Source organism: Microbacterium sp. J1-1 (assembly GCF_024498615.1).
Classification (GTDB): Bacteria; Actinomycetota; Actinomycetes; order Actinomycetales; family Microbacteriaceae; genus Microbacterium; species Microbacterium aurugineum.
Map to the genome: position 1 here is coordinate 1,073,881 of NZ_CP089590.1, position 55,509 is coordinate 1,129,389.

Sequence of the window (55,509 nt, forward strand, 5' to 3'; positions counted from 1 at the left end):
CGACGGACGCCGTCACGTGGTACCTCGCCGGGATGACGGTTCTCGGACTGATCGCCACGCTGCTGCTGCGCGATCGCTCCGGCATTCCGCTCGGGCCGGACCACGAGGCGGAGCAGTCCGTCAGCCCGATCCACGGACTCGCGAAGGCCTGACCCGTTCCGGTCTCGCTCTTTGCCCCGGTCTCGCTCTTCGCTCCGTTGCGGGATCGAAAACGCGCGTCTACTCACCCGTAGGCGCGCGTTTTTGATCTCGCACGCGCTCTTGTGGCCGGGTCAGCCGGCGAGGGAGTCGCGGATGGCCTCGGCCGAACGCTGGAGGCGCGCGGCGATCGCGGCATCATCGAGCGCGGTCGCCACGTGCACGACGGCGATCGCGGCGGGGCGCTGACCCCGGAGCGCGAGCGGTACCGCCACCGACTGCACGGTGGGGATGACCTCGTCGTGGCTGGTCGCGAAGCCGCGGTCCTTCGTCGTCTCGACGTCTGTGGGGAGGGAGGAGGGGGCGCCCGCCGGCCACTCGGCAGCCGGGAGCTGCGCCAGGATGGCCTTGCCGGGTGCGCCGACGGTGACGGGATGCCGGGCGCCGGGGCGCTGCGCGACACTGGCGACCGCATGGCGGGGCTCGACGCTCGCCAGCGTGATGCACTCCCCGCCGTCGAGCACGGCGAGGAAACATGTCATGCCCAGCTCGTTGGCGATCGCGGTGAGCTCGGGGAGCGCTTCGGCCTGGAGGTCATGGGCGACACCGGCCGCGAGCGCCGCCATCCGGGCGCCGAGACCCACGGCCCCCGCGGCATCGCGCGTCACCAGGCGGTGGTCTTCGAGTGTTCGCACCAGGCGGTAGGCGATCGAGCGGTGCACCCCGAGGCGGGCAGAGATCTCGTCGATCGTGAGCGCCCCGCGCGCGTCGGCCAGGACTTCGAGGATGCGGATGCCGCGGCTCAGGGTCTGCGAGGCGGGGGAGGTCTTCGTGTTCTCGGGCATGCGGGTGCTCCCTTGCGATGTGCGGCGCCGCGGACTACGCTGTGTTCAATAGTAGAACAGTATGTTCGAATATAGAACACAGCGTTCGACGAAAGCAAGACCCGCAGGCAAGACCGACGAAGAAGTCCGGAAGGAATCGACGACGATGCAGTTCCACCACCACGGCTATGTCTCCGCTGACCCGCGCGTGCAGGACGCCGCCGGAATCGGTGCAGACCGGCCCGCCGACATCCCGGACGAGATCGACGTGCTCATCGTCGGCTCCGGACCCGCAGGCATGCTGCTCGCCGCTCAGATGTCGCAGTACCCCGGCATCTCCACCCGGATCATCGAGAAGCGCGGCGGACGTCTCCCGCTCGGTCAGGCGGACGGCATCCAGCCACGCAGCGTCGAGACGTTCCAGGCGTTCGGATTCGCCGAGCGGATCATCGCCGAGGCGTACAACATCGGCTGGATGAACTTCTGGGGCCCGAACCCCGACAAGCGCGACGAGATCATCCGTACCTCCCGCACGTCCGACTACGCCTACGACATCTGCGAGTTCCCGCACCTGATCGTCAACCAGGCGCGCGTCCTCGACTACTTCGCAGAGTCCGCTGCGCACGGCCCCGGCAGGATCGTCCCCGACTACGGCGTGGAGTTCACCGGCCTCACCGTCCACGACGACGGCGCGTACCCGGTCGAGGTGGGGATCCGCTACGTCGCGGGGGAGCGCGTCGGCGAGGAGCGGACCATCCGTGCCCGGTTCGTCGTCGGCTGCGACGGCGCGCGCAGCGGTGTGCGACAGGCGATCGGGCGGACGCACGTGGGCGCGTCCTCGGCGCACGCGTGGGGCGTGATGGACGTCCTCGTCAACACCGACTTCCCGGACTGGCGCACCAAGTGCGCGATCAACTCCGAAGCGGGCAACATCCTCCACATCCCGCGTGAGGGCGGGTACCTCTCGCGCATGTACATCGATCTGGGTGAAGTCGCCGACGACGATGACCACCGGGTGCGGCAGACGCCCATCGAGGAGATCATCCGCCGGGCCAACGAGATCCTGCACCCCTACACGCTCGACGTACGCGAGGTCGCCTGGCACAGCGTGTACGAGGTCGGTCACCGGGTCACCGACGGCTTCGACGACGTGATCGACGAATCGGGACGCACCCCGCGGGTGTTCCTGACCGGCGACGCCTGCCACACCCACAGCGCCAAGGCCGGCCAGGGCATGAACGTCTCGATGCAGGACGGCTTCAACCTCGGCTGGAAGCTCGGCTCGGTCCTCACGGGGCGCGCCCCCGAGACGCTGCTGGCGACGTACGGGGCGGAACGGCGACCGGTGGCACAGCAGCTCATCGACTTCGATCGGGAGTGGTCGACGCTGATGGCGCGCAAGCCGGAGGAGATCTCCGACCCCAACGAGCTGGCGACCTACTACCTCGCCACCGCCGAGTTCCCCTCCGGGTTCATGACGCAGTACACCTCGTCCATGATCACCGGAACAGGCGCCCATCAGGCGCTCGCGACCGGCTATCCGCTCGGCAAGCGCTTCAAGTCAGCCGAGGTCGTGCGGGTCGGCGACGGCAACGTCATCCACCTGGGCCATCACGCGAAGGCCGACGGACGCTGGCGTGTCTATGCGTTCGGCGACCGCACCGGTGACGCGCTCGCCGCCTGGGCGGAGAAGGCCGAGCCGCTCTTCGCCCGCTTCACGCCGGCCGATGCCGACGTGGATGCACTCTTCGACGTCAAGGCGGTCTACCAGCAGCCGTTCGAAGAGGTGGAAGTGACTTCGGCTCCCGCGCTGTTCCAGCCGAAGACCGGCCCCCTCGGGCTCACCGACTGGGAGAAGGTCTACGCAGCGGGCCCCAGCAAGTGGTGTGATACCGACATCTTCGCGGCGCGTGAGCTGTCGCGCGACGGAGTGGTGGTCGTCGTACGACCCGACCAGTACGTCGCGGCGATCTTCCCGCTCGATGACACGGCTGCGTTGGCGGGCTTCCTCGACGGGGCCTTCCTTCCCGCGGGGTGAGGCAACGGAGCCTTGCGCTCCGTTTCCCTCTCCGCCTCCCTCTCCGTTTCCCTCTCCGCCTCCAGCGGCAGGCTCCAGCGGCAGGGCGGGCCGCTCCTCCTGAAGGAGAACACACGAATAGAAGGAGCGTTCAGGCCATCTGCTCCTTCATGTCGTGAGTTCTCCTTCATGTCGGGGGACGGGGGCGAGCGGGGGACGGGGTGCGGGGAGCGCGAGCGGGAAGGGGTGCGGGGGCAGGGGCGGGGCGTGGACATGACATGTGTCATGTCGAGGAGATGACACTGCCCTCCGGACTCCGTTGCCGCGACGGGCGAGGCTGGAGGCATGAACAACTCCTCCGTGGGCGAGTCGGCGACGCGGGTCACCGCGCGACCGGCATCCGAGGTCCCGAACGATGATCCCGTGGTGCTCGAACTGCGCGCCGTGAAGCGACACTTCGGCGTGGGCGACCGCCGCGTGCACGCGGTCGACGGCGTGGACCTGTCGATCCGACGCGGTGAGGTGGTCGCGCTGCTCGGCCCCAACGGCGCGGGCAAGACGACCACACTCGACATGCTGCTCGGACTCACCGAACCCAGCAGCGGTACCGTGCGGGTGCTCGGTGTCACGCCCGAACGCGCGACGTCGAGTGGGGCGATCGGGGCCGTGCTGCAGACCGGCGGGCTGCTCGGCGACCTGACCGTGGGCGAGACCGTGCGCCTCATCGCCTCCTTGCACGGATCCGACGCGCTGGGACGGGTTCCCGAGGTGATGGCTCGCGCCGATCTGGATCACCTCTCCCGTCGCCGCGTCGCGAAGTGCTCCGGCGGCGAGCAGCAGCGGGTGAAGTTCGCGCTCGCGATGGTCTCCGACCCCGACATCCTCGTGCTCGACGAGCCCACGGCGGGCATGGACGTCACCGCGCGTCGTCACTTCTGGGACGTTATGCGGGCGGATGCGGATGCCGGTCGCACGATCATCTTCGCCACCCACTACCTCGAAGAGGCAGAGCAGTTCGCACGCCGGACCGTGGTGATGCACCGCGGCACGGTCGTCGCCGACGCTCCCACCGCGCTGCTGCGTGCAAGCCTCGGAGAGCGCACCGTGTCGGCGACCGTCGCCGAGACCTCGACGACCCTCGTCGCCACGTTGGTGGCCACGGAGGGTATCGCGGACGTGCGCCTGGACGGTGACCGGGTGAGCCTGCGGGCCGCGGACTCCGATGCCGTCGCCCGCCTCCTCCTCGACCACGGCGCTCACGATCTCGAGATCGCCGCTCCCACCCTCGAAACCGCCTTCACGGCGCTGACGGAGAACTGACATGCTCGTCTCACCCACCATGCTGCGCATCGAAGGCGTCCGCCAGCTGCGCAATCCCTACACGCTCGCGTTCACTCTGGCCATGCCGGTCGCGATGTACCTGCTGTTCGGTGCCGGGATGGGCTACGGCTCCCTGTCCGCCGGCAACGGCAACGTCTCGTTCTACGTGATGACGTCGATGGCCGCCTACGGCACCGCCGTGGCGATGAGTTCGCTCACCTCCCTCGCCGCGACCGAGGCGAAGCAGGGGTGGGGGCGCCAACTGGCGATGACCCCGCTCACCACCGCCGGCTACGCGGTGACCAAGCTACTCACCGCCGTCTCCTTCGCGGCCCTGGCCCTGCTGGCGGTCTTCACCGCAGGCATGATGACGGGGGCACAGGTCGAGGATGCCTGGCGCTGGGTCGCGACCGCCGGCATCATCCTCGGGATCGGCTTGATCTACGGACTGTTCGGCCTCGGCGTCGGGCTCTTCTTCAGCTCGGACTCCGCGGCGGCGCTCGCCTCCATCTCGATGACGTTCTTCGCGTTCTTCGGCAACGTCTTCATGCCGCTCGACGGCGTGATGCTCGACATCGCTCGGTTCACCCCTCTGTACGGTTTCGTCGCGCTGAGTCGCTGGCCGCTCACGGAAGGCGTGCTCACCACGGGGCAGACCGATGAACTGTGGATGCTGTTCCTCAACGTCGCCGTGTGGCTCGCGCTGTTCGTCCTGCTGGTGACGATGGGAATCAAGCGCTCGCGGGCGCGCCAGTAGCGGCACGCACCGACAGTAGGTTGGACGGATGACGAGACATTCGACACGCGCCGCGGACCGCGCCACCGGGAAGGACCCGTGGGCGCGGTTCGGCTGGCTGATGGCCGTGATCTGGCTCGTGTTCCTCGTGTACCCGGTGATCGCGCTGGTGCACTCCGAGGCGGCACCGGCCTGGGTCGTCGTCGGCTGGATCGCTCTGTTCGTCTTCGTCGTCCTCTACATCACCGGCTTCATCCACGGCATGCGCGGGGGCGGGGGACTGGGGCGCCCACCGTCGAGGCGGCAGTGGGCCACCTTCGCCGCGCTGATCGGTTGCGCGCTGATCTCCGTCCCGGCTGAGGGTGGATCGGCCCTGAGCTTCCTGCCGTTCATCATGTCGTTCGCGTCCTATGGCCTGACCCGTGTCTGGCACTGGATCACGACGATCGGCGCCGTCGTGGTCACCGTGGCCTGCGTCTTCCTCATCCCCGGCGGCTCCACCTACCTCTCCGTGCTCGCCATCGTGGTCCTGCTCGGTGTCGTGAACACCGTGTCGACCTGGCTCATCATCCGTTCCGCGGAGGCGGAGCGACTCGGCCTCGAACTGGCGACCAGCGAAGGACGCGAAGCCGTCGCCCGCGATGTGCACGACCTGATCGGCCATTCGCTGACGGTCGTCGGGCTCAAGGCGCAGCTGGTGCGGCGCCTGATGGACTCCGATCCGGAGCGGGCGAAGGTTGAGCTCGCCGACATCGAGCGACTCACTGCCGAGGCGATCGCGGGTGTGCGCTCGACGGTGGCGGGAGCGCGTGCGACGACGCTCGTGGAGCAGCTCGCGTCGTCGCAGGATTCCTTCCGCGCGGCCGACATCGAGGTGCGGGTCGACGGTGAGCCCGGCGCGCTGTCTCCCGCCCAGGCGCTCACCGCGAGTTGGATCCTGCGCGAGGCGACCACCAACACGCTCCGCCATTCGCGGGCGCGCACGGTGCTCGTACGACTCGCGCCCGGACGCATGATCGTGGAGGACGACGGGGTGGGCATCAGCGGGAGCGAAGGGAACGGCATCCACGGGATGCGCGAGCGCGCGGCGGCGGCGGGCGCAGGATTCGTCATCGGGCCGGCGGGTGCCTCCGGAGGCTCCGGCACACGGGTGGAGGTGACGTGGTGAGCATGTCGCAGGACGGCGGCACGATCCGTCTGCTGATCGCCGACGATCAGGCGCTGGTGCGCGGGGCGCTCGGAGCCCTGCTCGATCTGGAGCCCGACCTCGACGTGATCGGCATGGCCTCCGAGGGAGCAGAGGCGGTGCGGCTCGCGACGGAGCTGCGACCGGATGTGTGCCTGATGGACATCCAGATGCCGGGGATGGACGGTGTGGAGGCGACGCGCCGCATCCGCGAGGCGAGTGCCGGGACGCGGGTGCTCGTCGTCACGACCTTCGCCCGACCGGGCTACCTGCGCTCGGCGTTGGACGCCGGGGCGAGCGGCTTCATCGTGAAGGACACGCCGGCAGAACAGCTCGCGGAGGCCGTGCGTCGGGTGCATGCCGGGCTTCGCGTGCTCGATCCCGTGCTTGCGGCGGACAGCCTGTTCGAGGGAGCCAACCCGCTGAGCGATCGGGAGCAGCAGGTGCTCCGCCTCGCGGCGGACGGACGCTCAGCGGCGGCGATCGCCGCCGAGGTGTTCCTCTCCGCGGGCACCGTGCGCAACCACCTGTCCGCGGCGATCGGGAAGACCGGGGCGGGCAACCGGGCCCAGGCGGTGCGGATCGCACTCGACAAGGGATGGATCTGACGACCCGGACCCCGCTCTGCGGCGATGTCGGTGCCCGCGCGTACCGTGGATGCCGACGGGCGAAGGCGCCCGAGAGGAGGGTGTGATGGACTGGAAGATCGAACTCATCTTCGTGCCGGTGACCGATGTGGACCGGTCGAAGGCCTTCTACGAAAAGGTCGGCTTCCACGCGGACTGGGACCAGACTCCGGTCGAAGGACTCCGCTTCGTGCAGATGACGCCGCCCGGATCGGCGTGCTCGATCGCTTTCGGCACGGGATTGGGCATCGACCTCGAGCCCGGAAAGCAGAACACGATCCAGGTCGTGATCCCGGATGCGGACGAGGCTCTTGCTCACCTCAAGGGGCTCGGCGTCGAGGCGCGAGGGGTCGACGAACTCGCGTGGGGGCGTTTCGTGTCCTTCGACGATCCCGACGGCAACTCCTGGACGCTGCAGGAGCTTCCCGACTACGGCGCCTAGCGTTCCGCGACCACCTCGATCTTGAAGCCTGAAGCGTTCTCGAGCCATCCGGCGTAGTGCTGATCCCCGCCCGCGTGCGGGTAGCGGTCTGCGTAGAGCGGGTGCCAACCCCGGCTGGCTGCCTCAGCCATGATCGCGTCCACATCGCTCCGGTCGCCACCCTGGAGCGCGAGGTGGTTGAGTCCCGCGCGGCGGCGGTCGTGCACCGTATCCGACAGGTTCGGTGAGGTCGTGAGGGTGAGGTAGGCGCCGCCGGCTGCCCAGCTCTCCCCGCCGGACCACTCGCTGTCGAGGGTGAAGCCGAGACGGGTCAGAACCCAGCGCCATTCCGACCGGACGGCGTCGAGGTCGGAGATCCACAGCTCGACATGATGAAATCCCGGCATGGTCCGAGTGTGCCACGGCTCCCGTCAGGAGTTCACGCGGATGATCTCCTGCTGGTACGGGGCGATGACATCCCCGGAGATGCGCAGGTCCAGCAGCAGGAACCGACGCGACGAGGGGTCTTCGGCGGTCCATGCCTCGAGTCGATCGAGGTCGGCGAGGGTGCGCACGACGACACCTTCTGCGCCGACGGCGGCACCGAACGCGGCGAAGTCGACCTCCGGGATGCGCATCGGGGCCTCTGCCAGCCCCTTGAGGCCGTACAGGTTCACTTCGGCACCGTACGCCGCATCGTTCCACACGACGGCCATCCCCCGGCCGCCGGCTGAGCGGACCGCGGATTCCAGGTCGGCGATCGCCATCAGTCCGCCGCCGTCTCCGGAGGTGAGGACGATGGTCGAATCGCGCCGCGCCAGTGCGGCACCGACGACGCTCGGCCAGCCTTGACCGATCGACTGGAATGCGGTGCCGACCATCATCATGCGATCGGGTGCGGCGACCGGCCAGTACATGTTCGCCCATCCGATGAAGTGCCCTCCGTCAGAGACTACGATCCGATCTTCGGGGAGCAGTTCGGCGATGCGCCGCGCCGCGGAGCGCGGGTCGAGGCGGCCGTCGGGAGCGAGGTCGTCCCCGTCGTCGTAGGCGCGGGCAGAGGCGACATCGACGCTCTCCCGCCAAGGGTTGGCGATCGTGGTCGTGCCGATGCGGTCCACGAGTGCTTCGGCAGCGACTCGTGCGTCCGCGCGGACGAAGCCGCCGACGTGTGCGTGCGTCGCCGCGGGCGCGATGTCGATCTGGAACACCGTCGTGCCCGGCGCGAACAGCTCGCCGAATCGCATCGTGAACTGGTTCAGCGACGCGCCGAACACGACGGCGACGTCGGCCGTGTGAATCAGTTCCATCGCGCCGTCCGCACCGAAGCCGCCCGTCACACCCAGGTCGTACTGCGTCTCGGGGAACACTCCACGGCCGAGGGCGGAAGACGCGGTCAGCGCTCCGGTGGCTGCGGCGAGCTCGCCCAGGGCCGTGCTCGCGCCGGAGAGCCAGGCACCGCGGCCGGCGAGCAGGAACGGTCGTTCGGCACCGGCCAGGGCGGCGGCGATCTCGTCGAGCATCCCTTCGGCGAACGCCCCGCGCGGCGCGAGGGGTGCCGGAACGCGCGGCGACGGAGCAGCGGGCACTTCTCCGGCTTCGAGAGAGGCAACGTCATAGGGGATCGCCAGCACGACGGGAACCCGATACGTGAGGGCGTGCTCGATCGCGATGACGGTGGTGGCCGCGGCGTCCGCACGACCGACGGTATACGTGCGCGCACCGACGGCCGATGCGAGCGCGATCTGATCGACGTCCCACGGACGGGGGCCCGAGGTGGGTTCATCGCCGACCACGAGCACGAGCGGCACGTGTGCCTGCACGGACTCGGCGAGGGCGGTGAGCGTGTTGGTGAAGCCGGCGCCATACGTCGAGGTGCCCGCGGCGATCCGCCCGGATGCGCGGAAGTGGGCATCGGCGGCGACCACGGCGCCCTGCTCGTGGCGGACGGCGGTGAACGTGGTCTCCGTCTGCTTCTCGAGCGCATCGAGGAAGTAGGCGTTGCCGTTTCCCATCACCCCGAAGACGGCGTCGATGTGCTGGGCGAGGGTGAGGGCGACGTGCGCGGACACGGTGGGCATGCGAAAGCCTTTCGAGACAGGGACGGAGGAACTGCGGGATCCGTATGTGTCTCGCCTCCGCGTCGTCGTGGAGTGCTTCGTGCCTCTTTTTCAGGCACCGGCGTGGCCGGACCCGCCCATTCTACCGGCGGAGGGGTGCCGGCCGATGCGGGAGAATGCTCAGATGACAGATGCATCGATCGAGCGCGAGACGCTCACCTGGGATGGCTTCGGAGCGGCGACGCGTGATCTGGCACGGGACATCCTCGCCAGCGGCTTCGAGCCGGAGGTGGTCGTGGCCATCGCGCGGGGCGGTCTGCTTCCGGCCGGTGCCATCGCCTACGGTCTCGGTGCGAAGAACTGTGGTGCGATCAACGTCGAGTTCTACACCGGGATCGGCACGGTGCTCGATGCGCCCGAGGTGCTTCCGCCGGAGCTCGACATGGCGTACCTCGACGGACGCCGGGTGCTGCTCGTGGACGACGTCGCCGACTCCGGGCGTACGCTCGCGCTGGCCGTGCAACTGCTGAAGGACAAGGGTGCCGACGTGCGGTCCGTCACGATCTACACCAAGCCGTCGACCATCATCCAGCCCGACTTCGCCTGGAAGGACACCGACCTCTGGATCAACTTCCCGTGGTCTTTCCGCGGCACCGTGCGCGAAGAGGATCTCGGGCTGGCGCCCTCGGCCTGATCGCGCGTCACCCGCGCAGCAGCGCCCGAAGCGCCTGGATCGTGTCGGCCTCACTCGGCGACTTGTCGTCGCGGTACCCCTTGACCCGTGCGAAGCGCAGGGCGAGACCCCCCGGATAGCGCGGGGAGCGCTGCACGCCGTCGATCGCGATCTCCACGACGATCTCCGGGCGCAGGAACACGGTCGACGCCGTGCGGTGCGACTCGTGCTCGGGGAAGTGCTCGGTCTGCCACTTCAGGAGCTCATCGGTGAGGCCCTTGAACGTCTTGCCGACCATGACGAACCCGCCGGGGTCGCCGAACTCGCCTTCCGGGTCGCGGGCGCCCAGGTGCAGGTTCGACAGCCAACCGCGACGACGGCCGGAACCCCACTCCGCGCCGAGGACCACCAGATCGAAGGTCAGCACGGGTTTGACCTTGACCCACGACTTGCCTCGGCGACCGGCCGCGTAGGGGGCGTCGATCGCCTTGACCACGACTCCCTCATGGCCCGCGGCGAGGGCCTCGCGCGAGAGACGCTCGGCGGCCTCCGGATCGGCGGTGACGAGCCCGGGCATCCGCCAGTCGCCGGCCACGCGTTCCAACTCGGCCAGCCGCACGGAGAGCGGCTCGTCGAGCAGGTCGCGCCCATCCACGTGCAGCACGTCGAAGAACCACGGCCGTAGCACGAGGTCTCTCGACACCTCGGCCCCGAACCGCGACATCGTCTCTTGGAACGGGCGCGGCCCTCCGTCTTCATCGAGCGAGAGCGTCTCGCCATCGAGGATGACATCGTTCACCGGAAGCGCACGCACGATCTCGACGAGCTCCGGCACACGGTGCGTGATGTCGGCCAGACTCCGGGTGTAGACGCCGACGTCGTCTCCCTGACGGTGCACTTGGATGCGGGCGCCGTCGAGCTTGTACTCGACCGACGCCTCACCCGTGATCTCGAGCGCCGCAGTCGTCGTCGCCGCCGTCGCCGCGAGCATCGGGAGCACGGGGCGCCCGACCTGCAGTCCGACGGATTCGAGGTCTTCTGCGGTTCCGGTGAGGGCGATGCGGGCGGTCTCGCCGAGGTCGCCCGACAACATCGCCGCGCGGCGCACGACGGCGGCCGGACGGTCGGAGGCCCGCGCGATCGCATCGAGGAGCACTCCCGACAGGGCCCCGGTGCGCAGCTCGCCGAGCATCGCGCGAACCAGGAAGTCCCACTCCGAGGCCGTGGCACGCGCAGCCAGATCGACGAGGATGCCGGTGCGGGCGGCGGCGGAACCGGAACCGGAGGTCGCGGTGAGCACGTCGAGCGCGGCATCGACGTCTCCGACGCTCAGCGAGGGATCGTCGGCATGCGTGATGTCGAGAGCCGTGAGCCTGCGCCACCCGACCCCCAGCCTGCCCTGGCGCGGCGAGGCGAGGAGGAGACCGATCAACGCGGGGAGGTCGGATGGTTCCGCGCGCGCGAGAAGGTCGGCCAGGGCGTCGATCTTGGCGAGCCGGGACGACGTCGCCCCGACGCGGTCGGCCGTGAGGACGAGCTCTGTGAGCATCATCTGGGCATTCTCGCACCGGCGTCCGACATCGGTGCCGGTCGGTCACGACGTTCCGAGTCCGCGCTGACCGGCGCGCTCAGTGCCCGCGGAACTCCGGCTTCCGCTTCTCCTGGAAGGCGGCGAACCCTTCACGGTAGTCGGAGGTGTCGCAGAGGGCGGCCTGCGCGGCGTTCTCGATGCCGACCGCATCCCACAGCGTGAGCCGCTCTTCTCGGATGCGGGCGACCAACTCCTTGCTCGCGAGGAAGGCAGCGGTGGCTCCGCGGGCGGCAGCGGCAGCGGCAGCGGTCGTCGCCTGCACGACCTCGTCGTCGGGGAAGGCGCGCGAGAAGAGGCCGGACGCCACGGCTTCGGCCCCGCTCATCAGGCGCCCCGTGTAGATCAGGTCGAGTGTCTTGTGCGCACCGAGCCGGTCGAGGAAGAGCGCGTGGCCGCCGGAGTCGAGCGTCGCACCGAGCGCCGCGAACGGGGAGCCGACCTTCGCCGACTCGGCCACGTACACGACATCGGTCGCGATCAGGAGACCGAGCCCCACGCCGAGGCAGGCGCCGTGGGCGACCGCGAACGTCGGGGCGGGAAACCGGGACATGCGCTGCAGTAGCGGCGTCACGAGGCCGCCGAGGTAGCCGAGCACATCGTCGCCCCGGGGGTCGACCCCGGAGATGTCACGGCCGGCGCAGAAGGCGCGCCCCTCTCCGCGGAGCACGAGCGCCCGCACCCCCGCGCCTTCCGCCTCGATGTATGCGGATTCCAGTTCGGCGAGGGCCCGCTCGTCGAGCGCATTCAGCTTCGACGGCGCGTTCAGCACGATCGTCGCGACGTCGTCGGCGATGGCGAGGTCGATCATGGGGGCCTCCGGGTCAGACGTCGTAGTCCACGACCACGCGGTCGCTGGTCGGATGGGACTGGCAGGTGAGCACGAATCCGCGCTCGAGTTCGTCGGGCTCCAGGGCGTAGTTCTCGGTCATGGTGACGCTGCCCTCGAGCACCCGGGCGCGGCAGGTCCCGCAGACGCCGCCTGCGCAGGCGAACGGGGCATCGGGGCGCACGCGCAACGCCGCGTTGAGCACCGACTCATGCGCATCCACCGGACTCTCCACCGTCGAGGAGACGCCGTCGAGGGTGACTTCGATGCGTACGGTCTTCTCGCCCGCACGCACCTGCACCGGCCGGGCCGCACGTGCCGGTTGGTCACCGGTCGTGAACAGTTCGAACCGGATGTGGGAGCGATCGACTCCGACGTCGGCGAGCACCTCGCGACAGAGATCGACCAGGGCGAGCGGCCCGCACAGGAACCATTCGTCGACGGTCGACGGCGGGATGAGCGTGCCGAGGATCGTGCGGAGCTTCTCTTCGTCGATCCGGCCGGAGAGCACTGGGGCCGCGCGCTGCTCACGGGACAGCACGTGGTGCAGTACGAGCCGGGTCGGGTAGCGGTCCTTGAGGTCGGCGAGGTCTTCCAGGAACATCACGTCGAGCGTCGCCCGGTTCGTGTACAGCAGGGTGAACCGCGACGAGTCGGACCGGTTCAGCACCGTGTGCGCGAGCGCCATCAGCGGCGTGATGCCGGAACCGGCGGCGATCCCCACCACGTGACGGTCATCGAGGTCGTCGAGCGCCGAGGTGAAGGTGCCCTGGGGGCTCATCACGTCGATCTCGAATCCGGCGTGCAGGCCGGTCTGGGCCCACGTGGAGAAGAGCCCGCCCTCGTCACGCTTCACGGCGACGCTCAGCCGAGTGTCCTGTCCGTCGTCACGGTGCTCCGGGGCGCGGCACAGCGAGTAAGAGCGCCGCACCTCGGTGCCGTCGAGGGTCGTGCGCAGCGCCACGTACTGACCGGGAAGGTGGTCGTACTCGTCGGCGAGGGCCGCCGGCACGGTGAAGGTCACCTCGACCGAGTCGTCGGTGAGCGGACGCACGTCTTCGACGACGAGCGTGTGGAACCGGGCGCGCGTGCGGGGTGCGGCGGCGCGGGGCGCAGCTGCGCGCGGAACGGGCGGCGGAGCGGAGGTGAAGAGCGACATGTCAGTGCACCTTGAAATGGTCGAAGGGCTCGAGGCAGGCACGGCACTCGAACAGCGCCTTGCACGAGGTCGAGCCGAAATGCGAGACCTCACGGGTATCGAGCGAGCCGCACCGAGGGCAGCGCACGCTCAGCGAGACGCGGATGGGACCGGTCGACACGGCGGCGCGGCCGGAGGGCGGCGCGATGCCGTATTCCGCGAGCTTGGTCTTGCCGGCATCCGTCATCCAGTCCGTCGTCCAGGCGGGGGAGAGGACCAGGCGCACCTCGACCTCGTCGAAGCCGGCCGCGGTGAGGGCGAGCACCACGTCGTCGCGGATCGTGTCCATCGCAGGGCACCCGCTGTAGGTCGGGGTGATGTCGACGTGGACCCGCGTGCCGTCGACCTCGACCGCACGGAGCACACCGAGGTCCTCGATCGTGAGGACGGGCACCTCGGGGTCGGGGACGGCGGCGGCGATGCGCCAGGCAGCCTGCGTCGGAGTGAGCGTCACCATGTCGCCCCCGGATGCCGTCGCGCGAGCACCTGCATCTCGGCGAGGATGTGACCGAGAGGGGTGGCATGGGCGCCGTGCCTCCCGCCGGCCGAGGACGGCATGACGGCAGGGACCGACAGCTCCGCCTCGGCGAAGACGGTGTCGACCACGCCGTCGAAACCGGCACGGAGACTCGACGGACGCACGGCCGCAGCGTCGAGCCGGTCGATCAGGTCGTCGTCGCGGAACAGCTCGTCGACATACGGCCAGACATCCCCGAGTGCCCGGATGATCCTGGCGCGCGACTCCTCGGTGCCGCCGGCGAGGCGCAGGACCCACTGGACGGCGTGATCGCGATGGTAGTCGACCTCTTTGAGGGACTTCTCGGCGATCGCCGCGAAGGTCTCGTCGCTGCTGGCGCGCAGTGCGGAGTAGAGCTCGAACATGAACGTGGCGACGACGAACTGCCGGGCGATCGTCTGGGCGAAGTCACCGTTGGGCTGCTGCACGATCCACGCACAGCGGAACTCGGGCTCATCGCGGAAGAAGGCGAGCTCGTCTTCGCTGCGGCCGTCGTACGACCCCGCGTAGTGAAGGAAAGACCGCGCGTGGCCGAGGAGGTCGAGGGCGATGTTGCCCACCGCGACATCCTCCTCCAGCTCCGGCGCCCGGGAGATCCAGGCGCCGAGCTGCTGCGACAGGATGAGCGCGTCGTCGCCGAGGCGGAGCGCGTACTCGGCGATGTCGGCGGAGGCGGCGATCGCGCCGGTGCCCGAGAGCTCCTGCGAGAGGCGGAGCTCGTCGACCGAGACGTCGCCGTGGACGTCGATGTCCTCGTGCGCGGTTTCCGGGTGCGGGGCGCTCACAGGTGCGGCACTCCCTCTGAAGCCGTGTAGTACACGGCGTGCCGGTAGTTCTTGCCGGCCGGGCTCTCGAAGTAGGCGCCCTTGGCGTCGGGGTCGCTCGTGGTGATCGCCTCCGCCGGTGCGACCCAGATCGAGACGCCCTCACCGCGGCGCGTGTACAGGTCACGCGCGTTGCGGATCGCCATCTCGGCATCCGGCGCATGGAGTGAGCCGACGTGCACGTGGCTCAGTCCGCGGTTCGCGCGGACGAACACCTCCCACAGCGGCCACGGCTCCCGCTCGTCCGCTCCCGGCGTCGCCATCATGCCACCGCCTTGGTCTTGAGAGCCTGCTTGCGTGCGTACTCCGCCGCGGCCTCACGGACCCATGCGCCCTCTTCGTGCGCGGTGCGCCGGCGCTCGAGGCGCTCGGCATTGCACGGGCCGTTGCCGCGCACGACCTCGAAGAACTCGTCCCAGTCGATCTCGCCGATCACGTACCGGCCGGTCTCCTCGTCGAAGCGCAGGTCGGGGTCGGGCAGGGTCACTCCGAGGATCTCGGCCTGAGGCACGAGCATCCCGACGAAGCGCTGGCGCAGCTCATCGTTCGAGAACCGCTTGATCTTCCACTTCATCGACTGGGCCGAGTTGGGGGACTGGTCGTCGGGCGGTCCGAACATCGCGAGACTCGGCCAGTACCACCGGTTCACGGCGTCCTGGGCCATCTCGCGCTGCTCCTCGGACCCCTGCATCAGGGTGAGCAGGATCTCGAAGCCCTGCCGCTGGTGGAAGGACTCCTCCTTGCACACGCGCACCATCGCACGGCCGTACGGGCCGTAGGAAGCGCGGCACAGCGGCACCTGGTTGCAGATCGCGGCACCGTCGACCAGCCAGCCGATCGCGCCCATGTCGGCCCAGGTCGGCGTGGGGTAGTTGAAGATCGAGGAGTACTTGGCCTTGCCGCTGATGAGCTGATCCATCATCTCGTCGCGGGTGGTGCCCAGGGTCTGGGCGGCGGAGTACAGGTAGAGGCCGTGGCCGGCTTCGTCCTGGACCTTCGCCATCAGGATCGCCTTGCGCTTCAGGCTCGGGGCGCGGGTGATCCAGTTGCCCTCGGGCTGCATGCCGATGATCTCGGAGTGCGCGTGCTGCGAGATCTGCCGGACGAGGGTCTTGCGGTAGGCATCCGGCATCCAGTCGCGCGGTTCGATGCGCTGTTCGTTCGCGATGAGTTCGTCGAAGAGACGCTCCTCATCGGAGAGGTCGCCCACCAGGGACAGGTCTGCGGGACTGGTCATCGTCGACTCCTCAACATCCGGTCATCTTTACTGACCGATCGTTAGGTAATTCTGACACAGAGGAGCATCGGATTCAAGACGGTGCTCAGTGCGAGCGCGAGATCAACGTGAGCAGTGCGCGCCCGTACGCCTCGGCCGGATCCGGATGCTCGAACGAGAGCGCGGCGTCGGCGATCTCGATGTCGACGCGGAAAGCATCGTCGAGGCGTACCAGCGCGCGGAACGTGCCGCGCAGCAGCTCGCGCAGCTGGTCCTCCCTCGGCAGCCACACGGCGTCCGCCAGCGTGACCGCATCGAGCGCCCACTCCGTCGTGCCGTTGAACGCCAGATCCGTGCCACTCGGCGTCTGTCGGGCCTCGATCGTCATCTCGCTGACCGTGAAGACGTCGGCCTCGGCGTCGAGTTCGACGTCGTCCGGCAGATCGAGCTGGAAGCGGTCGCCCTCGGCGGGATGCCAGACGAGCCCGGCCTCTCGCAGGGCGACGGCGAGCTCGCGTGTGATCATCTCCCCACGCTAGACGACGGGACCGCCGACCGTGTCGGCGGCGTGGGGCAGAGTGGGGACATGACCTCCTCCGTCTCCGCCGACACCCGCGAGCCCGCACTCGCCGCACTGCGCGAACTCGTCGGCCGCCCCGACGCCGATTTCCACGACGGCCAGTACGAGGCGATCGAGGCCTTGGTCGAGGCGCGCCGCCGGGCGCTCGTGGTCCAGCGCACGGGGTGGGGGAAGTCGGCGGTGTACTTCGTCGCGACGCTTCTGCTGCGCAGGCAGGGGGCCGGACCGACGGTGCTCGTCTCGCCGCTGCTGGCACTCATGCGCGACCAGATCGCCGCCGCCGAACGGGCCGGCGTCCGGGCCGTCGCGATCAACTCCACGAACGCCCATGAATGGACCGACGTGCTCGCGCAGCTCGACCGCGACGAGGTCGACGTGCTGCTTGTCTCACCCGAGCGGCTCAACAATCCCGCGTTCCGCGAGCAGCAGCTCCCCGCGCTGGTGCGTCGCATCGGCATGCTCGTGGTCGACGAGGCGCACTGCATCAGCGACTGGGGGCACGACTTCCGTCCCGACTACCGACGCCTGCGTGACCTCATCGCGCAGATGCCCACCGATGTGGCGGTGCTCGCGACCACCGCCACGGCGAACAGCCGCGTCGTCGCCGACGTCGCCGAGCAGCTCGGCGCCCTCCAGCCCTCGGGCGAAGCGGCCGCCGAACCGGTGCTCACGATCCGCGGACCGCTCGCGCGCACATCGCTGCGGTTGGGTGTGCTGCGCCTACGCGATTCGACGAGCCGCCTCGCCTGGTTGCTGAGCCACCTCGATGACCTCCCCGGCTCCGGCATTATCTACACGCTGACCGTCGCGGCCGCCGTCGACACCGCCCGCCTGCTGCGCGACCACGGTCACGACGTGCGCGCCTACACCGGGCAGACCGACACCGAGGAACGCGCCGAATCCGAAGGACTGCTCAAGCGCAACGAGGTCAAGGCGCTGGTGGCCACGAGTGCCCTGGGGATGGGGTTCGACAAACCCGATCTGGGTTTCGTGCTGCACCTCGGTGCTCCGTCGTCACCCGTGGCGTACTACCAGCAGGTCGGCCGTGCCGGTCGTGCGAGTGAGAGCGCCGACGTGCTGCTGCTGCCCGGCGTCGAAGACCGCGACATCTGGCACTACTTCGCGACGGCGTCGATGCCCGACCGTGAGCGCGCGGAGCGGGTCATCGGCGCCCTCGGAGACACCCCGATCTCGACACCGGCGCTCGAGGCGATGGTCGACATCCGCCGCACGCCTCTCGAACTGCTGCTCAAGGTGCTCGACGTCGACGGAGCGGTCCGGCGCGTGCAGGGCGGGTGGGTGGCCACCGGAGAGCCCTGGAGCTATGACGCGGAGCGCTACGAACGGATCGCCGCCGAGCGTCTCGCCGAGCAGCAGCACATGATCGAGTACGAGCAGACCGACGGGTGCCGCATGGAGTTCCTGCAGCGGGCGCTGGACGATGACACGGCTGCGCCGTGCGGGCGGTGCGACAACTGTGCAGGCGGATGGTTTCCGAAGGAGGTCGGGGAGTCCGCGAGCTCGCAGGCCGCGGAGTCCCTCGACCGGGTGGGGGTCCCGATCGAGCCCCGTCGTGCCTGGCCGACCGGCGCCGACCGGCTCGAGGTGCCGGTCAAGGGGAGGATCCCCGTCGACGAGCAGGCGAGCGAGGGGCGGGCGCTGGCGCGCCTCACCGATCTGGGGTGGGGCGGGGCTCTGCGCGAGATCTTCGCTGCGGGCGCCCCCGACGCCGAGGTCACTCCTCAACTGCTCCAGGCGTGCATCCGTGTGCTCGCGGGGTGGGGGTGGGCCGAGCGGCCGGTCGCCGTCGTCGCTCTGCCGTCGCGCTCGCACCCCGTGATGGTCGATTCACTCGCCCGCGGTCTCGCCCAGGTCGGGCGCCTGCCGTACCTCGGTGCGCTCGAGCCCATCGGCGGCGGGCCCTCCGGCGGACCGGGCGGGAACAGTGTCTTCCGTCTCGCCGGACTCTGGGATCGCTTGAGCGCTCAGCACCTCGAGGTGCCGTCGGGACCCGTGCTGCTCGTGGATGACCTGGTGGACAGCCGGTGGACGATGACGGTCGCGGCCCGCGTGCTCCGACAGGCCGGGGCGACCGAGGTGTTGCCCTTCGCGCTGGCGCTGCGCGGATGACGCTGGGCCTGTCGGCGGGGGTCAGCCGGCGGGGTCAGTCGTCGGCGGGTGCGACGCGCGGCGGCCAGGTGGTGGCACCGAGTTCGCGTGAGATGTTGCGGGCCGTCTCCCGGAGGGCGTTGAGGATCGCGTCCGAGGCCGGGGTCTGCGAGGTGGGCAGCACCACGGCGACGGCCGCGACGATGTCGTTCGAGGCATCGGCGACCGGTGCGGCGAGCGAGGACTCCCCGAGCACGGCTTCGTCGAACTCACCGGCCGTCCCGCGCTCGGCGATCGACGGCAGCTCCAGGGTCAACCGTGCGACATCGGTGATCGTGTCGCCGGTGAGGCTGCGCAGCGGTTGTTCGAAGACGCTCTGCTGGAAGCCCTGGTCGTAGGCGAGCAGGACCTTGCCCATCGCCGAGGCGTGCGCGGGAATCGCGACCCCGGTCTCCAGCATCTGCTGGCTGTCGTCGGGGCGCAGGTTGTGGTGGATCACGAGCACATCGGTGAAGTGGGGGGCGCCCAGCCGCACGGAGAGGTTCGTGCGGCGTGCGAGTTCCTGCGTCCAGCGCATCGCCCGCGCGCGCACATCGAGGGTGTCGAGGTACACGTTGCTCAAGCGCAGGAGCGTCGGCCCGAGCATGTAGCGCTGGCCCCCGCGTTCCTTCGCGACGAGCCCGTGCGCGCGCAACGACTTGACTATCCCGTGCACGGTCGACGGCGGCAGGCTGAGCGCTGCGGCGAGGTCGGTGATGCCGAGGTGGCGTGCTCCTTGGAGCAGTTCGAGGATCTTCGCCGCGCGGTCGATCGCCTGGATCACGGGGAGCCCTCCTTCCGGTGCGTCGTCGAGCCGGTGTCAGTGCAGCCGGGCTTCACGAATGATCTTGACAACCCGGCTGGCTCCGAGCATATTCGACATTAACGAATTCCTTTCGGATCTTGCGAAAGAGACCACGAAGGATCAAAGGAGATCGAATGATGAAAAAGCTCATCAACGCCCCGCAAGATGTTCTCGTCGAATCTCTGAGAGGGGTCGCGCTCGCTCATCCCGAGCTCTCCGTCGACCTCGAGAACCACGTGATCACTCGCGCGACGCCGAAGGCACAGGGCAAGGTCGCGATCGTCTTCGGGGGCGGCTCCGGTCACGAGCCGCTGCACGGCGGCTTCGTCGGAACCGGGATGCTGGATGCCGCGGTCGCCGGAGAGGTGTTCACCTCCCCGACGCCGGACCGCGTGCAGGTGGCCACCAAGGCCGTGGATCGCGGGGCCGGTGTGCTCCACATCGTGAAGAACTACACGGGCGACGTGCTGAACTTCGAGATGGCCGCCGAGCTCGCCTCGATGGAGGGGATCGAGGTCGGCAGCATCACCGTGGACGACGACGTCGCGGTGCAGGACTCCCTGTACACGGCGGGGCGTCGCGGTGTCGGTCTGACCGTGCTGCTCGAGAAGCTCGTGGGTGCCGCCGCGGAGGAGGGCCGCGATCTCGCCGCCGTCGTCGCGCTGGCCGAGAAGATCAACGGGCAGGGCCGCTCGATGGGCATGGCGCTCACCAGCTGCACCGTGCCCGCGGCAGGGAAGCCCACCTTCGATCTGCCGGACGATCAGATGGAGATCGGCATCGGCATCCACGGTGAGCCGGGCCGTCACCGTGAACCACTGGCCCCCGCGGCGGACATCGCGCGGCAGCTCGTCGAGCCGATCCTCGCCGACCTCGACGCCACCGGCCCCTCGATCGTGATGCTCAACGGCATGGGCGCGACACCCCTCATCGAGCTCTACCTGATGTACGGCGAGGTGGCGGCGATCCTCGAGAAGTCCGGGGTCCAGATCGCCAGAAACCTCGTGGGCAACTACATCACCTCGCTCGACATGGCGGGATGCTCGGTCACCGTGCTCAAGGCGGACGACGAGCTGTTGCGTCTGTGGGACGCGCCGGTCAACACCCCCGGTCTGCGGTGGGGCGCCTGATGGCTGCTGTCGACACCGCCGTCCTCGCCGACTGGGTCTCCCGGTTCGGCACGGCCGTCACCGAGAAGCGTGACTGGCTCACGGAACTCGACTCGGCCATCGGCGACGCCGATCACGGTGCGAACATGGCCCGAGGGATGAGTGCCGTCGGCGAGAAGCTCGCAGGGGGCGCACCCGGAACGATCGATGAGCTGCTGAAGACGGTCGGCATGACCCTGGTGAGTTCCGTCGGTGGGGCCAGTGGGCCGCTCTACGGCACCTTCTTCCTGCGGATGGGGATGACCGCGGGCGCGGTGTCCGAGCTCGACGGCCCTGCCCTCGCGACCGCGCTGCGTGCGGGGCTCGACGGCATCGTCGCGCGGGGCAAGGCCGAAGCGGGGGACAAGACGATGTTCGATGCGATGGCGCCTGCCGTCGATGCGATGGACGCCGCGCTCGCTGAGGGCTCGACCGTCGCGGACGCCGTCACCGCCGCGGCCGATGCCGCAGAGAAGGGCCGAGACGCCACGTTGCCGCTGGTCGCACGCAAGGGACGGGCGAGTTATCTCGGCGAGCGCAGCGCCGGTCACCTCGACCCCGGGGCGGCGTCCACGGCGATCCTCTTCGACACGCTCGCCGCGGCGGTCGCGGGCAGCGCCTGATGATCGGTATCGTCGCCGTCTCCCACAGCGCACGGCTCGGGGAGGCGGCACTGGAGCTTGCCCTGCAGATGGTCCAAGGGCCCGCTGTGCGCGTGCGGGTGGCCGCGGGCGCTGGCGTGGACGGCGACGGCGTGCCGGTCCTCGGAACGGACGCCGTGGCGGTGGCCGCGGCGATCGATGAGCTGGCTGCGGACTGCGAGGGAGTCCTGGTCCTGATGGACCTCGGGTCGGCCGTATTGAGCGCCGAACTCGCGCTCGAACTGCGAGCGAGCGACGTGCCGGTCCGGCTCGCTCCCGCGCCGTTCGTGGAGGGACTGCTCGCCGCCGTCGTCTCCGCCGCGGCGGGGAGCGACCTGGATGCGGTGGCTTCCGAGGCGACCTCCGCGCTCGGGGCGAAGACCGGGCAGCGCGGCGTCGCGGACGACGCCGCGCCCGTACCCGATTCCGCGACGGATTCATCGGATGCTGCGTCGTCCTCCGCGGTCGAGAGTGAAGGCGAGGCGCTCGTGCGTCGTGTGCGGGTGCGCAATCCGCAGGGGCTCCACGCACGCCCCGCCGCCTTGATCGCCGAGGCGTCCGCAGGGGCGGAGGTGCGGCTGCGACGACTTCCCGACGGGCCCGATGCGTCGGCGGCGAGCCTCTCGCGCCTCCTCGTGCTCGGTGCACGTCAGGGCGATGAGATCGAACTGACGGTGAGAGGTGCGCAGGCCGCTACCGTGGCGGACCGGCTGTCCGCGCTGTTCGACGACGGTTTCGGTGAGGGAACGGACGCGGCGACGCCCGCACCCGCCCCGGCTGCCCCCGCCCCGGCTGCCCCCACCGAAGGCTCCGCCGCTGTCGAGGACGCCCCGGTCACGATCGCCTCCGGTGCCGTGCTGCGCGGACGCGGGGTGAGCCCCGGTCGGGTCGCGGCCCCCGTCGTGCACCTCGCGCCGGCCGTCGCCGAACCCGATGCGGACACCGTCATCGCGGTGGAGGAGCGCGATGCCGAAGTGTCGGCGATCGAATGGGCGGCCGTGGCGGTGGCGGACCAGCTGCGGACGCGCACCGCCCAGGCCACGGGGGAAGCGCGGGCGATCCTCGATGCGTCGCGGCTGCTCGCCTCCGATCCCGAGCTGGTCTCGGAGGCGACCGCGTTGGTCCGTGCGAAGGGGCGCAGTGCCGCCCGTGCCGTGTGGGAGACCGGCCTGGCGCACGAGAAGGGCCTCACCGCACTGGGCGGTCGCATGGCGGAGCGCGCGGCGGACATCCGTGACGTGCGCGACAGGATCATCGCCGAGATCCTCCAAGTCGACATGCCGGGGGTGCCGGAGCGTGAGGAGCCGTTCGTGCTCGTCGCGACCGATTTGTCGCCTGCCGACACGGCGACGCTCGGCGAGGGGCGGTGCGTCGGCCTCGTGACCGAGCAGGGAGGTCCGACCTCCCATACGGCGATCATCGCTCGCTCGCTCGGGCTTCCCGCGGTGGTCGGTGTGGCCGGCGCCGTCGGCATCCCCGTCGGGGCGACGCTTCTGGTCGACGGCGGCCGCGGCACGGTCGAGGTCGACCCGCCGGAGTCACGGGTCGCGGAAGCGGCGGCAGCGGCGACCGCGGTGGAGTTCGACGGGACCGGGCGTCTCGCAGACGGGCACCGCGTCATGCTGCTCGCGAACGTCGGAGGGGCCGCGGACGCCGTGAACGCCGCGGCGGCGCGCGCGGAGGGCGTGGGGCTGTTCCGGACGGAGTTCTGCTTCCTGGACCGGGCGGACGCCCCGTCGGTCGAGGAACAGACCGCCGCCTACCGCGGCGTGCTCGCTGCCTTCCCCGGCCGCAAGGTGGTCGTTCGGACGCTGGATGCCGGAAGTGACAAGCCTCTCCCATTCGCGAATGCGGATCACGAGGACAACCCGGCCCTGGGGGTCCGCGGTCTGAGGATCGCGCGCCGTCGTCCGCAGCTCCTCGACGATCAGTTGCGGGCGCTCGCACGGGCTGCAGAAGCGGAGTCGGCGCAGGTCGAGGTGATGGCTCCGATGGTCGCGACGGTCGAAGAAGCGCGGGAGTTCGCCGAGCGGGCGCGTGCTGCGGGGATCGAACGCGCGGGCATCATGATCGAGACCCCCTCGGCCGCGTTGCTCGCCGCGGAGCTGTTCGAGGTGGTCGACTTCGTGAGTCTGGGAACGAACGACCTGGCCCAGTACACGCTCGCGGCCGACCGCCTCCTGAGCGATCTCGGCGACTTGAACGACCCGTGGCAGCCGGCCGTCCTGCGCCTGATCGGCATCGTCGGCGAGGCAGGGAGGGCGGCGGGGAAGTCCGTCGGAGTGTGCGGGGAAGCCGCGAGCGATCCCGCACTCGCCCCGGTTCTCGTGGGCCTGGGTGCGACCTCGCTGTCGATGACTCCGCGGTCGCTCGGCCGCGTCGCCGAGGCCCTCTCCATGGTGAGCGAGGAGGACTGCCGCCGGGCTGCTGAAGCGGTGCTCGGCGCACGCACCGTCGACGAGGCGAGGGCGGTGGCGAGGACGGGGGAGGCCCACACCGAGGTCCTCTGACCCCGGATTCATGCGCGGCGGGGAATGTTCACCGTCTCATTCCGATATCGACATCCCGATTCCTCGTCGACGGTCGGCGGCCTCGCCCTAGGCTCGTCGAAGACGGGGTGTCGGGTCCGACGCCGAAGAGGAATCGGAGGGGACATGTCGCAGAAGCTGTCGGTCGGAAAGAGCGTGATCGGTGCTCTGGCGGTGGTTGTCCTGGTGGCGCTCGCCGGCTGCGCGCCCACTCCGCAATCGACTCCTGAGCCCAGCGCCGCTCCGGTCGTTCCGACCCCCGAGCCGTACGCGGGGCCGATCGCGTTCGTCGGAGACGAGCTGGACTGGTTCCTCCTGAGTGCCGACGAGATCGCGGCCCTGCTCCCCGACATCGGAGAGGTCAGCCCGGCGGTCTCGTCCCTGATCCAGGTCTCCGATGGAGGTGGCCCCGAGCCAGTTCCCGCGATCTGCAGCGCGCTCGCGGCCGAGACCTCGTTGGGGTCGATCGGTGCGCGCTCCGTCACCTGGACGACGGCGGAGGAGGGGAGCGACGGGTGGCTCCACGTGCTCCAGTTCGCCGACGAAGAGGCCGCGAAGGCGCGAATGGATCAGTATGTCGATGCGGCGGCGCAGTGCGTCGAATTTGAGTTCGGTGGACCGGCCACATTCGCGTCTTCGACAGCAGAAGGCGACGGCGGCATCCGAGCCCTTGCCGGCTCGCTGACCATCACCTACTCGACCGGTGGTGGCCACAGCCTCTACAAGAGCTACGCCTCCGCCGGGAACGTGATCGTCGAGGTGTGGCAGCCGTTCACCGGCGAGCCGGCGTTCGACGCCGAGGCCGCCGCAGCGCTGCTGCGCGATCGCGCGGAAGAGGCTCGGCGGATGCTGATCGACGAGCTGACGGCGAACCCTCCTGCGCCCGTCGAGACGCCCGCGGCAGCCGACCCGGCCGCGCCGTGGAGCGCCTGGCAGATCACTCCGGTGGGCGTCGGGCCGGTGCAGCTGGGCGTCGAGCTCGACGAGGCGATCGCGGCGGTGCCCGGAGCCCGCATCCAGGAATCCGAGTGGGAAGGGGGACCGACGCGACTTATCGCCGCAGATGATTCCGCGTCGCTGCTGCTCGAAACGCAGGAAGGCGGGACGCTGGTCTCGGCCCTCACCGTGGGGATCGCGAACACCGCCGGTGATCGGGCGGATGACGCAGCGGCTCTTCCTTCCGCCGAGGGTGTGAAGGTCGGCGATGCGGTGTCCGCCGCGGTCACCGCATTCCCGGAAGGCACGGATCTTCGTATCGTCTCGTCGGGGGAGTACTTCTACGAGTGGTCGACCCGAGAGGGTGTGACGCTGCGCTTCCGTCTCGACCGTGACTCGGTCGGCGACGACGGCGCCGTGATCACCGGGATCACGCTGGAGGATGCCACCCTGCGCAACGCGCTGGTCTTCGGCTGACGCCTTCTCGCAGACCGATCTTCGCGTCGGGCTTCATTACTAACCGATCGTTCAGTTAGTATGGGCCCGTCGGGGCACCGCTGCCGCGGCACCACGCGACGAGGAGGTCGACGATGACGGAAGCGATGACGCGCACCACGGATGCAGTGCGGGCGAACCGCGCGATGATGGAGCGCGATCAGGCCTCCGCCGCACTCGGACTCGTCGTCGAGCGCGACGACCCCGGTCACGCCGTGGTCTCGATGCGCGTGCGCGACGACATGACGAACGGGTTCCACATCACGCACGGCGGCTTCGTGTTCGCCCTGGCCGACACCGCGTTCGCCATCGCCTGCAACGAGGACGACCGGGTCACCGTCGCCGCGGGCGCCGACATCTCGTTCCTGAAGTCCACGGTCTCCGGGCAGACGCTGACCGCGACGGCCGTCCGCCGCACCCGCACCGGCCGCTCCGGCATCTACGACGTGACCGTGGTCGATGAGCTCGGCGACACGGTCGCGGAGTTCCGTGGCCGCTCGCGCACCACCAACCAGACCTTCTGACCCCCTGATCCGATGGAGTCTCCCGTGTCGATGACGACCGCCGCATCCACCCGCATCCACCCGCCTTCGGCCGACGAGCTCGACGCCGAAGAGCGCATGAGCCGAGCGGAGATCGAGCGGCTTCAGCTCACCCGCCTGCAGCAGACCGTGCGCCACGCCTACGCGAACGTGCCCCTGTACACGCGCAAGTTCGATGACGCCGGAGTGCACCCCGACGATATCCGCACGCTCGCCGACGTCGAACGGCTGCCGTTCACGACGAAGGACGATCTGCGCGAGACCTACCCGTTCGGCATGTTCGCCGTGCCGATGGAGGACGTCGCTCGCATCCACGCGTCCAGTGGCACCACGGGGCGTCCGACCGTCGTGGGCTACACCCGCGGCGACCTCGATCGCTGGGGATCGCTCGTCGCTCGGTCGCTGCGCGCCAGCGGCATCCGCCGGGGGATGAAGGTGCACAACGCCTACGGCTACGGCCTCTTCACCGGTGGGCTCGGTGCGCACGCGGGAATCGAAGCGCTCGGAGCCACGGTCATCCCGATGTCCGGCGGCCAGACCGCACGACAGGTGCAGCTCATCCGCGACTTCGAGCCGGACGCGATCCTCTGCACGCCGAGCTATCTCCTGACGATCGCGGATGCGATGGTCGCTCAGGGCATCGACCCGCGCTCGACCTCGCTCCGGGTCGCGGTGCTCGGGGCGGAGCCGTGGACGAACGAGATGCGGCAGGAGCTCGAGCTGCGCCTCGGCGTCGACGCCCTCGACATCTACGGGCTCAGCGAGGTGATGGGACCGGGTGTGGGCAACGAGTGCCTCGAGACCAAGGATGGCCCGCACCTGTGGGAAGACCACTTCCTGCCGGAGGTCATCGACGCCGGGACCCGGGCCGCGCTCCCGGACGGCGAACTCGGCGAACTCGTGTTCACCTCCCTCACCAAGGAGGCCTTCCCGGTCATCCGCTACCGCACCCGCGATCTCACCCGGCTCCTACCCGGGACCGCTCGGCCCGGCATGCGGCGCATGGAGAAGGTGACCGGGCGCAACGACGACATGATCATCCTGCGGGGCGTGAACCTCTTCCCGACGCAGATCGAGGAACTGGTGCTCGGCATCGAGCAGTTGACCCCGCACTTCATCCTGGAGCTCTCCAAGGAGGGCCGGATGGACACGATGACCGTGCGTATCGAGCGGCACCCCGACCTCTCGGTCGAGACCTGCACCAGCGCGGCGAAGGTGCTCGCGCAGCGGATCAAGGTGTTCGTCGGCTCCACGGTCGCCGTCCAGCTCGAGGAGCCGGGCACGCTGCCGCGGAGCGAGGGCAAGTACAAGCGGGTCTACGACCTGCGCTGACCCGGGGGAGCGGTGGCCGAGCACGCCTCGCGGCCACCGCTCCCGCCGCACGGCACGATCGGATGCGAGACTGTGCATGATGTCAGAGATGCAGAGCACACGACGCGGCCGCCCGGGATACGACCAGCAGGGCATCCTCGCGGTCGCGGTCACCGCTTTCAACGAGCACGGGTACGACGCCACGTCGATCGGCATGCTCGCCGAGCGGCTCGGACTGTCGAAGTCCGCGATCTACCACCACTTCGGGTCCAAGGACCAGATCCTCGACCTCGCTCTCGATGCGGCGCTCAGCGGACTCGAGGCCGTGGTGGACGACCCGCTTCCCACGTCGGCGGTCGAGGCCAGCGCCGTGGCACGACTCGAGCATGTGCTCCGCGGCGCCGTGCACGTCCTGATCGCGCAGCTGCCGGCGGTCACGCTGCTGCTCCGGGTGCGCGGCAACACCGAGGTGGAGCGTCGAGCGCTGACCCGTCGTCGCGCTTTCGATCGTCGGATCACGGCCTTGGTGTCCGAGGCGCAGGCTGAGGGCGCGCTGCGCGCCGACATGGACGCCAGCGTCGTCGCCCGCCTGACCTTCGGCATGATCAACTCGATCGTCGAGTGGTACCGACCCGGGGGCAGGGAAGGCGCGGATCGGCTGGCGGACGACGTCGTGGCCATCGCGCTCGACGGACTGCGTCGTCGCTGACCCCCGCCACCCCGCCGCCCCGCCACCCCGCGCCACCCCGTCCTGTCGTGTCGTCGAGGCCCCGTCCTGTCGTCCACGCCCCGTCCTGTCGTCCACGCCCCGTCCTGTCGTCCACGCCCCGCTCGGGCGACGCGGACTCGAGGGGGCGTCGACGACGGAAGGGGGCCTCGACGACGGAAGGAGGCGTCGATGACGGGAGGGGCGTCGACGACGGAAGGGGGCGTCGATGACGGGAGGGGCGTCGACGACGGAAGGGGGCCTCGACGACGGAAAGGGGCCTCGACGACGGAGGGGGGTGTCGACGACGGAAGGGGGTGTCGAGGGGACTCAGGCAGCCTCCGCCTGCTGCTTCGCGACGAGGGTGAGCACGTCGTAGGTGGCGACGATCTCATCACGCTGGTTCTTCAGCACCGAATCCCACCGGACCTCGCCGTACTCGTCGGTCTCGCGCGGGGTGATCTGCTTCGCGGTGAGCTCGACGCGGATCTCGTCGCCGGGGGAGACGGGCGTCACGAAGCGCAGGTTCTCCAGCCCGGAGTTCGCGAGCACGGGGCCGGGTGCCGGATCGACGAAGAGCCCCGCGGCCCACGACACGAGCAGGTACCCGTGCGCGACGCGACCGGGGAAGAACGGGTTCGCCGCCGCGGAGGTCTCGTCCATGTGCGCGTAGAAGGTGTCGCCCGTGAAGGCCGCGAACGTCTCGATGTCGTCGAGGGTCACGGTGCGCGAACCGCTCACGACCTGGTCCCCGATGCTCAGCTCGGCCAGGGACTTGCGGAACGGGTGGATCCCGCCGCTCTCCTGGTACGGACGCGCGTCCGCCCCCTGGTGCCACACCCCGGTCAGGGCCGTCATCATGGTGGGAGAGCCCTGCACGGCGGTGCGCTGCATGTGATGGAGGACGGCGCGGATGCCCCCGAGCTCCTCGCCGCCGCCGGCCCGCCCCGGCCCTCCGTGGACGAGGTTCGGGAGCGGTGAGCCGTGACCCGTCGAACTGCGGGCGTCATCGCGGTCGAGGAACAGGACACGACCGTTGTAGGCGGCCATCCCGGTGGTCAGGGCGACAGCGACCTCGGGGTCGTGCGTCGCCACGCTCGTCACCAGCGATCCGCCACCGCGGGCGACCAGAGCACTCGCTTCGTCGAGAGTGCGATAGCCGAGGATGCTCGAGACCGGGCCGAACGCTTCGATCTCGTTGACCGCCGCGCTCTCGGGGTCGGTGAAGCGGAGCAGCATCGGCGCGACGAATGCGCCGTCCGGAGCTGGTCCCTCACTGCCGTCGTCGTGACGGACGTTCGGTGCGTCGGTCGATCCGACCACCAGTTCGCCGCCGCCGTCCTGCAGGCGCGACACCTGGCGCAGCACCTCGTCGCGCTGGGCGGTCGAGGCGAGGGGTCCCATCGTGACCCCCTCGGCGCGCGGGTCGCCGAGGACGACGCGCTCCGAAAGGCGGGCCTGCACGGCGCGGATGACGTCGTCGACAGCTTCGGCCGGCACGATCGCGCGTCGGATCGCGGTGCACTTCTGCCCGGCCTTCGTGGTCATCTCGGCCACGAGCTGTCGGACGTAGGCGTCGAACTCGGGGGTCCCGGAGACCGCGTCCGTCCCCAGGATCGAGGCGTTGATCGAGTCGGTCTCGCTCGTGAAGCGCACGCCGCCGGTCTGCACCGCATCGTGGGCGCGCAGCCGTTCGGCGGTCGATGCGGACCCGGTGAAGGCGACGAGGTCTCCCAGCCGGAGCGCCTCGAAGAGTCCGGGGACGCCGCCGGAGACGAGTTGCAGCGAGCCCTCGGGCAGGAGCTCCGATTCGACCATGATCCGCACCATGGCCTCCGCCAGATACCCGGTCGGGGTGGCCGGCTTCACCACCGTCGGCACGCCCGCGAGGAAGGCGGGGGCGAACTTCTCCAGCGCCCCCCAGACCGGGAAGTTGAACGCGTTGATCTGTACCGCGACACCGGGGAGTCGGGTGTAGATGTGCCGACCCAGGAAGGAGCCGTCCTTGGAGAGGTTCTCGATGCCGCCGTCGACATAGACCTTCGCGTTCGGGAGCTCCCGACGTCCCTTGCTGGAGTAGGCGAACAACACCCCGATCCCGCCGTCGATGTCGACCCACGAGTCCTGGCGGGTGGCGCCGGTGCGGCTCGAGATCTCGTACAGCTCCTCCTTGCGCGCGGTGAGGGCGAGGGCGAGCTGCTTGAGGAGCACGGCGCGCTGATGGAACGTGAGCTCCCCGAGCGAGGCCTGTCCTGCCCGGCGGGCATAGGCGAGCGCGCCTTCGAGGTCGATGCCCTCCGTCGAGACGCGGGCGACGACCCGGCCGGTCGATGCATCGCGCACCTCGGCCGCGTCGGTATCGGTGCCGGGCGTCCACCAGACTCCCTCCAGATAGCTGGGGAGGATCTCCGTCATGTCTGTTCCCTTCATCAGGCGTCCCATTCGTAGAAGCCGCGTCCACTCTTGCGGCCCAGGTGTCCTTCGGCGACGAGGCGTCGCAGCAGAGTCGGTGGCTCGAAGCGCTCGCCGAGATGGGCGGCGAGGTACTCGGCGATGCCGAGTCGGACATCGAGCCCGACGATGTCGGTCAGGCGCAGCGGACCGACCGGATGCTTGTAGCCCAGAGTCATCGCGGCATCGATGTCCTCGGCGGAGGCGACCCCCTCTTCCAGCATCCGGATCGCCTCGAGTCCGATCGCGACGCCGAGTCTCGACGACGCGAAGCCGGGGGCATCGGTCACCACGATCGGGGTCTTGTCGAGGGCGTGAATCCAGCCGCGGGCGGAGTCCACCCGCGTGGGAGCGGTCGCCGCGCCGCGGACGATCTCGACCAGCGTCGAGGCCGGCACCGGATTGAAGAAGTGCATGCCGAGGAAGCGCTCGGGGCGGTTCAGTGTCGCCGCGAGCTCGTCGATCGAGATCGACGAGGTGTTGGAGGCGAGTGCGGCCTCGGGGCCGATGGCGGCCTCGACGCGGGTGAGCGCGTCGATCTTGAGGGCGAGATCCTCGGGCACGGCTTCCACGACGAGGTCGCAGGGAGCGAACAGCGCGGTGTCCGTCCCAGTCTCGAAGCGTGCCCGGTAGGCGTCGCCGGCCTCGTGCGCCGTGCCGCGGGAGATCGATGCATCCACGGACGCGAGCACGCGCGCGGCGGCGGCGTCGGCGGCGATCTCATCGCGCTCGATCACGGTGACCCGGGAGCCCGCGAGGAGGAACGCGTGGGCGATGCCGGCGCCCATGCGTCCGCCGCCGAGCACTCCCACATGGGCGGGAGCGCTGCTGCTGCTCTGGGTCATCGGTCTCTCCGTTCCAGGAAGTCGGTCATCCGTCGGAACTTCTCCGGGCTCTCGAAGAGCTCGGCCTGGGCTTCCAGGTCGACGGCGGGGTGGCGGTCGCGGGGAGCGCGGAACACGCGTTTGGTCGCGATGGTCGCCGCGAGGTCGTTGCGGCCGATCCGATCGGCGATCGCCTCGGCCGCGGTCAGCAGGTCGGCGCTCTCGTGGATCGCCGAGACGAGGCCGATGCGCAGGGCCTCCTCCGCCTTCACGGTGCGTCCGGTGAGGAGCAGCTCGATGGCCCTGGCCTCGCCGACGATCTCCTTCAACCGCCAGCTCGCGCCGGCTGCGGCGATGATGCCGAGACCCGTCTCCGGGTTGCCGATCGCGAGGGCGGGCGTCGCGATCCGGATGTCCGCGGCATAGGCGAGTTCGGCGCCGCCGCCCAGGGCGTAGCCGTCGATCGCCGCGATGACCGGCATCGGCAGCTCGGCGATGCGCACGAAGGCGTTCGCGTTGATGCCGCGCAGCGCGTCGGCGGCCCGGCGCTCGCGCAGCTGGGCGATGTCGGCACCTGCGGCGAAGACGCCGTCGGCTCCGGTGAGGATCAGGGTCCGCGGCGTCTCCTCGAGCTCGGCGCAGAGGAGGTGCAGCGCATCGACGGTCGCCTGGTCGATCGCGTTCCGTTTGTGCGGCCGATGCAGCGTGGCGATCACCCGGTCGGGGCGGCGTTCGATGAGCAGGGGCGTCTCGGGGTCGATCTCGGCGTGCATCAGACCTTCTCCAGGATCACGGCAGCGCCCTGGCCGACGCCGACGCACATCGTCGCGAGTCCGTGCACAGAACCTTCGCGCTCCATGCGACCGAGCAGCGTGAGGAGCAGCCGTGAGCCGGACGAACCGAGCGGATGGCCGAGCGCGATGGCGCCACCGTCGGCGTTGACCCGTTCCTCATCGAGGCCGAGCCGGCGGATGCACGCGATCGACTGCGTCGCGAACGCCTCATTGAGTTCGATCGAGCCGATGTCGTCGATCGACAGGCCGGCGCGGTGCAGCGCCTTCTGCGTCGCCGGGACCGGGCCGAGGCCCATGATCTCGGGGGCGAGGCCGGCGCTCGTGCCGACGACGATCCGGGCGCGCGGCACGAGGCCGTAGCGTTCGACCGCGGCGGCGCTCGCCACCACCACCGCTGAGGCGCCGTCGTTGAGCGCACTCGAGTTGCCGGCGGTCACGACCGTGCCTCCGGCGACGACGGGACGCAGCCGCGCGAGTGCGTCGAGGGTGGTCTCGGGGCGCGGGCCTTCGTCGACCAGCACCTCCCCGGTGCCGACCGGGACGCCGACGATCTCGGGGGCGAAGCGGCCCGCGGCGATCGCCGCGATGGCACGCTGCTGGGAGCGCAGAGCGAAGGCATCCGCCTCGTCGCGGGTGATCCCGTCGACGCGGGCGACCTCTTCCGCGGTCTCGGGCATCGTGAAGGTCGCCTTGTCCCGAGCCTGGAGCCGGGGGTTCGGGAAGCGCCAGCCGATCGAGGTGTCGAAGGCGGCCCCGGGCTTGGCCCATGCCTTCTCCGGCTTGGCCTGCACCCAGGGTGCGCGCGTCATGGATTCGACGCCGCCCGCGACGATGATGTCGGCGTCACCGGCACGGATCGCCTGTGCGGCCATCGTGACGGCGGACATCCCCGAGGCGCACAGCCGGTTCACCGTGATGCCGGGGACCGTGTCGGGGAGTCCGGCGAGCAGCACCGCCATCCGCGCGACGTTGCGGTTGTCCTCACCGGCCTGGTTCGCCGCACCGAGGATCACCTCGTCGATCTCGATCGAGGTGGTGTCGATGCCCGCCCGACGCACGGCTTCCGCGACGACGATCGCAGCGAGGTCGTCAGGGCGGACGGAAGCGAGGGAGCCTCCGTATCGGCCGACGGGGGTGCGTGCACCTCCGACGAGGAATGCCTCGGTCATGCGGATCTCCTGACTGCGTCGTCTCGGTGCTGGCCGTGCCATACGATCGGCCAGTGAATTACTGACCGATCGTATGGTAATTATGGCACAGGCGCGGAGTCCGCCGCGATGCCGGCGGGCCGATCCGTGGTCAGACCGACAGATCGATGCCCTTGGTCTCCTTCACCATGGACACCCCGATGAGCGAGATCACGGATGCCACGGCGATGTAGACGCCGATCGTCCATGCCGCCTGGAACTGGTTCAACAGGGCCTCGGCGATCATCGGCGCGAACGCCCCACCGAGGATGGCGCCGAGCGCGTACCCGATCGAGACGCCCGAGTACCGCACGTTCGCCGGGAACATCTCGGCGTACAGCGCCGCCTGCGGGCCGTAGGAGAGGCCGAGCGCGAACGTCATCACGAAGAGCGCCACGAAGTACCAGAGGATGTTCGCGGTGTCGATCAGGAACCACATCGGGACCGCCCACAGAGCGAGCGCCACGTAGCCGATCTGGAAGGTGCGGATCCGACCGAGCCGATCGGAGAGGTGTCCGCCCCACAGGGTGAAGATGAGCCAGCCGAACGAGGCGAGGGTCGTCGCCAGCAGCACCGGAGGGCGATCCATGCCGAGCGCCGTGACCGCGTAAGTGGCGAAGAACGCGATCAGCAGGTAGCCGGCGGCATTGTTCGCGATGAAGATGACGGCGGTGAGGATGACCTGCTTCGTGTTCTGGCGGAACAGCCGGCCGAGCGGCGCGGAGGCCTCCTTGCGGCGACGCACCAGGTCTTCGAAGATCGGGCTCTCGTCGACGGCGCGGCGGATCACGTACCCGACTCCGATCAACACGATCGACAGCAGGAACGGGATGCGCCAGCCCCACTCGAGGAACGCCTCGGGGGACATCGAGCTCGTGAGCACCCACAGCGTGAAGGTCGCGAGGATCATGCCGACCGGCACGCCGATCTGCGGGAAGGCCCCGAACAGCCCGCGACGCCCGCGCGGAGCGTGCTCGACGGCCATCAGGGCCGCGCCGCCCCACTCGCCGCCCGCGGAGAAGCCCTGCAGGATGCGGAGCAGGATCAGCAGGATCGGCGCAGCCACGCCGATCGCCGCGTAGGTGGGGAGGACGCCGATCAGCGAGGTCGACAGTCCCATCATGATGAGGGTGAAGACGAGCATCTTCTTGCGGCCGAGCTTGTCGCCGAGGTGTCCCGCGACGATGGCGCCCAGGGGGCGGAAGAGGAAGGAGATGCCGATCGTGGCGAACGAGAGCACCTGTGCGAAGCCGGGGCTGGACTCCGCGATGGGGGCGAGGAAGAGGGGAGCGAGCACCAGCCCCGCGGCCTGCGCGTAGATGAAGAAGTCGTACCACTCGATCGACGTCCCGACGAGGGTGCCGGCGAGTACTCGCCGTTCTTCGGCGGGCATCCTGCTCTTCTGAGTGGGACTGGAAACTGCTGTCGTCATGCGAACTCCGTTGTTCTGCGATTCGGGTTCGACGGCCGGGTGCCGTCGAGTATTCATGACCGAATGGTCGGTCAGTTAATCGCCGAGCGTATCGCATCGGAGCCGCCGCCGTGTAGGGGAAGCGGTATTCGGGTCAGATCCTCCCGTAGGCGCGCAGCGGATGCTCGATGAGCTCGGTCACGCGGCGCAGGAACCCTGCGGCGTATCCGCCATCGCACACGCGGTGGTCGAACACGAGCGACAGCTGCGCGATGCGCCGGACGACGATCGCACCCTCCACGACCCACGGGCGCTCGATGATCCGGCCGATGCCGAGTATCGCGACGTCCGGGTGGTTGATGATCGCGGCCGAGCCGTCGACGCCGAGGCCGCCGTAGTTGTTGAGGGTGAAGGTCGACCCGCGCAGGCGCTCCGGTGGCATCGATCCGGCTCGGGCTGTGGCGGCGAGCTCTCGCAGGGCGGTGTCGAGCTGATCCACGGTCAGCGCGTGCGCCCGCGGGAGGACGCGCACCAGCAGGCCGCGCTCGGTGTCCGCCGCGATGCCGAGGTTCACGCCGTCGAACGAGATCACCTCATCGCCGCTCTCGCTGAGCCGCGATGCCAGCACCGGGAAGTCTTCGAGCGCGAGCAGGACGAAGCGCGCGAGCAGGGCCGTCACCGACGGGGCTCTGCCGCCCTCCGGCGCCATCCGTGCACGGAGGTCCCACAGCTCCGTCGCATCGACATCGACCCAGACGGTCGCCTCGGGGATCTCGGACCGGCTGCGGGTGAGCGTGGCGCTGACGGCTCGACGAAGGGGCGACATCCGCTCGCGCGACACCACGCCCAGTCCGTCGACGGTCTCGTCGCTCCCGGCGGCCACGCGGTGATGTGCCGCGGCGCCGTCCACGGCGTTCTCGACCGCGGCCTGCAGCACGTCGGCGCGGGTGATCGCCCCGTCCGGACCGGTCGCGGTGATCGCGTGCACGTCGAGTCCCAGATCTCGGGCGAGTCGGCGCACGAGCGGAGACCGGACCGCGACCGGGCGACGGTCGCGCGCAGACTCCGGCGTCGTGCGCTCGGGGGCGGGGGGAGCGGGCGGAGTGGGCGTGGCGGCGGACGGACGGCGCCGCCCCTTCGCGGCGGGGGCCGTGGTTCCGTAGCCGATCAGGACGTTGCCCGAGCCGGCGCGCTCCTCCTCCCGGTACGCCTCGTGCTCGATCTCCGTCGGGGTGGTCTCCTGTTCCTCGGGGGCGGAGACGTCGTCGGCGTGCGGGGCGGCTGTCGGGTCGACGACCTCGAGCACCGGGGCGCCGACGTCGATCGTGTCGCCGACCGTGCCGTGCAGTGCGGTCACGACACCGGCGAACGGGGACGGCAACTCGACGACGCTCTTGGCCGTCTCCACCTCGGCGATCGGCTGGTCGATGACGATCGTGTCGCCGACCGCGACGAGCCACTGCACGAGGCCCGCCTCGGTCAGTCCCTCGCCCAGGTCGGGCAGGCGGAACACGTGAGTGGCCTGCGCGGACGTCGTCGGGGTGCTCATGCCTCGTCCTCCCAGTGCAGCGTGTCGATCGCATCGAGCACGCGGTCGACGTCGGGCAGATACCAGTGCTCGAACTTCGGCGGCGCATAGGGGGTGTCGAACCCGGTGACCCTGCGCACGGGGGCGGCGAGATACTCGAAGCAGCGCTCGAACACGCGTGCCTGGATCTCGGATGCGACGCTCACATAGCCCGGGGCTTCGGCGATGACCACGGCGCGGCCCGTCGACTTCACGGCCGCGGTGACGGTCGCGTCGTCGAAGGGGGAGAGCGAGCGGACGTCGACGACCTGCACACTGCGTCCTTCCGTGGCGGCGACCTCGGCGACCTCGAGCGCGAGGGGAACGGAGGAGCCGTAGGCGAGGAGCGTCACGTCCGTCCCGGCCCGGGCGACACGGGCGGTGCCGAGCTGCGCGGTCTGCGTGGTGTCGACCTCGCCCTTGGCCCAGTAGAGCTTCTTCGGTTCCAGGAAGATCACGGGATCGGGCGAGGTGATGGCCGCGCGCAGCAACGAGTACGCGTCTTGCGGCGTGGCGGGACTGACGACCGTGAGACCGGGGGTGTGCGCGTAGTACGCCTCGGAGGAGTCGCAGTGGTGCTCGACACCGCCGATGCCGCCGCCGAACGGGATGCGGATCACCAGCGGCATCCGCAGGCCACCGCGCGTGCGGTTCCCGAGCTTGGCGACATGGCTGACGATCTGCTCGAACGCGGGGAGCGCGAACGCGTCGAACTGCAACTCGACGACCGGGCGCAGGCCGTTCATCGCCATGCCGACGGCGGTTCCCACGATGCCGGATTCCGCGAGGGGGGTGTCGAAGCAGCGATCCTCGCCGTAGCGGGCCGTGAGGCCGTCGGTGATGCGGAAGACACCGCCGAGCGCTCCCACGTCCTCGCCGAAGACCACCACGTCCGGATCGGACTCGATCGCATCGGCGAGAGCGCGGTTGAGAGCGGCAGCCATCGTCATGGTGGTCGTCGTCCCGACGTCGCTGTGCGTCGTGGTGTCGTCCTGCGCGATGGTCATCGGTGGCCTCCGTTCGTGGCGGTGCCCGCGTCGGCGAGCCGTGAGCGTTCGATCTCGTCGCGCAGCAGGTGCCACTGCTCGTCCAACTGCGGCGATCGGGTCGCGGTCACGTGGCGGAACAGGTCTTCGGGGTCGAGCTCGGCGTCGGTGTTCAGAGCGGCGCGCATGGCGGTCGCGATCTCCTCGGCGCCGGCGGCGAAGCGCTCCTCGGCGTCCGCGTCGAGAGCGCCCGTGGCGGTGAGGTGCGCGCGCAAGCGGGTGAGGGGATCGCGGGCGACCCAGGCCTGGACCTCGGCCCGCTCGCGGTAGCGGGTGTCGTCGTCGGCATTGGTGTGCGCCTGCATCCGGTACGTGTGGGCCTCGACCAGCGAGGGCCCTCCGCCGGTGCGGGCTCGCTCCACGGCCTCGCCGAGCACGGCCAGCACCGCGGCGACGTCGTTTCCGTCGACCCGCTGACCGGGCATCCCGTAGCCGATCGCCTTGTGCGCGAGGGAAGGGGCGGCGGTCTGCCGGGAGAGCGGGACGGAGATGGCGAACTCGTTGTTCTGCACGAAGAACACGACCGGGACGTGGAACACGGCCGCGAAGTTCATGGCTTCGTGGAAGTCGCCCTCGCTCGTGGCCCCGTCGCCGCAGAGGGCGAGCACCACGGTGTCCTCTCCCCGATGCTTCGCGGCCTGCGCGAAGCCGACCGCGTGCAGCAGCTGGGTCGCCAACGGGGTCGCCTGAGGCGCGACGCGGTGGGCGCGGACGTCGTACCCCGAGTGCCAGTCGCCCTTGAGGAGCACGAGCGCGTCAGCGGGTTCGACCCCGCGGGCGATGACGGCGACCGAATCGCGGTACGTCGGGAACAGCCAGTCCTCGGCTCCGAGGACCATCGCGGCTCCGACCTGGCATGCTTCCTGGCCTTGGGAAGAGGGGTAGACGGCGAGACGCCCCTGGCGCACGAGCGCGCCGGCCTGATCGTTGATCCGTCGTCCCTCGACGAGTCCTCGGTAGGCGGCCAGAAGGGTCTCGCCGTCGGGGAGCGGGTAGGGCGCGTCCGCGATGGGCGTGCCGTTCTCGTCGATCAGTTGCACCGCGGTGTCTCGCGGGAGCAGGTCGGTGTGCAGCATGCGTTCGCCCTCCTTGCCGAACTCGTTGGAGACAGCATGCCTCCGCGCGCGACAGTCATCCAAGATCATTCGCCGAATCCTGGATGAAAGCGCATCGAATAGGGCATTCTTGATCGAAGTGTCAGGATTCTCCGGCCGGCGGAAGGGGTCACATGATCGCGTTGGACGACACGGATCGAGCGATCCTCGAGGAACTGCGCCGCGATGCGCGCTCCTCGATGACCGCGATCGCGGATGCCGTGCACATCTCGCGCGCCGGGGCACATGCGCGGATCAAACGGCTCACCGACGCGGGGGTGATCATCGGGTACTCGGTGCGCACCGACCCCGTCCTCCTCGGGCACCATGCGAGTGCGTACGTCACGCTCGCCATCGAGCAGGCCACCTGGCAGGCGGTGAGTGAGCGGTTGCGCGCGATCCCTGAGATCGAGCACATGGCGTTGGTCGGCGGCGACTTCGACGTGATCCTGCTCGTGCGGGCCAACGATGCCCGCGATCTGCGCCGCATCGTGCTGGAGGACATCCAGGCGATCCCGTCGATCCGTTCGACCAGGACAACACTGATCTTCGAGGACTACCCGCGGGCCTGAGCGTCTCTCGCATGTCCGTGTCGCCCGGACCCGTCCCGCCCCGCCTGGTCCGCCCCGACCGGTCCGCCCCGCCCCGCCCGGTCCGCCCCGCCCCGCCCGGTCCGCCCCGCCCGAAATGAAGGAGAACTCACGTTTCGAAGGACTGAATCCCGTGGATGCTCCTTCAAAGCGTGAGTTCTCCTTCAGGACGTGGTTCTCCTTCAGGGCGTGAGTTTTCCTTCAAAGCGTGAGTTCTCCTTCAGGACGTGGTTCTCCTTCAGGGCGTGAGTTTTCCTTCAAAGCGTGAGTTCTCCTTCAGGATGTGGTCCTTTTCAAAGCGTGAGTTTTCCTTCAGGGCGTGAGTTTTCCTTCAGGGTGTGAGTTTTCCTTCAGGGCGTGAGTTTTCCTTCAGGGCGTGAGTTTCCTTCAGGGCGTGAGTTCTCCTTCGTGCGGGACAGGTGCGGGACAGGCGCAGGGGCAGGGCATCCTTCGCACTCGGACATCTGCGGCGCGCTCCGCGACAAGTGCCGGGAGGAACGCCGGTCGAGAATGAGAGGACGACCAGCTTCTCGACCGTCGCTGGCCCGCGTCACGCTCGAAGGAGAGTCCCCGATGTCCGATTCCGCCGCTTCCGCAGCCGCTGCGCTGCTCGACCGCATCCAGGCGCCGGAAGGCGCAGGCCGAGAGATCCCGGATGCCGCGACCCGGGAGGTCATCGGTCGTGCACCCGTCGCCACGGTCGGCGACCTCGACGCAGCGATCGCCCGTGCGAAGGCGGCCCAGCCGGCGTGGGAGGCCCTCGGGCACGAGGAGCGCAGCGCGCTGCTCCTCGCCGCGGCCGACGCCATCGACGCGAATGCCGAGGGACTGGCGTACCTGCTCTCGCGCGAGCAGGGGAAGCCGCTGAACGGCCCGAACGCCCGCTTCGAGCTCGGAGCCTGCTCCGCCTGGCTGCGCACGAACGCCACGACGACGATCGAGCCGCAGATCCTGGTCGACGACGAGACGCTGCATGCCGAGCTCGTCTACAAGGCAGCTGGCGTCGTCGGTGCCATCGGCCCGTGGAACTGGCCGCTCATGATCACGGTCTGGCAGATCGGGCCCTCCCTGCGGATGGGCAACACCGTCGTCGCGAAGCCGAGCGAGTACACGCCGTTGAGCGTGCTCGCGATGATCGCGGTGATCAACGACGTGCTGCCCGCGGATGTCCTGATCGGCGTCTCCGGCGACCGTGAGGTCGGCGCCCGGCTCGCCTCGCACCCCGACATCGCCAAGATCATGTTCACCGGCTCGACCGCGACCGGGCGTCGCATCATCGAGAGCTCCGCCGGGAACCTGGCGCGCCTGACGCTCGAGCTCGGTGGCAATGACGCCGGCATCGTGCTCCCGGGCACCGACCCGGCAGCGATCGCGGAAGACCTCTTCTGGGGTGCGTTCATCAACACCGGGCAGACCTGCGCCGCGATGAAGCGCCTGTACGTGCACGACTCGGTCTACGACGAGGTCGTCGCCGCGCTCGCCGCCATCGCCGGATCGGTGCCGATGGGGAACGGGCTCGACGAGAACAACGTCCTGGGTCCGCTGCAGAACCGTGCACAGTTCGACATCGTCAGCCGCTTGGTCGACGATGCGAAGAGCCGCGGCGCCCGCATCGTCACCGGTGGCGAGTCCGCTCCTGAGCTGGGTGAGCTCTTCTACCGGCCGACCATCGTCGCCGACATCGACAATGACGCGGCACTGGTGCAGGAGGAGCAGTTCGGTCCCGCGCTCCCGGTGATCCGCTACACCGACGTGGACGAGGCCTTCACGTGGGCGAACGCCCTGGACGCGGGGCTCGGTGCCTCCGTCTGGTCGAGCGACCCCGAGGCGGCACGGGAGGCGGCCTCGCGGATGCAGTCCGGCACGGTGTGGATCAACTCCCACGGCGGGCTGCACCCGATGGTGCCGTTCGGCGGGGTGAAGAGCTCGGGCTACGGGCTGGAGTTCGGGGTCGAGGGACTCAAGTCCGTCGCCGTGACCCAGGTCGTGTCGGGACCCGGCCGGAAGGGCTGACCCGTGCGCTCTGCCATCGTCGTCGGAGCAGGAACCTCGGGATCGATCGTCGCGCGTCGCCTCGTGGATGCCGGTGTCGCGGTGACCCTGGTCGAGGCCGGCGGATACGACACCAACCCGGCCATCCACGACCCGTCCCGGGCAGGCGAGCTCTGGCATTCCGCGGAGGACTGGGACTACTTCACCGTGCCACAGGAGCACGCCGGAGGCCGCCGGCTGCACCTGCCTCGCGGCAAGGTCACGGGGGGATCGCACGCGTTGAACGCGATGATCTGGGTGCGAGGCGCGGCGTCCGACTACGACGCCTGGGAACGCGGAGGTGCGACCGGGTGGAGCTGGGCCGACGTCGAACCCGTCTACGACGCGATCGAGAACGATCTGCTCCCGGTGACCGACGACTACGCGCTCTCGCCGATCCAGGCCTCGATCATCGATGCTGCGGTGCAGGAGGGGCTTCCGCGCAATCCGGACTACAACGGCGGCACGCTCGACGGGGTCTCGCAAGAGCAGGTGACCATGCACGACGGTCGCCGGGTGAACACCTGGACGGCCTACGCGCAGCCCATCGCCGATCGGCTGACGATCCTCACCGGACGCGAGGTGCACTCGGTGATCGTCCGGGACAGAAGGGCGGTCGGCGTGCAGCTGGGGGAGGGGGAGGGGTCCGAGGAGGTCCTCGCCGACGAGGTGATCCTCGCAGCCGGCGCGATCGGCTCGCCCGTGATCCTGCTCCGTTCGGGAATCGGTCCCGCGGCCGACCTCACCGCGCTCGGCATTCCGGTGGTGCAGGACTCGCCCGGGGTCGGGCAGAACCTGCACGACCATCTGCTCTCACCGGTGATCTTCACGACGCGGCGTCCGGTCGGGCCTCCGCAGGCCGGGGTGTCGGTCACGCAGAGCCACCTCTTCTGGCGCAGCCGCGACGACCTCGCGGAGCCCGACACTCAGCCGATCCACTTCTCCGTTCCCATGTGGGGGGAGCTCGAGCCGCGCGGCGACGACGGGTTCACCCTGATGGCCGGGCTGGTGACGCCGCACAGCCGCGGAGCCCTCCGGCTCTCCGGCCCGGGGCTCGCCGACCTTCCGGAGATCGACCTGGCGGCGCTCGAAGACGATCGCGATGTGGCCTCCCTCGCCGCGTCCGTGCGGCAGGCGCGTCGGATCGGAGCACGCCCGGCACTCGCCGAGGACTGGGGTGCGGTCGAGGTCTATCCCGGGCCCGAGGTGTCGGACTCCGGCGTCGAGGACTGGGTGCGACGCACCGCCATCACCTACCACCACCAGGTCGGCACGTGCCGCATGGGGACGGACCCGGAGGCTGTCGTCGATCCCCGGTTGCGCGTCCACGGTGTCGCGGGGCTGCGGGTGATCGATGCCTCGGTGATGCCGACCGTGCCCACCGGCAACACGAACGCCCCCGCCGCGATGATCGGCGAACGCGGCGCCCAGTTCTTCCTGGAGGGCTGAGAGCGATGTCGAGGCCCCCGTTCATCGTCGAGACCCCCGGTTGCGGTCGCCTGCAGCACGGGGTGTCGACGATGAGCGGGGGCGTCGACCGCTCAGCTCGGGCGTGGAGGGGAAGGGCGGCGGAGCGTCGACAGCAGGGCGTCGAGTCCGTCGTTCAGCCGACCATCGCCCGCCGAATCCGGCATCAGCACCGAGATCATCTGCCAGCCCGCGTTGCGCGAGGCGATCTCGTTGACCGCGGTCTCGATGTCGACGTCGTCGGCGAGCTCGCCGTCGTCCCGCGCCTCGACCAGGCACTGGCGGAACAGATCGCGCCAGTGCAGGTTGTTCACCCGGTGGATGCGGGTGACCTCGTCATCCTGCGACGCGTGGTCCCAGAAGGCGATCACCACCTTGGCGTACAGCGGTCCGTTCGGGCTGTACGGGAGGATCTCGCGGCAGATCCGTTCGAGTGCCTCCAGCCCGCGCACGCCTTCGATGCGGGCGTGGATGCGGTCGTTCGCGAGCGTGTACAGGCGCAGGAACGCGGCGGTGAGGATGCTTCTCTTGTCGGGGAAGTATCGCGCGATCGCGCCGTGGGCGTAGCCCGCTTCCGTGGCGATCTCCCGCATCGTGAGGCTGTCGAACCCCACCCGGATGATCACCTGCGTCGCAGCGTCCGCGATGTGCGTGCGCCGCTCCTCATGGTCGACGATCTTCGGCATGCTGTTTCCCCCTCACATCTCAAAGTATCTGTTTGCTGTTTTTAGTCACCATCTGGTGACTAATGTAACCCGATCGTAATCAATCAAAAGCAAGGCACGAGTACGATCTTTAAAATCACCAACTGGTGACTAACTCGCAGAGGAGTTCTCATGAACGTCACACGTCTCGCACGTCGGGCATCCGGAGTCGCCGTGGCGGCCGGCGTGCTCGCCCTCGCCGCCTGCACGTCTGCACCCGCCTCCTCGCCATCGGGTGGTGACGGTGAGCTGACGACGCTCAAAGTGGCGACGATCGGCCTCGTCTCCGACGGCGCCCTGATCGTCGGTCAGGAGCAGGGGTTCTTCGAGGAGGAGGGGATCGCGCTCGAGACCTCGGTCGTGGCGAACCCGCCCGCCGGCCTCGCTGCGGCCCAGAGCGGACAGGTCGACGTGGCGTACGCGCCGAGCATCCCGCTGCTCAACGCCCTCTCCAGCGGCGTCCCGTTGAAGGTCATCGCCCCGGCCGACGGTTTCGTGGGCGGGGCCGCGGAGGGGGACGACCCCGCCTCGATGGATGACACCGGACTGTATGCGTCCGCCGCGAGCGGCATCACCTCGGTCGCCGATCTGGAAGGGGCGACCATCGCGGTGCCCGCGCGCAAGGCGCAGCTCGAGGTCGTCATCTCCGACACGCTCGACCGGGAAGGCGTCGACCCCGCCTCCGTGGAGTGGGTCGTCCTGGACTTCACCTCCGCCGTGGCCGCGCTCCAGAGCGGCAACGTCGATGCAGCGGGTCTCGTCAGCCCGTTCACGGGCGAGGCGGACGCCGCCGGTGCCGTCTTCCTCGCCGCGCCGTCGGTCGGATTCTTCGAAGAAGGCGCCGTCGGGCTCTGGACGGCCGGTGACAGCACGATCGCCGCGAAGGCGGATGCGATCGCCGGGTTCCAGCGTGCCGTGGCGAAGAGCAACGCCTACGCGAACGAGCACCCGGAGGAAGCCATCCAGGCCGGCATCGACGCCACCGGCTCGACCCTGAGCGTCGACGACGTGAAGCTGCCCTTCTGGCCCGCGGAGGTCGCTCCGATCGACCTCGACCGGGTCAACGAGAAGCTCGTCGCCCTCGGGTACCTGCCTGCACCGGTCGACCTCGAGGGCGTCATCGTCGGAGTCGAGTGACGACCATGATCCGCTCCACGCTCCTTCCTCCGCTGATCGGGGCCGTCGGCGTCGTCTCGGCGCTGGCGCTCTGGGAGTGGTCGGCGACGACGGGGCCGCTCGCCGGGTCACCGCTCCCGGCGGCGACCGAGGCGATCGGTGAGGCCGTGCGCCTGCTCGGGACCCCGGCCACCTGGACGGCCGTCGGCGACACGCTGACGATGGCGTTGACCGGGCTCCTGCTCGCCATCGTCATCGGCGTCGTGCTCGGGGTGGCCATCGGCACCTCGCCGCTGGCGATGCACGCGACCCGCGTGCCGCTGGAGTTCCTCAAGCCCATCCCGCCGATCGTCATCCTGCCGATCGTGGTCCTCGTGCTCGGCCCCACACAGGCCATGGGGATCTTCCTGGTGTTCTTCGGCTGCTTCATCGCGATCGCCGTCCAGTCCTCCGCCGGCGTCTTCGACACGGACCCGGTCGCACGGGCGACGGGGCGGTCGTACGGCATGGGGCGCGCCGAGATCCTGGGGCGCATCGTGCTCCCCAGCGCACTGCCCTACATCGGAACCGCGATCCGCGTCGCCGCGCCGACCTCGCTCGTCGTGGCCGTCGTCGCCGGACTCCTCGGTGGCGGGCCCGGGCTCGGACAGAGCCTGCTGCTCTCTCAGATCTCTGGCAACCAGGCCCAGCTCTTCGCCTACGTGCTCATCCTGGGAACACTGGGGCTCCTCGTCCAGGGACTCAGTCAATGGGGCGAGCGGCGACTGCTGCACTGGCATCCGCAATACCGGAAGCAGGTCCTCTGATGACGCTCACCACCTCGATCCAGACCCCGGCACGTCTCGCGCGCCGTCGCGGGCAGGGCGCGCTTCCCCGTGGCGTCCTCGTCGGCGCCGAGATCGCGGTCCCGGTGCTGCTGCTGGCGCTGTGGTGGTTCGTCTCCGCCGCATCCACCAACGCCTTCTTCCCTCCGCTCCAGGTGATCCTGCAGCGACTGTGGCAGCTCGTGCAGACTCCCGCCTTCCTGGTGGACGTCGCCTCGTCGGTCGGGAATCTCGTGGTCTCCTTCTTGCTGGCGACCGTGATCGGCGTGCTGCTCGGCCTGGTGCTCGGACTGATCCGTCCGCTGAGCTGGTTGGTCGAGCCGACCATCCACTTCTTCCGTGCGATCCCCCCGGTGGCGCTCGTGCCGATCTTCGTGTCGCTCATCGGGTTCGGCAACGAGACCCGGATCCTGTCGATCACTCTCGCCGCCGTCTTCCCCATCCTCATCTCGACGATCGACGGTGTGCGCGCCGGCGAGCCGACGCTCGAGATGGTGAGTCGCGTCTACCGACTGAGCGGACCGGAGCGGCTGTTCTCCGTGGTGCTGCCCTCTGCGGGCCCGCGCATCCTCTCCGGGATGCAGGTCAGTCTCATCACTGCGTTCGTGGTCATGATCGCCAGCGAGATGCTGGGGTCGTCCACCGGACTCGGTGCCGCGACCCTGCTCGCCCAGCAGTCCTTCGCGATCCCCGACATGTGGGCGGGCATCCTCGTCCTCGGGGTCATCGGCTACGCGGCCACCGCCGTGTTCACCCTCTTCCGGCGCCGCGTGCTGCGCTGGTACATCGCCTCCCAGCAACAGGAGAAGAACGCATGACCACCATCGAACAGGCCCCCGTCCGGCTCAGTGTGCGCGGGCTCGCGAAGTCCTATCCGACGAAGAACGGTCTCGTCCCCGTGATCGCCGACCTCACCTTCGATGTGCGCGTGGGAGAGGTGTGCTGCATCGTCGGGCCGTCCGGCATCGGCAAGACCACGTTGCTGAAGTGTCTCACCGGGTTGCAGAGCATCACGGCGGGCAGCGCGGCGATCGACGGGAACGTCATCGAGGGCCCGCCCGAGGAGATGGCGCTCGTGTTCCAGGAGTACACCCGGTCGCTGATGCCCTGGCTCACCGTCGAGAAGAACGTGCGGTTGCCGCTCAAGCACCTGCACCTGCCGGCCGCGGAACGCGAGGAGCGGGTCGCCTCCGCGCTCACCGCGGTCGGGCTCTCCGGGGCTGAGTCCAAGTTCCCGTGGCAGTTGTCCGGTGGCATGCAGCAGCGCGTCGCGATCGCGCGTGCCATCGCTTATCGGCCCGAGGTGCTCGTGATGGATGAGCCCTTCGCCTCGGTCGATGCGCAGACGCGGTTCGAGCTGGAGGACCTCTGCCTGCGCATCCGCGAGCAGTTCGGGATGACGATCGTGGTCGTCACGCACGACATTGACGAGGCCGTCTACCTGTCGGACCGGGTCGTGGTGCTGGGGGAGCGCCCGGCGAAGGTGACGGAGATCGTCGAGATCGACTTCGGGGCCCCGCGCGACCAGCTGACGACGCGGGCGCTTCCGGCGTTCGCGGAGCTGCGCACGCAGATCTTCGGCCTGATCCGGAGGGCGGGCTAGATGTCGATGCCGACGAATGCGCGCGGCTATGAGAGCTTCGCGGGGCACGCGGCGGAATTCACCTCCGAGTCCGAGCCCTGGTGGCCGGAGCCGCAGCGGCCCGGGCCGAAGGCGCCCAACGTGATCGTGATGCTGATCGACGACCTCGGGTTCAGCGACCTCGGGCCGTTCGGGAGTGAGATCGAGACACCGCGCATCGACGGTCTCGCCGACGAGGGGTGGGTGTTCACGAACTACCGCACCGCGCCGATGTGCTCGCCGGCCCGGGCGGCACTGCTCACCGGGCTGAACCCGCACCGGGCCGGCTTCGGCTTCGTCGCGCACATCGACCCCGGCTATCCGGGATTCAGCTGCGAGCTCCCCGAGGACGCGCCGACACTGGCGGAGTCGCTGCGCGCCGGAGGGTACGCGACCTTCATGGTCGGGAAGTGGCACCTCACACTCGAATCGCGCCTGCACGACGGTGCCGACCGGAGCACGTGGCCGCTGCAGCGCGGATTCGACCGGTACTTCGGGAGCATGGACGGCTTCACGTCGCTGCACCATCCGCATCGGTTGGTGCAGGACAACTCCGTCGTCGACCTCCGCGAGTATCCCGAGGGCTTCTTCCTCACGGACGAGCTGACCGACCGCGCCATCGGCATGATCGACGACCTGCGGGTGAACGATCCGGACAAGCCCTTCTTCCTGTACTACGCGCACACCTCCGTGCACGGGCCCATCCAGGCGAAGGGCGCCGACATCGAGAAGTACCGCGGCCGCTACGAGGCCGGGTGGAACGCCCTGCGGGCGGAGCGGTTCGCCCGCCAGCGTGCGCGCGGCATCGTCCCCGATCACGCGGAGCTCCCCGGCGAGGCGATCGCCGACGGCGACCGGATCCCCGCGTGGGACGACCTCTCTGTCGAGGAGAGACGGTTGTTCGCCCGGCACATGGAGGTGTACGCCGCGGCCGTGGACGAGATCGACCAGAGCGTGGGGCGACTGCTCGATCGACTCGACCGCAGCGGCGAGCGCGAGAACACGATCGTCGTGCTCGCCAGCGACAACGGAGGGACGGCCGAGGGAGGACCGACCGGCACCCGGAGCTACTTCGCCCAGTTCGGCGCGAACGGTGCGATGCCCGAGGGGTGGATCACCGACGTGCCGCGCCCGCTGGAGGACCTCGGCGGTCCGCGCGTGTTCGGCCAGTACCCAACCGGATGGGCGCGGGTGTCCAACACGCCGTTCCGCTCGTTCAAGGCCACGACGTACGAGGGCGGCGTCCACGCCCCGCTGATCATCTCGTGGCCGGACGCCCCGATGGCGGGCGGTCTGCGCGACCAGTTCGTGTTCGTCTCGGACCTCGCACCGACGATCCTGGAACTGTGCGGCGTGCCGTCCCTGGACCAGCGGCGCGGCCGACCGGCACTCGAGATGGACGGCGGGAGCGTCGTCGACGTGCTCGCCCACCCCACCGCGCCGGGCCGGGAGGCCCAGTACTTCGAGTGCGTGGGACGACGGGCGCTCGTCGACGGACGGTGGAAGGCTCTCTCGACCGTGCCTCCGACGAAGGGCGAGGGTCCCGCGGGCGGTGTCTGGGAACTCTACGACCTCGCGGCCGACCCGACCGAGACCGAGGACGTCTCCGCCGATCACCCCGAACGCGTCGCGGCGATGGCGGCACGCTGGCACGCGGAAGCCTGGCGCAACGCCGTGTTCCCCCTCGATGACGACGGCGCGTTGTTCCGCCTGCGCCCCGACACCGAGGAACCGCTCTCCGCAGCGATCGACCTGGTGCCCTTCCGTCCTCCTCTGGAGCGCTTCCGTTCGGCGAAGCTCACCGTCCTGCGCTCCTTCGCGGTCGAGGTCGACCTCACGACCGAGGCCGACGCGGCAGGCGTGATCGTGGCCCACGGCGATCAGGGCGGCGGTTACCTGCTCGCACTGGACCACGGGGCGCCGCTCGTCGCCTACAACGCCTACGGCGCGATGCACCGTGCCCGCGGAGCGCAGCGGTCTCCGGGGGAGCACCGGATCGTGCTGCGCGTCGACGAGCACCCCGGACTGCGCTGGAGCCTGACGGTCGAGGTGGACGGCGACCGCGCGGCGGTGATCGACAGCGTGCCCATGCTCATCGGAATGTCACCGTTCACGGGCATCAGCGTGGGGTACGACTTCGGTGGCCCCGTCGACTGGGAGCTGCACGAGCAGCATCGCTCGTTCCCGTTCCGGGGCGGCGAGCTGCATCGCGTGCGCTACGTGCCTGGTGAGCGCTCGCCGCATGATCCGACCGTGCTGCGCGCCGTCGGACAGGCGGTCCTGGCGGTCGCCGACTGATCCGGTGAGCGGCTGAGGTCGGTGTCTGAGGGGTCACCGGGCTCAGCCGTTCACCCCGTCGATCCGTTGCGGTCAGACCGGGCTGTTCGCGCCCAGAGCGATCGCCACGAGAGCGAGGGCGACGACGCCGAACCCCGTGCCGAACACCGTCAGGACGAGGAGCAGCCCGCCGCCCGGAGGGAGACCCGCTGCAGCGCCCGTCAATACGGCGGTGACCCGCCGTTGGCGGCGACGTGCGGCGAACCAGAGCAGGCACGCAGTCCCCAGTCCGATCGCGCCGGGAGCGAGCCCCCAGACCCCGGCGCCGGCGGGGAGGACCAACGGCAGGATCCGCAGGGAGATCAGGGACCCGACGGCGATCGCGAGGGCTGTGCGGCGCCAGGCGAGCTCCGTGCGTTCGGGCTGCAACCCGGGATCGTACAGGCGGTCGGGCTCCGCGGCCGGACGTCTCCTCATGACCGGGGCTCTGTCAGCGCCACAGGACGCCGGCCAGCACGAGCAGTCCGACCACGACGACGACGACGGCGAGGACCACGGCGGAGAACGCGCCCGGAAGTGGCCGCGATTGGCGCAGCGCCCGCTCCGCCCGCATCCACTCCCACCAGGCGAGCGGTGCGACCGCGGTCCCCGTGATCATGAGCAGCAGCGACGCGGCGAGCCGGAATCCGGGGTGAAGGTCGAGGCCGAGGACCTCGAGCGCCACGCCACCGGCGATCAGGGCGAGACCAGTCCGTGTCCACGCCAGGAACGTCCGTTCGTTGGCGAGCGAGAAGCGCGGATCGGGTTCCTCGCCGAGGGAGTAGACGGATGCCGGGAAACGCTTCATCGCCTCATCGTATCCGCGCGGCACCGCTCAGTCGCCGTGGACTCGACGGCCGGCGAACCAGGTCGACACGACCTCGGTGTGCACGATCTCGTCTGCCGGGCCGGCGATGGCGTCACGGGCGAGCACGACGAAGTCCGCGGACTTCCCGGGCGTCAGCGACCCGGTCTCGGCGTCGAGGCCCATCGCCGCGGCGGCGTTGATCGTGAAGACCTCCAGTGCCTCCTCGGCGGTGATGGCCTGTTCGGGCCACAGGGTGCCGGGGGCGCGTCCGAGCGGGTCCGCCCGCGTCACGAGACCCTGCAGGCCCTCCAGCGTGTTCGGAGACTCGCTCACGGGCCAGTCCGAACCGCCGGCGACCCGGGCTCCCGCATCGATCAGCGCCCGGTTCGGCTGGGAGTGCTCCGCGCGTTCGCCGAGCACCTCGGCCAAAGCCTGGGGGATGACGCCCGGATACCAGATGAACGGAGAGATGTCCGCCGAGACATTGAGGGCCTCCAGTCGCGGGATGTCCGACTCCGCCAGGAACTGACCGTGCGCGATTTGAACGGGGGTGGTGAAGCCCTCGCGGCGCAACTGCTCCGTCGCATCGAGCACGAGGCGCGCGGAGCCGTCCCCCGTGCAGTGCACCTTCGCCCCCAGACCTCGTCGCGCCACGGAGCGCAGCCACCCGGTGAGCTCGTCGAGGGTCATGGTGGTCTCGCCGTGGAAGTGCGCCCCGTGCGCGGCGTCGGCCAGATACGGCTCGAGGAACGACGCCGTGCGTGCCGGGGGGACTCCGTCGAGGAAGATTTTCACGAAGTCGGGACGGTGGTGCGCGGTGCGGAACTCCTCGCCGCGGTCGAGCAGCGGTTCGCCGATCGGGTCGAAGCCGAAGATCTCGTCGTTGATCAGCAGCGAGGACACGACCCAGGCGTCGAGCTCGTCGGCCCGGTCGAGGTCGGCCAGCGCGCCGAGGATCTCGACCGACACCCCCGCGTCTTGGAAGGCCGTGACGCCGAACGAGTTGAGGATCTCGATTCCTCGGCGTGACGCGGCGGCGTGCTGCGCGGGAGTGAGCCCGCCGCTGCGGTCGTAGGCCTCCTGCACGGGGATGCCCGCCGCTTCGAGGAGCACACCGGTCGGCGTGCCGTCATCCGGATCGAGAAGGGCGGTCCCGGACGGGGGCAGCCGATCGGTGGTGATCCCGGCGAGTTCCAGTGCCCGGCTGTTCGCCCACCGGTTGTGACGCGAGTCCTCCATCAGCATGACGGGACGCCCGCCGCCCGCCTCGTCCAGGCGGAGTCGGCTCGCGGTGTTCGCGAGCGCGGGCAGGAGGGTGGTGGCCACGGCGCCGCCCACGATCCATGCGTCATCGGGGAGCTCTGCGGCCTTCTCCCGGACCCGGTCGAGGATTTCGTCCAGCGTCAGTGCGGGAGCCAGCGACAGCTCGAACAGCTCGGTCCGCCCCGCGAGGGCGTGGTGGTTGTGCACATCGACGAAACCGGGGTACACCGCTGCGTCGCCGACCTCGAGCGACTGCGTCCGGCGTCCGCGGAACGATTCGATGTCGGACCGGGATCCGACCGCGAGGATCCGCCCGTCGCGCACGGCGAAGGCCTCGACGATCGGGTTCGTCCGGTCCGCGGTGCGGATCATGGAGCCGGTGACGATGAGGTCGGCGACGTCGGTCATGTCAGCGGTCTCCGAAGGTCGCGGGCTCGAGCTCGGGCGTGTGCATCGTGGTCGAGAGCAGACGTCCGTGTGCGCCGAAGGTGAAGTGCGTGGGGACCTCGCCGCTCTCGTCGAGGCCGAAGAGCACGCCGTGGGAGCGGATCGCGTTGACGTCGCGGTGGTCGGCGATCGTCACCGAGGCGCAGGGGATCACCTTCTCGCGCCAGGCGAACACGTAGATGCCGGGACGCACCTCCCAGACGCTGTTCTCGTCGGTGTCGGCCAGCCCGCGCTCGGGGCCGGCGAGGCACTGCCACGAATACCACCGCGGCGAGAGGTACACGTGCTCGTACGCGTGCTCGGTGCTGTAGACCCACTCCACCCGGCGTCCGATGAGCGTCGTCGTGGGGGCGGGTTCGGTGCCGGTGACCTCGATCCCCTCGATCACGCCCGGCGCGAAGTGGTGCTGCACGCGCGTGCGTCCCTTCTCGGGCGCGGGGAGGATGTCGGAGATCACGGCCAGCGCGCGACCGTCGCGCAGGTCGAGGATCAGCGAGACCGCCTCGTTCGGCAGGTACCGGTGGTGGAACTGCACGAAGTAGAGGTCGCGATCGACCTCGAACGCCTCGTAGTCGTCGGTGTCGGTAGCCGCTTCCGTCGCATCGTCGGTCCCCGGCTGGTAGTCCCAGGTCACGGTGTCGTCGGCGAAGCGGTGCACGATCCGCGTGCCACGGCCGTCGACGACCGTGATCTCGCGGCCGCTCAGCGCGGTGCTGTGCGGAGCCTTGTTGGCGTCGAAGCCGGGGGCGAGGCCCTCGAGCGGCAGCCAGGTGGAGGTGTCGGCGGGGTTCAGCGTCGTCATGGTGTGGTTCGTTCCTTCGGTCGGTGAGGGGTGCGGGGGAGCGGTCAGCGTGTGCTGAACCTCTCCAGGTCGGTGGCGAGGCCCTCGTACACGGCGGGCCGGGACCGCTTGAGATACGCGCCGTAGACGATGCCGCCGATCAGGGCGACCACCAGCAGCAGCGGCATCAGCCGGATGGCCAGTTCCTCGGAGCCCGCCACGATGTTGAAGTTCACGACGGCGAGGATCGAGATCGCGGCGATACCGAGGAATCCGATGCCGGGGGCGATGAAGGTGCTCCACCAGCGCGGGTCACGGCGGCGGCGGAAGTACACGACGATCGAGATCGCCGCGAGGCCCTGCAGGATGAGCACGCTCAGGGTGCCGAAGCCCAGCATGGCGGGCACGAGGGTGAGGATCGGGTCGGCTCCGGCGATCGCGAAGATGATCGCGACGATGCCGGCGAACGAGGCCTGCACGATACCGGCGAGTTGCGGGGCGCCGTTCGCGCGGGTGCGGGCCAGCGCCTGCGGCAGGATCTTCGCGCGCCCGAGGGAGTACAGGTATCGGGTCGCGGAGTTGTGGAAGGCGAGCATCGCCGCGAACAGGCTCACCAGCAGCAGGACCATCATCACGGTCGTGAGCGGACCGCCGAGATACTGCTGCGAGAGCGAGAAGATCAGGTCGCCGGTGGGGAGATGCTCGAGAGCGGTCGCTTGCGCCTGCGCGACGCCGGTCGCACTCACCACGGCCCACGTGGTGACACCGAGGATGATGCCGATCGCGATGATCGAGGTGTAGGTGGCCCGCGGGATCGTGCGCAGCGGCTGCTTCGCCTCTTCGCTGAACAGCGCCGTCGCCTCGAACCCGAGGAATCCGGTGGCCGCGAGCAGCAGGCCGATCGGCAGCGACCCGGAGAACACGGCTTCGGGGCTGAACGCCGCCACGTCGTAGCCGGTCTGCACGAGCACCGAGATGTCGAACACGACCAGCATCAGCACCTCCAGCACGAGGCACACGCCCAGCACCTTGGAGCTGAAGTCGACACCGATCCGAGCGAGCACGAAGCACACGACGATCGAGAGGAGGCCCCAGACCAGCCAGTTGACGTCGAGCCCGGTGAGGTCGCGGATGATCGTCTGCATGAAGAAGCCGCTCGTGCCGATCGTGCCGACGACGAAGAAGTTGTATCCGAGCGTCGCGATCAGCCCGGCGATCAGCCCTCCCGTGCGCCCGAGGCCCTTCACCACGAAGGCGTAGAAGCCCCCGGCGTTGACCAGCTGCTTCGACATCTGGGCGTAGCCGATCGCGAAGAGCAGCAGGATGGCCGCGACGAGGAAGAAGGACATCGGCGTGCCGCCGCCGTTGCCGAGGGCGATGGCCAGGGAAGCGACGACGACGATGCCCGTCAGGGGCGCAACCGCGGCGAGGACGAGGAAGACGATGCCGGCGACGCCGAGGGCGCCCGGGCGGAGGGAGGTGTGGTTCTGCGTCGTCGTGGACGCAGATGTCGGTTCTGCCACGTCGGCTCCTTTGCTGGGTGACGGCCGTGCGGGCACGGCATCGACGACGAGGGGAATCATCGATAGAGCGAGTCTGCTCGCGCCGCCGCCCCCGCGCTTGACCCTGAGCGAAAGACGGTGGTGTCACCGTGCACAGCCCGCGGACGGAGGTTCGCACGGGCGAAGAGGGAGAGCAGGATGACCGAGACGACACCGCTGTCCTCCCCGCACCACCGGGTGCCGGACGGCGCACGAAGGACGACATGGATCTGCAGCTGCACGGGACGACCGCCCTCATCACCGGGGCGGCCGGCGGTATCGGCCGCGCGACCGCGCTCGCGCTCGCCGCCGAGGGCGTCAGGGTCGCCCTCCTGGACCGCGACGAAGCTGCGCTCCAGGACGTGGCGGACGCCTGCCGGGATGCCGTGCTCCTCGTCGCGGATGTCACCGACGAGGTGCAGGTCGAACTCGCTGTGCGCACCGGCGTCGCCGCGCTAGGCCGACTCGACGCCGTCGTCTGCTGCGCCGGGGTGTCCGGGCCGGTGGGCTCGTCTCTCGAAGACACCGCGCTCCAGGCCTGGAACCGGGTGCTCGCCGTCAACGTGACCGGGGCGTTCCTGGTGCTCAAGCACGCGCTGCCCGCGTTGCGTGAGGCGGAGGCCGCGTCGGTCGTGCTGCTCGCGAGTGATTCGGCGTTCGTCGCCTCACCCGGCATGGTGCCCTACTGCACGTCGAAGGCGGCCCTGCTGCAGTTCGGCCGTGCCCTCTCGGTCGACCTCGCCGACACGCGCATCCGGGTGAACGCGGTCGCGCCGTCGATCGTCGACACCCCGATGAGCCGGGGCGACCTCGGGGCCGACGCGTTCGACGAGCCGGACTTCCCGGTGCAGAGCGCGGCGGAGGTCGCCGCGCACGTGACCTACCTCGTATCGCCCCGGTCTGGGGCCATCAACGGCACCAGCATCCTCAGTGACTTCGGGTACACCGCCCGATCCGGATTCCCCGCCTGACGCGACCGCATCGGGCACCCACCGCGCACGCGCGCCAACACACAGGAGCACACATGGGACTCGTGGTCGGATCGACCGTCTCCGGACGCGTCGTCGTCATCACCGGGGGCGGCACGGGCATCGGCGCCGCCATCGCCGAACGGTACGCGGCCGAGGGGGCGCACGTCGTGGTCGTCGGGCGTCGCCCGGAGCCGCTGCACGAGGTGGAGCGCGCGGTCGGTGCTCTGCCGATCATCGCTGATGCGGCGGACACCGCTTCGGCGAAGTCCGCCGTGGCCGAGGTGCTGGCGCGGTTCGGCCGCATCGACGTGCTGGTCGCGAACGCCGGTGGTCATGGCTTCTCTCCGGTGGGGGAGACCGACGACGAGAGCTGGGACGCGGCGATCCGCGCCAACCTCACGACGGCGTTCACGATGGCGAGGGAGGCGCTTCCCGCTCTGATCGAGGCGAAGGGACAGATCGTGATCGTCTCGTCGCTCGCCGGGTTGTTCGCCGGGCCGTCGGTGGCCGGGTACACCGTCGGCAAGCACGCCCTGGTCGGCCTCACCCGCACGCTCGCGCGGGACTACGGTCGCCACGGTGTGCGTGTGAACGCGATCTGCCCCGGCTGGGTGCAGACGCCGATGGCCGACGAGGAGATGG

Annotated in this window: 52 protein-coding genes and 1 pseudogene (2 of these 53 cut by a window edge); 27 read left to right on the plus strand and 26 right to left on the minus strand. The window is 69.8% G+C overall.

The features are described from left to right. Positions 1–152, plus strand: the end of a protein-coding gene (locus LRQ07_RS05090; protein ID WP_256536018.1) for an MFS transporter. The gene continues 1,228 nt to the left of window position 1, outside the view; the window shows 152 of its 1,380 coding nt (coding positions 1,229–1,380); its start codon lies beyond the left edge, outside the window; it ends in the stop codon at positions 150–152. A 120-nt stretch (positions 153–272) separates the two neighbouring features. Here the strand turns inward: LRQ07_RS05090 and LRQ07_RS05095 are convergent, their stop codons facing one another. Further along, positions 273–983 carry an IclR family transcriptional regulator gene (locus tag LRQ07_RS05095; RefSeq protein WP_256536019.1) on the minus strand — a complete coding sequence of 237 codons (711 nt, stop codon included), beginning with the start codon at positions 981–983 and terminating at the stop codon, positions 273–275. Between the two features lie 145 nt (positions 984–1,128). Between LRQ07_RS05095 and LRQ07_RS05100 the strand changes: the two genes are divergently transcribed. The 6 genes from LRQ07_RS05100 to LRQ07_RS05125 all read left to right on the plus strand — a co-directional run bounded on the left by LRQ07_RS05100 (position 1,129) and on the right by LRQ07_RS05125 (position 7,289). Continuing rightward, entirely contained in the window at positions 1,129–3,000 is a 1,872-nt protein-coding gene (locus LRQ07_RS05100; protein ID WP_256536020.1) for an FAD-dependent monooxygenase, read from the plus strand. 324 nt (positions 3,001–3,324) lie between these two features. Further along, complete coding sequence (locus tag LRQ07_RS05105) at positions 3,325–4,299, plus strand: ABC transporter ATP-binding protein (RefSeq protein ID WP_256536021.1); 975 nt, start codon at positions 3,325–3,327, stop codon at positions 4,297–4,299. Position 4,300: 1 nt separating this feature from the next. Continuing rightward, complete coding sequence (locus LRQ07_RS05110; protein ID WP_232762339.1) at positions 4,301–5,056, plus strand: ABC transporter permease; 756 nt, start codon at positions 4,301–4,303, stop codon at positions 5,054–5,056. Positions 5,057–5,084: 28 nt separating this feature from the next. Further along, the gene (locus LRQ07_RS05115; RefSeq protein WP_256536022.1) at positions 5,085–6,203 is read left to right on the plus strand and encodes a sensor histidine kinase; all 1,119 of its coding nucleotides are present in this window, start codon (positions 5,085–5,087) and stop codon (positions 6,201–6,203) included. A 2-nt stretch (positions 6,204–6,205) separates the two neighbouring features. After that, entirely contained in the window at positions 6,206–6,829 is a 624-nt protein-coding gene (locus tag LRQ07_RS05120; RefSeq protein WP_232763159.1) for a response regulator transcription factor, read from the plus strand. A gap of 85 nt (positions 6,830–6,914) precedes the next feature. Then, positions 6,915–7,289, plus strand: coding sequence for a VOC family protein (locus LRQ07_RS05125; RefSeq protein ID WP_047522708.1), 375 nt, complete (start codon positions 6,915–6,917; stop codon positions 7,287–7,289). Here LRQ07_RS05125 and LRQ07_RS05130 read toward each other — a convergent pair. Both LRQ07_RS05130 and LRQ07_RS05135 read right to left on the minus strand, forming a co-directional pair. Continuing rightward, the gene (locus tag LRQ07_RS05130; protein WP_256536023.1) at positions 7,286–7,675 is read right to left on the minus strand and encodes a VOC family protein; all 390 of its coding nucleotides are present in this window, start codon (positions 7,673–7,675) and stop codon (positions 7,286–7,288) included. The two genes, LRQ07_RS05125 and LRQ07_RS05130, sit on opposite strands and share 4 nt — an antisense overlap. A 24-nt stretch (positions 7,676–7,699) precedes the next feature. After that, entirely contained in the window at positions 7,700–9,349 is a 1,650-nt protein-coding gene (locus tag LRQ07_RS05135) for a thiamine pyrophosphate-binding protein (RefSeq protein ID WP_256536024.1), read from the minus strand. Between the two features lie 163 nt (positions 9,350–9,512). Between LRQ07_RS05135 and LRQ07_RS05140 the strand changes: the two genes are divergently transcribed. Beyond that, positions 9,513–10,022, plus strand: a complete 510-nt coding sequence (locus tag LRQ07_RS05140) for a phosphoribosyltransferase (RefSeq protein ID WP_047522748.1) — start codon at positions 9,513–9,515, stop codon at positions 10,020–10,022. Between the two features lie 7 nt (positions 10,023–10,029). Here LRQ07_RS05140 and LRQ07_RS05145 read toward each other — a convergent pair whose 3' ends face one another. The 8 genes from LRQ07_RS05145 to LRQ07_RS05180 form a co-directional block, all read right to left on the minus strand. Beyond that, a complete protein-coding gene (locus tag LRQ07_RS05145) occupies positions 10,030–11,553 on the minus strand; it encodes an ATP-dependent DNA ligase (protein WP_256536025.1) in 1,524 nt (507 codons plus the stop codon). 76 nt (positions 11,554–11,629) lie between these two features. Further along, a complete protein-coding gene (locus tag LRQ07_RS05150) occupies positions 11,630–12,400 on the minus strand; it encodes an enoyl-CoA hydratase/isomerase family protein (protein ID WP_256536026.1) in 771 nt (256 codons plus the stop codon). 13 nt (positions 12,401–12,413) lie between these two features. Beyond that, on the minus strand, positions 12,414–13,577 hold the full coding sequence (paaE, locus tag LRQ07_RS05155) for a 1,2-phenylacetyl-CoA epoxidase subunit PaaE (RefSeq protein WP_256536027.1): 1,164 nt from the start codon (positions 13,575–13,577) through the stop codon (positions 12,414–12,416). Position 13,578: 1 nt separating this feature from the next. Beyond that, complete coding sequence (gene paaD, locus LRQ07_RS05160; RefSeq protein ID WP_047522724.1) at positions 13,579–14,073, minus strand: 1,2-phenylacetyl-CoA epoxidase subunit PaaD; 495 nt, start codon at positions 14,071–14,073, stop codon at positions 13,579–13,581. Next, complete coding sequence (paaC, locus tag LRQ07_RS05165) at positions 14,067–14,918, minus strand: 1,2-phenylacetyl-CoA epoxidase subunit PaaC (RefSeq protein WP_256536028.1); 852 nt, start codon at positions 14,916–14,918, stop codon at positions 14,067–14,069. The genes paaD and paaC overlap by 7 nt, the downstream gene beginning before the upstream one ends. After that, positions 14,915–15,220 carry a 1,2-phenylacetyl-CoA epoxidase subunit PaaB gene (gene paaB / locus LRQ07_RS05170; RefSeq protein ID WP_029262355.1) on the minus strand — a complete coding sequence of 102 codons (306 nt, stop codon included), beginning with the start codon at positions 15,218–15,220 and terminating at the stop codon, positions 14,915–14,917. Before paaB ends, paaC begins: the two co-directional genes overlap by 4 nt. Continuing rightward, on the minus strand, positions 15,220–16,194 hold the full coding sequence (gene paaA, locus LRQ07_RS05175) for a 1,2-phenylacetyl-CoA epoxidase subunit PaaA (protein ID WP_256536029.1): 975 nt from the start codon (positions 16,192–16,194) through the stop codon (positions 15,220–15,222). Before paaA ends, paaB begins: the two co-directional genes overlap by 1 nt. An 85-nt stretch (positions 16,195–16,279) precedes the next feature. Then, entirely contained in the window at positions 16,280–16,699 is a 420-nt protein-coding gene (locus LRQ07_RS05180; protein ID WP_256536030.1) for a pilus assembly protein CpaE, read from the minus strand. A 60-nt stretch (positions 16,700–16,759) separates the two neighbouring features. On the opposite strand from LRQ07_RS05180, the gene LRQ07_RS05185 reads away from it, so the two are divergent. After that, positions 16,760–18,883 (plus strand): RecQ family ATP-dependent DNA helicase, encoded by a 2,124-nt coding sequence (locus LRQ07_RS05185; RefSeq protein WP_256536031.1) that lies wholly within the window; start codon positions 16,760–16,762, stop codon positions 18,881–18,883. Positions 18,884–18,917: 34 nt separating this feature from the next. Here LRQ07_RS05185 and LRQ07_RS05190 read toward each other — a convergent pair whose 3' ends face one another. Further along, positions 18,918–19,685, minus strand: a complete 768-nt coding sequence (locus tag LRQ07_RS05190) for an IclR family transcriptional regulator (protein WP_047522738.1) — start codon at positions 19,683–19,685, stop codon at positions 18,918–18,920. Positions 19,686–19,843: 158 nt separating this feature from the next. Here LRQ07_RS05190 and dhaK point away from each other — a divergent pair, with 158 nt between their 5' ends. From dhaK to LRQ07_RS05225, 8 genes and pseudogenes are all read left to right on the plus strand, one after another. After that, positions 19,844–20,836 (plus strand): dihydroxyacetone kinase subunit DhaK, encoded by a 993-nt coding sequence (dhaK, locus tag LRQ07_RS05195; RefSeq protein ID WP_256536465.1) that lies wholly within the window; start codon positions 19,844–19,846, stop codon positions 20,834–20,836. Continuing rightward, the gene (gene dhaL / locus LRQ07_RS05200) at positions 20,836–21,477 is read left to right on the plus strand and encodes a dihydroxyacetone kinase subunit DhaL (protein WP_047522755.1); all 642 of its coding nucleotides are present in this window, start codon (positions 20,836–20,838) and stop codon (positions 21,475–21,477) included. Before dhaK ends, dhaL begins: the two co-directional genes overlap by 1 nt. After that, positions 21,477–22,211, plus strand: a pseudogene (locus tag LRQ07_RS18555) (HPr family phosphocarrier protein); the annotation flags it as partial. The gene dhaL and the pseudogene LRQ07_RS18555, both read left to right, overlap by 1 nt. Before the next feature lie 123 nt (positions 22,212–22,334). Then, positions 22,335–24,005: a phosphoenolpyruvate--protein phosphotransferase gene (ptsP, locus tag LRQ07_RS05205; protein WP_413775545.1), complete on the plus strand. Its 1,671-nt coding sequence runs from the start codon at positions 22,335–22,337 to the stop codon at positions 24,003–24,005. A 144-nt stretch (positions 24,006–24,149) separates the two neighbouring features. Next, positions 24,150–25,436, plus strand: a complete 1,287-nt coding sequence (locus LRQ07_RS05210) for a sensor domain-containing protein (protein WP_256536033.1) — start codon at positions 24,150–24,152, stop codon at positions 25,434–25,436. A 113-nt stretch (positions 25,437–25,549) separates the two neighbouring features. Beyond that, entirely contained in the window at positions 25,550–25,978 is a 429-nt protein-coding gene (paaI, locus tag LRQ07_RS05215; protein WP_256536034.1) for a hydroxyphenylacetyl-CoA thioesterase PaaI, read from the plus strand. 24 nt (positions 25,979–26,002) lie between these two features. Next, positions 26,003–27,328, plus strand: a complete 1,326-nt coding sequence (gene paaK / locus LRQ07_RS05220; protein WP_413775532.1) for a phenylacetate--CoA ligase PaaK — start codon at positions 26,003–26,005, stop codon at positions 27,326–27,328. Positions 27,329–27,407: 79 nt separating this feature from the next. Then, positions 27,408–28,016 carry a TetR/AcrR family transcriptional regulator gene (locus LRQ07_RS05225; protein ID WP_232763156.1) on the plus strand — a complete coding sequence of 203 codons (609 nt, stop codon included), beginning with the start codon at positions 27,408–27,410 and terminating at the stop codon, positions 28,014–28,016. A 327-nt stretch (positions 28,017–28,343) separates the two neighbouring features. Here the strand turns inward: LRQ07_RS05225 and paaZ are convergent, their stop codons facing one another. The 8 genes from paaZ to pdhA form a co-directional block, all read right to left on the minus strand. After that, positions 28,344–30,428 carry a phenylacetic acid degradation bifunctional protein PaaZ gene (paaZ, locus tag LRQ07_RS05230; protein ID WP_256536035.1) on the minus strand — a complete coding sequence of 695 codons (2,085 nt, stop codon included), beginning with the start codon at positions 30,426–30,428 and terminating at the stop codon, positions 28,344–28,346. Positions 30,429–30,442: 14 nt separating this feature from the next. Then, complete coding sequence (locus LRQ07_RS05235; RefSeq protein WP_256536036.1) at positions 30,443–31,309, minus strand: 3-hydroxyacyl-CoA dehydrogenase family protein; 867 nt, start codon at positions 31,307–31,309, stop codon at positions 30,443–30,445. Further along, positions 31,306–32,061 carry an enoyl-CoA hydratase/isomerase family protein gene (locus LRQ07_RS05240; RefSeq protein WP_256536037.1) on the minus strand — a complete coding sequence of 252 codons (756 nt, stop codon included), beginning with the start codon at positions 32,059–32,061 and terminating at the stop codon, positions 31,306–31,308. The genes LRQ07_RS05235 and LRQ07_RS05240 overlap by 4 nt, the downstream gene beginning before the upstream one ends. Next, entirely contained in the window at positions 32,061–33,251 is a 1,191-nt protein-coding gene (locus tag LRQ07_RS05245) for an acetyl-CoA C-acyltransferase (RefSeq protein ID WP_256536039.1), read from the minus strand. The genes LRQ07_RS05240 and LRQ07_RS05245 overlap by 1 nt, the downstream gene beginning before the upstream one ends. 130 nt (positions 33,252–33,381) lie before the next feature. Then, positions 33,382–34,701: an MFS transporter gene (locus tag LRQ07_RS05250; protein ID WP_256536040.1), complete on the minus strand. Its 1,320-nt coding sequence runs from the start codon at positions 34,699–34,701 to the stop codon at positions 33,382–33,384. Between the two features lie 133 nt (positions 34,702–34,834). After that, complete coding sequence (locus LRQ07_RS05255) at positions 34,835–36,229, minus strand: dihydrolipoamide acetyltransferase family protein (protein ID WP_256536041.1); 1,395 nt, start codon at positions 36,227–36,229, stop codon at positions 34,835–34,837. Further along, a complete protein-coding gene (locus tag LRQ07_RS05260; RefSeq protein WP_256536042.1) occupies positions 36,226–37,254 on the minus strand; it encodes an alpha-ketoacid dehydrogenase subunit beta in 1,029 nt (342 codons plus the stop codon). Before LRQ07_RS05260 ends, LRQ07_RS05255 begins: the two co-directional genes overlap by 4 nt. Next, complete coding sequence (pdhA, locus tag LRQ07_RS05265; RefSeq protein ID WP_047521719.1) at positions 37,251–38,369, minus strand: pyruvate dehydrogenase (acetyl-transferring) E1 component subunit alpha; 1,119 nt, start codon at positions 38,367–38,369, stop codon at positions 37,251–37,253. Before pdhA ends, LRQ07_RS05260 begins: the two co-directional genes overlap by 4 nt. A gap of 152 nt (positions 38,370–38,521) precedes the next feature. On the opposite strand from pdhA, the gene LRQ07_RS05270 reads away from it, so the two are divergent. The 3 genes from LRQ07_RS05270 (at position 38,522) to LRQ07_RS05280 (ending at position 42,457) form a co-directional block, all read left to right on the plus strand. Then, a complete protein-coding gene (locus LRQ07_RS05270) occupies positions 38,522–38,959 on the plus strand; it encodes an Lrp/AsnC family transcriptional regulator (protein ID WP_194239192.1) in 438 nt (145 codons plus the stop codon). A 591-nt stretch (positions 38,960–39,550) separates the two neighbouring features. Further along, on the plus strand, positions 39,551–40,990 hold the full coding sequence (locus tag LRQ07_RS05275) for an aldehyde dehydrogenase family protein (protein ID WP_232762316.1): 1,440 nt from the start codon (positions 39,551–39,553) through the stop codon (positions 40,988–40,990). A 3-nt stretch (positions 40,991–40,993) separates the two neighbouring features. Further along, positions 40,994–42,457 (plus strand): GMC family oxidoreductase, encoded by a 1,464-nt coding sequence (locus LRQ07_RS05280; protein WP_256536043.1) that lies wholly within the window; start codon positions 40,994–40,996, stop codon positions 42,455–42,457. Between the two features lie 92 nt (positions 42,458–42,549). On the opposite strand, the gene LRQ07_RS05285 is transcribed toward LRQ07_RS05280, so the two are convergent. After that, the gene (locus LRQ07_RS05285) at positions 42,550–43,161 is read right to left on the minus strand and encodes a TetR/AcrR family transcriptional regulator (protein WP_047521698.1); all 612 of its coding nucleotides are present in this window, start codon (positions 43,159–43,161) and stop codon (positions 42,550–42,552) included. A gap of 150 nt (positions 43,162–43,311) precedes the next feature. On the opposite strand from LRQ07_RS05285, the gene LRQ07_RS05290 reads away from it, so the two are divergent. Genes LRQ07_RS05290 through LRQ07_RS05310 form a run of 5 tightly spaced genes read left to right on the plus strand, consistent with a single transcriptional unit; the run spans position 43,312 to position 49,038 of the window. Beyond that, positions 43,312–44,316 (plus strand): ABC transporter substrate-binding protein, encoded by a 1,005-nt coding sequence (locus tag LRQ07_RS05290; RefSeq protein ID WP_232762314.1) that lies wholly within the window; start codon positions 43,312–43,314, stop codon positions 44,314–44,316. Positions 44,317–44,321: 5 nt separating this feature from the next. Then, positions 44,322–45,101 carry an ABC transporter permease gene (locus LRQ07_RS05295; protein WP_194239194.1) on the plus strand — a complete coding sequence of 260 codons (780 nt, stop codon included), beginning with the start codon at positions 44,322–44,324 and terminating at the stop codon, positions 45,099–45,101. After that, positions 45,101–45,937 (plus strand): ABC transporter permease, encoded by an 837-nt coding sequence (locus LRQ07_RS05300; protein ID WP_047521694.1) that lies wholly within the window; start codon positions 45,101–45,103, stop codon positions 45,935–45,937. Before LRQ07_RS05295 ends, LRQ07_RS05300 begins: the two co-directional genes overlap by 1 nt. Continuing rightward, positions 45,934–46,722, plus strand: coding sequence for an ABC transporter ATP-binding protein (locus LRQ07_RS05305; protein ID WP_256536044.1), 789 nt, complete (start codon positions 45,934–45,936; stop codon positions 46,720–46,722). The genes LRQ07_RS05300 and LRQ07_RS05305 overlap by 4 nt, the downstream gene beginning before the upstream one ends. Next, the gene (locus LRQ07_RS05310) at positions 46,723–49,038 is read left to right on the plus strand and encodes an arylsulfatase (RefSeq protein WP_256536045.1); all 2,316 of its coding nucleotides are present in this window, start codon (positions 46,723–46,725) and stop codon (positions 49,036–49,038) included. Positions 49,039–49,110: 72 nt separating this feature from the next. On the opposite strand, the gene LRQ07_RS05315 is transcribed toward LRQ07_RS05310, so the two are convergent. From LRQ07_RS05315 to LRQ07_RS05335, 5 genes are read right to left on the minus strand one after another with little or no spacing between them, the layout of a single operon-like run. Beyond that, positions 49,111–49,494 (minus strand): DUF202 domain-containing protein, encoded by a 384-nt coding sequence (locus LRQ07_RS05315; protein WP_256536046.1) that lies wholly within the window; start codon positions 49,492–49,494, stop codon positions 49,111–49,113. Positions 49,495–49,507: 13 nt separating this feature from the next. Further along, a complete protein-coding gene (locus LRQ07_RS05320) occupies positions 49,508–49,864 on the minus strand; it encodes a YidH family protein (RefSeq protein ID WP_256536047.1) in 357 nt (118 codons plus the stop codon). 27 nt (positions 49,865–49,891) lie between these two features. Then, positions 49,892–51,535 carry an amidohydrolase gene (locus LRQ07_RS05325; RefSeq protein WP_256536048.1) on the minus strand — a complete coding sequence of 548 codons (1,644 nt, stop codon included), beginning with the start codon at positions 51,533–51,535 and terminating at the stop codon, positions 49,892–49,894. A gap of 1 nt (position 51,536) precedes the next feature. Next, complete coding sequence (locus tag LRQ07_RS05330) at positions 51,537–52,376, minus strand: molybdenum cofactor biosynthesis F family protein (protein WP_153243749.1); 840 nt, start codon at positions 52,374–52,376, stop codon at positions 51,537–51,539. Positions 52,377–52,420: 44 nt separating this feature from the next. Continuing rightward, positions 52,421–53,878 (minus strand): APC family permease, encoded by a 1,458-nt coding sequence (locus LRQ07_RS05335; RefSeq protein ID WP_256536049.1) that lies wholly within the window; start codon positions 53,876–53,878, stop codon positions 52,421–52,423. A 242-nt stretch (positions 53,879–54,120) separates the two neighbouring features. Here LRQ07_RS05335 and LRQ07_RS05340 point away from each other — a divergent pair, with 242 nt between their 5' ends. Then, positions 54,121–54,867, plus strand: a complete 747-nt coding sequence (locus LRQ07_RS05340) for an SDR family NAD(P)-dependent oxidoreductase (protein WP_256536050.1) — start codon at positions 54,121–54,123, stop codon at positions 54,865–54,867. 53 nt (positions 54,868–54,920) lie between these two features. Further along, positions 54,921–55,509 carry the 5' portion of an SDR family NAD(P)-dependent oxidoreductase gene (locus LRQ07_RS05345; protein ID WP_047521679.1) on the plus strand. It continues 227 nt past the right edge of the window, so the window shows 589 of its 816 coding nt (coding positions 1–589); the start codon lies at positions 54,921–54,923; its stop codon lies beyond the right edge, outside the window.

Bases quoted from the DNA above. Each gene is read 5' to 3' on its own strand.
- LRQ07_RS05285 (WP_047521698.1), bottom strand. From the start codon at position 43,161: ATGCCGAAGATCGTCGACCATGAGGAGCGGCGCACGCACATCGCGGAC.
- LRQ07_RS05255 (WP_256536041.1), bottom strand. From the start codon at position 36,229: ATGAGCACCCCGACGACGTCCGCGCAGGCCACTCACGTGTTCCGCCTG.
- LRQ07_RS05305 (WP_256536044.1), top strand. From the start codon at position 45,934: ATGACCACCATCGAACAGGCCCCCGTCCGGCTCAGTGTGCGCGGGCTC.
- LRQ07_RS05310 (WP_256536045.1), top strand. From the start codon at position 46,723: ATGTCGATGCCGACGAATGCGCGCGGCTATGAGAGCTTCGCGGGGCAC.
- LRQ07_RS05290 (WP_232762314.1), top strand. From the start codon at position 43,312: ATGAACGTCACACGTCTCGCACGTCGGGCATCCGGAGTCGCCGTGGCG.
- LRQ07_RS05315 (WP_256536046.1), bottom strand. From the start codon at position 49,494: ATGAGGAGACGTCCGGCCGCGGAGCCCGACCGCCTGTACGATCCCGGG.
- LRQ07_RS05185 (WP_256536031.1), top strand. From the start codon at position 16,760: ATGACCTCCTCCGTCTCCGCCGACACCCGCGAGCCCGCACTCGCCGCA.
- pdhA (WP_047521719.1), bottom strand. From the start codon at position 38,369: ATGCTGCACACCGACCTGCTCCCGCGAGACACCGCGGTGCAACTGATC.
- LRQ07_RS05145 (WP_256536025.1), bottom strand. From the start codon at position 11,553: ATGATGCTCACAGAGCTCGTCCTCACGGCCGACCGCGTCGGGGCGACG.
- LRQ07_RS05225 (WP_232763156.1), top strand. From the start codon at position 27,408: ATGTCAGAGATGCAGAGCACACGACGCGGCCGCCCGGGATACGACCAG.
- LRQ07_RS05140 (WP_047522748.1), top strand. From the start codon at position 9,513: ATGACAGATGCATCGATCGAGCGCGAGACGCTCACCTGGGATGGCTTC.
- paaI (WP_256536034.1), top strand. From the start codon at position 25,550: ATGACGGAAGCGATGACGCGCACCACGGATGCAGTGCGGGCGAACCGC.
- LRQ07_RS05330 (WP_153243749.1), bottom strand. From the start codon at position 52,376: ATGACGACGCTGAACCCCGCCGACACCTCCACCTGGCTGCCGCTCGAG.
- LRQ07_RS05180 (WP_256536030.1), bottom strand. From the start codon at position 16,699: ATGATCACACGCGAGCTCGCCGTCGCCCTGCGAGAGGCCGGGCTCGTC.
- LRQ07_RS05235 (WP_256536036.1), bottom strand. From the start codon at position 31,309: ATGACCCAGAGCAGCAGCAGCGCTCCCGCCCATGTGGGAGTGCTCGGC.
- LRQ07_RS05340 (WP_256536050.1), top strand. From the start codon at position 54,121: ATGGATCTGCAGCTGCACGGGACGACCGCCCTCATCACCGGGGCGGCC.
- LRQ07_RS05100 (WP_256536020.1), top strand. From the start codon at position 1,129: ATGCAGTTCCACCACCACGGCTATGTCTCCGCTGACCCGCGCGTGCAG.
- LRQ07_RS05250 (WP_256536040.1), bottom strand. From the start codon at position 34,701: ATGACGACAGCAGTTTCCAGTCCCACTCAGAAGAGCAGGATGCCCGCC.
- LRQ07_RS05105 (WP_256536021.1), top strand. From the start codon at position 3,325: ATGAACAACTCCTCCGTGGGCGAGTCGGCGACGCGGGTCACCGCGCGA.
- LRQ07_RS05150 (WP_256536026.1), bottom strand. From the start codon at position 12,400: ATGATCGACCTCGCCATCGCCGACGACGTCGCGACGATCGTGCTGAAC.
- LRQ07_RS05115 (WP_256536022.1), top strand. From the start codon at position 5,085: ATGACGAGACATTCGACACGCGCCGCGGACCGCGCCACCGGGAAGGAC.
- LRQ07_RS05245 (WP_256536039.1), bottom strand. From the start codon at position 33,251: ATGACCGAGGCATTCCTCGTCGGAGGTGCACGCACCCCCGTCGGCCGA.
- LRQ07_RS05130 (WP_256536023.1), bottom strand. From the start codon at position 7,675: ATGCCGGGATTTCATCATGTCGAGCTGTGGATCTCCGACCTCGACGCC.
- LRQ07_RS05125 (WP_047522708.1), top strand. From the start codon at position 6,915: ATGGACTGGAAGATCGAACTCATCTTCGTGCCGGTGACCGATGTGGAC.
- dhaL (WP_047522755.1), top strand. From the start codon at position 20,836: ATGGCTGCTGTCGACACCGCCGTCCTCGCCGACTGGGTCTCCCGGTTC.
- LRQ07_RS05295 (WP_194239194.1), top strand. From the start codon at position 44,322: ATGATCCGCTCCACGCTCCTTCCTCCGCTGATCGGGGCCGTCGGCGTC.
- LRQ07_RS05300 (WP_047521694.1), top strand. From the start codon at position 45,101: ATGACGCTCACCACCTCGATCCAGACCCCGGCACGTCTCGCGCGCCGT.
- paaB (WP_029262355.1), bottom strand. From the start codon at position 15,220: ATGGCGACGCCGGGAGCGGACGAGCGGGAGCCGTGGCCGCTGTGGGAG.
- LRQ07_RS05110 (WP_232762339.1), top strand. From the start codon at position 4,301: ATGCTCGTCTCACCCACCATGCTGCGCATCGAAGGCGTCCGCCAGCTG.
- LRQ07_RS05320 (WP_256536047.1), bottom strand. From the start codon at position 49,864: ATGAAGCGTTTCCCGGCATCCGTCTACTCCCTCGGCGAGGAACCCGAT.
- LRQ07_RS05240 (WP_256536037.1), bottom strand. From the start codon at position 32,061: ATGCACGCCGAGATCGACCCCGAGACGCCCCTGCTCATCGAACGCCGC.
- paaE (WP_256536027.1), bottom strand. From the start codon at position 13,577: ATGTCGCTCTTCACCTCCGCTCCGCCGCCCGTTCCGCGCGCAGCTGCG.
- LRQ07_RS05270 (WP_194239192.1), top strand. From the start codon at position 38,522: ATGATCGCGTTGGACGACACGGATCGAGCGATCCTCGAGGAACTGCGC.
- LRQ07_RS05095 (WP_256536019.1), bottom strand. From the start codon at position 983: ATGCCCGAGAACACGAAGACCTCCCCCGCCTCGCAGACCCTGAGCCGC.
- LRQ07_RS05325 (WP_256536048.1), bottom strand. From the start codon at position 51,535: ATGACCGACGTCGCCGACCTCATCGTCACCGGCTCCATGATCCGCACC.
- LRQ07_RS05210 (WP_256536033.1), top strand. From the start codon at position 24,150: ATGTCGCAGAAGCTGTCGGTCGGAAAGAGCGTGATCGGTGCTCTGGCG.
- paaD (WP_047522724.1), bottom strand. From the start codon at position 14,073: ATGGTGACGCTCACTCCGACGCAGGCTGCCTGGCGCATCGCCGCCGCC.
- dhaK (WP_256536465.1), top strand. From the start codon at position 19,844: ATGAAAAAGCTCATCAACGCCCCGCAAGATGTTCTCGTCGAATCTCTG.
- paaZ (WP_256536035.1), bottom strand. From the start codon at position 30,428: ATGACGGAGATCCTCCCCAGCTATCTGGAGGGAGTCTGGTGGACGCCC.
- LRQ07_RS05260 (WP_256536042.1), bottom strand. From the start codon at position 37,254: ATGACCATCGCGCAGGACGACACCACGACGCACAGCGACGTCGGGACG.
- LRQ07_RS05120 (WP_232763159.1), top strand. From the start codon at position 6,206: ATGTCGCAGGACGGCGGCACGATCCGTCTGCTGATCGCCGACGATCAG.
- LRQ07_RS05135 (WP_256536024.1), bottom strand. From the start codon at position 9,349: ATGCCCACCGTGTCCGCGCACGTCGCCCTCACCCTCGCCCAGCACATC.
- LRQ07_RS05275 (WP_232762316.1), top strand. From the start codon at position 39,551: ATGTCCGATTCCGCCGCTTCCGCAGCCGCTGCGCTGCTCGACCGCATC.
- paaA (WP_256536029.1), bottom strand. From the start codon at position 16,194: ATGACCAGTCCCGCAGACCTGTCCCTGGTGGGCGACCTCTCCGATGAG.